Source organism: Saccharothrix sabaoui (genome assembly GCF_051756985.1).
In the GTDB taxonomy this organism is placed as follows: Bacteria; Actinomycetota; Actinomycetes; order Mycobacteriales; family Pseudonocardiaceae; genus Actinosynnema.
Genome location: NZ_JBPKJK010000059.1, coordinates 1 through 50908 on the forward strand (window position 1 = coordinate 1; position 50908 = coordinate 50908).

50 protein-coding genes and 1 pseudogene are annotated in these 50908 nt (G+C 73.7%); 27 read left to right on the top strand and 24 right to left on the bottom strand.

What is annotated here, in order from left to right; translation table 11 throughout:
* The first annotated feature begins 84 nt into the window (after nt 1–84).
* Genes pgsA through ACR807_RS19780 form a run of 4 tightly spaced genes read left to right on the top strand, consistent with a single transcriptional unit; the run spans nt 85 to nt 3746 of the window.
* Entirely contained in the window at nt 85–711 is a 627-nt protein-coding gene (pgsA, locus tag ACR807_RS19765) for a phosphatidylinositol phosphate synthase (protein WP_438922825.1), read from the top strand.
* Between the two features lie 13 nt (nt 712–724).
* Nucleotides 725–1651 (top strand): phosphatidylinositol mannoside acyltransferase, encoded by a 927-nt coding sequence (locus ACR807_RS19770; protein ID WP_438922826.1) that lies wholly within the window; start codon nt 725–727, stop codon nt 1649–1651.
* The gene (locus ACR807_RS19775; protein ID WP_438922827.1) at nt 1648–2769 is read left to right on the top strand and encodes a glycosyltransferase family 4 protein; all 1122 of its coding nucleotides are present in this window, start codon (nt 1648–1650) and stop codon (nt 2767–2769) included. The genes ACR807_RS19770 and ACR807_RS19775 overlap by 4 nt, the downstream gene beginning before the upstream one ends.
* Entirely contained in the window at nt 2766–3746 is a 981-nt protein-coding gene (locus ACR807_RS19780; protein WP_438922828.1) for an NUDIX hydrolase, read from the top strand. The genes ACR807_RS19775 and ACR807_RS19780 overlap by 4 nt, the downstream gene beginning before the upstream one ends.
* A gap of 27 nt (nt 3747–3773) precedes the next feature.
* On the opposite strand, the gene ACR807_RS19785 is transcribed toward ACR807_RS19780, so the two are convergent.
* Nucleotides 3774–4148 carry a PH domain-containing protein gene (locus ACR807_RS19785; protein WP_438922829.1) on the bottom strand — a complete coding sequence of 125 codons (375 nt, stop codon included), beginning with the start codon at nt 4146–4148 and terminating at the stop codon, nt 3774–3776.
* A gap of 17 nt (nt 4149–4165) precedes the next feature.
* On the bottom strand, nt 4166–4684 hold the full coding sequence (locus ACR807_RS19790; RefSeq protein ID WP_438922830.1) for a DUF4240 domain-containing protein: 519 nt from the start codon (nt 4682–4684) through the stop codon (nt 4166–4168).
* A 60-nt stretch (nt 4685–4744) separates the two neighbouring features.
* Here ACR807_RS19790 and ACR807_RS19795 point away from each other — a divergent pair, with 60 nt between their 5' ends.
* The 3 genes from ACR807_RS19795 to ACR807_RS19805 all read left to right on the top strand — a co-directional run bounded on the left by ACR807_RS19795 (nt 4745) and on the right by ACR807_RS19805 (nt 6362).
* Nucleotides 4745–5239, top strand: a complete 495-nt coding sequence (locus ACR807_RS19795) for a GyrI-like domain-containing protein (protein WP_438922831.1) — start codon at nt 4745–4747, stop codon at nt 5237–5239.
* Nucleotides 5240–5356: 117 nt separating this feature from the next.
* Nucleotides 5357–6208 (top strand): DUF5753 domain-containing protein, encoded by an 852-nt coding sequence (locus ACR807_RS19800; RefSeq protein WP_438922832.1) that lies wholly within the window; start codon nt 5357–5359, stop codon nt 6206–6208.
* A gap of 40 nt (nt 6209–6248) precedes the next feature.
* Nucleotides 6249–6362: a DUF397 domain-containing protein gene (locus ACR807_RS19805; protein ID WP_438922833.1), complete on the top strand. Its 114-nt coding sequence runs from the start codon at nt 6249–6251 to the stop codon at nt 6360–6362.
* Nucleotides 6363–6396: 34 nt separating this feature from the next.
* Here ACR807_RS19805 and ACR807_RS19810 read toward each other — a convergent pair whose 3' ends face one another.
* The 4 genes and pseudogenes from ACR807_RS19810 to ACR807_RS19825 all read right to left on the bottom strand — a co-directional run.
* Nucleotides 6397–7389: a TIGR03842 family LLM class F420-dependent oxidoreductase gene (locus tag ACR807_RS19810; RefSeq protein WP_438922834.1), complete on the bottom strand. Its 993-nt coding sequence runs from the start codon at nt 7387–7389 to the stop codon at nt 6397–6399.
* An 8-nt stretch (nt 7390–7397) separates the two neighbouring features.
* Nucleotides 7398–8783 carry a dihydropyrimidinase gene (gene hydA, locus ACR807_RS19815; protein WP_438922873.1) on the bottom strand — a complete coding sequence of 462 codons (1386 nt, stop codon included), beginning with the start codon at nt 8781–8783 and terminating at the stop codon, nt 7398–7400.
* On the bottom strand, nt 8780–9562 hold the full coding sequence (locus tag ACR807_RS19820; RefSeq protein WP_438922874.1) for a nitrilase-related carbon-nitrogen hydrolase: 783 nt from the start codon (nt 9560–9562) through the stop codon (nt 8780–8782). Before ACR807_RS19820 ends, hydA begins: the two co-directional genes overlap by 4 nt.
* Before the next feature lie 16 nt (nt 9563–9578).
* Nucleotides 9579–11118, bottom strand: a pseudogene (locus tag ACR807_RS19825) (NCS1 family nucleobase:cation symporter-1); the annotation flags it as partial.
* A gap of 215 nt (nt 11119–11333) precedes the next feature.
* Between ACR807_RS19825 and ACR807_RS19830 the strand changes: the two are divergent.
* Nucleotides 11334–12308 (top strand): LysR family transcriptional regulator, encoded by a 975-nt coding sequence (locus tag ACR807_RS19830; RefSeq protein WP_438922835.1) that lies wholly within the window; start codon nt 11334–11336, stop codon nt 12306–12308.
* Between the two features lie 357 nt (nt 12309–12665).
* Nucleotides 12666–15425 (top strand): AAA family ATPase, encoded by a 2760-nt coding sequence (locus ACR807_RS19835; RefSeq protein ID WP_438922836.1) that lies wholly within the window; start codon nt 12666–12668, stop codon nt 15423–15425.
* Between the two features lie 13 nt (nt 15426–15438).
* Here the strand turns inward: ACR807_RS19835 and ACR807_RS19840 are convergent, their stop codons facing one another.
* Together ACR807_RS19840 and ACR807_RS19845 are read right to left on the bottom strand one after the other, a co-directional pair.
* The gene (locus ACR807_RS19840; protein ID WP_438922837.1) at nt 15439–16185 is read right to left on the bottom strand and encodes a thioesterase II family protein; all 747 of its coding nucleotides are present in this window, start codon (nt 16183–16185) and stop codon (nt 15439–15441) included.
* Nucleotides 16186–16219: 34 nt separating this feature from the next.
* Nucleotides 16220–17644 carry an acyl-CoA carboxylase subunit beta gene (locus ACR807_RS19845; RefSeq protein WP_438922838.1) on the bottom strand — a complete coding sequence of 475 codons (1425 nt, stop codon included), beginning with the start codon at nt 17642–17644 and terminating at the stop codon, nt 16220–16222.
* 432 nt (nt 17645–18076) lie between these two features.
* Here ACR807_RS19845 and ACR807_RS19850 point away from each other — a divergent pair, with 432 nt between their 5' ends.
* Nucleotides 18077–18577, top strand: coding sequence for a hypothetical protein (locus tag ACR807_RS19850; RefSeq protein WP_438922839.1), 501 nt, complete (start codon nt 18077–18079; stop codon nt 18575–18577).
* Here the strand turns inward: ACR807_RS19850 and ACR807_RS19855 are convergent.
* Nucleotides 18574–20265, bottom strand: coding sequence for a PucR family transcriptional regulator (locus tag ACR807_RS19855; protein WP_438922840.1), 1692 nt, complete (start codon nt 20263–20265; stop codon nt 18574–18576). The genes ACR807_RS19850 and ACR807_RS19855 overlap by 4 nt on opposite strands.
* A 114-nt stretch (nt 20266–20379) precedes the next feature.
* Between ACR807_RS19855 and ACR807_RS19860 the strand changes: the two genes are divergently transcribed.
* Together ACR807_RS19860 and ACR807_RS19865 are read left to right on the top strand one after the other, a co-directional pair.
* Nucleotides 20380–21654: an aspartate aminotransferase family protein gene (locus ACR807_RS19860; RefSeq protein WP_438922841.1), complete on the top strand. Its 1275-nt coding sequence runs from the start codon at nt 20380–20382 to the stop codon at nt 21652–21654.
* Complete coding sequence (locus ACR807_RS19865) at nt 21651–23150, top strand: CoA-acylating methylmalonate-semialdehyde dehydrogenase (RefSeq protein WP_438922842.1); 1500 nt, start codon at nt 21651–21653, stop codon at nt 23148–23150. Before ACR807_RS19860 ends, ACR807_RS19865 begins: the two co-directional genes overlap by 4 nt.
* A 34-nt stretch (nt 23151–23184) precedes the next feature.
* On the opposite strand, the gene ACR807_RS19870 is transcribed toward ACR807_RS19865, so the two are convergent.
* Complete coding sequence (locus ACR807_RS19870; protein ID WP_438922843.1) at nt 23185–25245, bottom strand: elongation factor G-like protein EF-G2; 2061 nt, start codon at nt 25243–25245, stop codon at nt 23185–23187.
* Between the two features lie 284 nt (nt 25246–25529).
* On the opposite strand from ACR807_RS19870, the gene pdxS reads away from it, so the two are divergent.
* Nucleotides 25530–26438 carry a pyridoxal 5'-phosphate synthase lyase subunit PdxS gene (gene pdxS / locus ACR807_RS19875; protein WP_438922844.1) on the top strand — a complete coding sequence of 303 codons (909 nt, stop codon included), beginning with the start codon at nt 25530–25532 and terminating at the stop codon, nt 26436–26438.
* Nucleotides 26439–26495: 57 nt separating this feature from the next.
* Here pdxS and ACR807_RS19880 read toward each other — a convergent pair whose 3' ends face one another.
* The 3 genes from ACR807_RS19880 to ACR807_RS19890 all read right to left on the bottom strand — a co-directional run bounded on the left by ACR807_RS19880 (nt 26496) and on the right by ACR807_RS19890 (nt 27844).
* Nucleotides 26496–26900 carry a type II toxin-antitoxin system VapC family toxin gene (locus ACR807_RS19880; protein WP_438922845.1) on the bottom strand — a complete coding sequence of 135 codons (405 nt, stop codon included), beginning with the start codon at nt 26898–26900 and terminating at the stop codon, nt 26496–26498.
* A complete protein-coding gene (locus tag ACR807_RS19885) occupies nt 26897–27148 on the bottom strand; it encodes a hypothetical protein (protein ID WP_438922846.1) in 252 nt (83 codons plus the stop codon). The genes ACR807_RS19880 and ACR807_RS19885 overlap by 4 nt, the downstream gene beginning before the upstream one ends.
* Nucleotides 27149–27286: 138 nt before the next feature.
* Nucleotides 27287–27844 carry a helix-turn-helix domain-containing protein gene (locus ACR807_RS19890; RefSeq protein WP_438922847.1) on the bottom strand — a complete coding sequence of 186 codons (558 nt, stop codon included), beginning with the start codon at nt 27842–27844 and terminating at the stop codon, nt 27287–27289.
* A 57-nt stretch (nt 27845–27901) separates the two neighbouring features.
* Between ACR807_RS19890 and ACR807_RS19895 the strand changes: the two genes are divergently transcribed.
* Both ACR807_RS19895 and ACR807_RS19900 read left to right on the top strand, forming a co-directional pair.
* Nucleotides 27902–28579, top strand: a complete 678-nt coding sequence (locus ACR807_RS19895; RefSeq protein ID WP_438922848.1) for an AzlC family ABC transporter permease — start codon at nt 27902–27904, stop codon at nt 28577–28579.
* Nucleotides 28576–28884 (top strand): AzlD domain-containing protein, encoded by a 309-nt coding sequence (locus ACR807_RS19900; protein WP_438922849.1) that lies wholly within the window; start codon nt 28576–28578, stop codon nt 28882–28884. The genes ACR807_RS19895 and ACR807_RS19900 overlap by 4 nt, the downstream gene beginning before the upstream one ends.
* On the opposite strand, the gene ACR807_RS19905 is transcribed toward ACR807_RS19900, so the two are convergent.
* From ACR807_RS19905 to ACR807_RS19915, 3 genes are all read right to left on the bottom strand, one after another.
* Nucleotides 28881–29267: a DUF6292 family protein gene (locus tag ACR807_RS19905; protein ID WP_438922850.1), complete on the bottom strand. Its 387-nt coding sequence runs from the start codon at nt 29265–29267 to the stop codon at nt 28881–28883. The genes ACR807_RS19900 and ACR807_RS19905 overlap by 4 nt on opposite strands.
* Nucleotides 29268–29277: 10 nt before the next feature.
* Nucleotides 29278–31149, bottom strand: coding sequence for an acyl-CoA dehydrogenase family protein (locus ACR807_RS19910; RefSeq protein WP_438922851.1), 1872 nt, complete (start codon nt 31147–31149; stop codon nt 29278–29280).
* 70 nt (nt 31150–31219) lie between these two features.
* The gene (locus tag ACR807_RS19915) at nt 31220–31678 is read right to left on the bottom strand and encodes an Lrp/AsnC family transcriptional regulator (protein WP_438922852.1); all 459 of its coding nucleotides are present in this window, start codon (nt 31676–31678) and stop codon (nt 31220–31222) included.
* A 74-nt stretch (nt 31679–31752) separates the two neighbouring features.
* Between ACR807_RS19915 and ACR807_RS19920 the strand changes: the two genes are divergently transcribed.
* The 5 genes from ACR807_RS19920 (at nt 31753) to ACR807_RS19940 (ending at nt 36478) form a co-directional block, all read left to right on the top strand.
* Nucleotides 31753–32976, top strand: a complete 1224-nt coding sequence (locus ACR807_RS19920) for a trans-sulfuration enzyme family protein (RefSeq protein ID WP_438922853.1) — start codon at nt 31753–31755, stop codon at nt 32974–32976.
* A gap of 12 nt (nt 32977–32988) precedes the next feature.
* Entirely contained in the window at nt 32989–34407 is a 1419-nt protein-coding gene (locus ACR807_RS19925; protein ID WP_438922854.1) for an amino acid permease, read from the top strand.
* Nucleotides 34408–34507: 100 nt separating this feature from the next.
* Nucleotides 34508–35113 (top strand): pyridoxal 5'-phosphate synthase glutaminase subunit PdxT, encoded by a 606-nt coding sequence (gene pdxT, locus ACR807_RS19930; RefSeq protein WP_438922855.1) that lies wholly within the window; start codon nt 34508–34510, stop codon nt 35111–35113.
* Nucleotides 35114–35132: 19 nt separating this feature from the next.
* Nucleotides 35133–35882: a YebC/PmpR family DNA-binding transcriptional regulator gene (locus ACR807_RS19935; protein WP_438922856.1), complete on the top strand. Its 750-nt coding sequence runs from the start codon at nt 35133–35135 to the stop codon at nt 35880–35882.
* 89 nt (nt 35883–35971) lie between these two features.
* Entirely contained in the window at nt 35972–36478 is a 507-nt protein-coding gene (locus ACR807_RS19940; RefSeq protein ID WP_438922857.1) for a DUF4262 domain-containing protein, read from the top strand.
* A 44-nt stretch (nt 36479–36522) separates the two neighbouring features.
* Here ACR807_RS19940 and ACR807_RS19945 read toward each other — a convergent pair whose 3' ends face one another.
* A complete protein-coding gene (locus ACR807_RS19945) occupies nt 36523–37056 on the bottom strand; it encodes a TIGR03086 family metal-binding protein (protein WP_438922858.1) in 534 nt (177 codons plus the stop codon).
* A 178-nt stretch (nt 37057–37234) separates the two neighbouring features.
* Here ACR807_RS19945 and ACR807_RS19950 point away from each other — a divergent pair, with 178 nt between their 5' ends.
* Entirely contained in the window at nt 37235–38710 is a 1476-nt protein-coding gene (locus ACR807_RS19950) for a peptide MFS transporter (RefSeq protein WP_438922859.1), read from the top strand.
* Between the two features lie 39 nt (nt 38711–38749).
* Here the strand turns inward: ACR807_RS19950 and ACR807_RS19955 are convergent, their stop codons facing one another.
* The 5 genes from ACR807_RS19955 to ACR807_RS19975 form a co-directional block, all read right to left on the bottom strand.
* Complete coding sequence (locus ACR807_RS19955) at nt 38750–39385, bottom strand: RodZ family helix-turn-helix domain-containing protein (protein ID WP_438922860.1); 636 nt, start codon at nt 39383–39385, stop codon at nt 38750–38752.
* On the bottom strand, nt 39382–39945 hold the full coding sequence (locus tag ACR807_RS19960) for an RNA polymerase sigma factor (protein WP_438922861.1): 564 nt from the start codon (nt 39943–39945) through the stop codon (nt 39382–39384). Before ACR807_RS19960 ends, ACR807_RS19955 begins: the two co-directional genes overlap by 4 nt.
* Nucleotides 39935–40108: a hypothetical protein gene (locus tag ACR807_RS19965; RefSeq protein WP_438922862.1), complete on the bottom strand. Its 174-nt coding sequence runs from the start codon at nt 40106–40108 to the stop codon at nt 39935–39937. Before ACR807_RS19965 ends, ACR807_RS19960 begins: the two co-directional genes overlap by 11 nt.
* 174 nt (nt 40109–40282) lie before the next feature.
* The gene (locus tag ACR807_RS19970; protein WP_438922863.1) at nt 40283–41596 is read right to left on the bottom strand and encodes a cytochrome P450; all 1314 of its coding nucleotides are present in this window, start codon (nt 41594–41596) and stop codon (nt 40283–40285) included.
* Nucleotides 41597–41749: 153 nt separating this feature from the next.
* On the bottom strand, nt 41750–42922 hold the full coding sequence (locus ACR807_RS19975) for a cytochrome P450 family protein (protein WP_438922864.1): 1173 nt from the start codon (nt 42920–42922) through the stop codon (nt 41750–41752).
* Between the two features lie 93 nt (nt 42923–43015).
* Here ACR807_RS19975 and ACR807_RS19980 point away from each other — a divergent pair, with 93 nt between their 5' ends.
* Nucleotides 43016–44077 carry a TetR/AcrR family transcriptional regulator gene (locus ACR807_RS19980; protein ID WP_438922865.1) on the top strand — a complete coding sequence of 354 codons (1062 nt, stop codon included), beginning with the start codon at nt 43016–43018 and terminating at the stop codon, nt 44075–44077.
* On the opposite strand, the gene ACR807_RS19985 is transcribed toward ACR807_RS19980, so the two are convergent.
* Together ACR807_RS19985 and ACR807_RS19990 are read right to left on the bottom strand one after the other, a co-directional pair.
* The gene (locus ACR807_RS19985) at nt 44049–44570 is read right to left on the bottom strand and encodes an acyl-CoA thioesterase (RefSeq protein WP_438922866.1); all 522 of its coding nucleotides are present in this window, start codon (nt 44568–44570) and stop codon (nt 44049–44051) included. The two genes, ACR807_RS19980 and ACR807_RS19985, sit on opposite strands and share 29 nt — an antisense overlap.
* A 64-nt stretch (nt 44571–44634) precedes the next feature.
* Nucleotides 44635–45327: a TetR family transcriptional regulator gene (locus ACR807_RS19990; protein WP_438922867.1), complete on the bottom strand. Its 693-nt coding sequence runs from the start codon at nt 45325–45327 to the stop codon at nt 44635–44637.
* 127 nt (nt 45328–45454) lie between these two features.
* Between ACR807_RS19990 and ACR807_RS19995 the strand changes: the two genes are divergently transcribed.
* From ACR807_RS19995 to egtD, 5 genes are all read left to right on the top strand, one after another.
* The gene (locus ACR807_RS19995) at nt 45455–46021 is read left to right on the top strand and encodes a Scr1 family TA system antitoxin-like transcriptional regulator (RefSeq protein ID WP_438922868.1); all 567 of its coding nucleotides are present in this window, start codon (nt 45455–45457) and stop codon (nt 46019–46021) included.
* A gap of 551 nt (nt 46022–46572) precedes the next feature.
* Nucleotides 46573–47811, top strand: coding sequence for a glutamate-cysteine ligase family protein (locus tag ACR807_RS20000; protein ID WP_438922869.1), 1239 nt, complete (start codon nt 46573–46575; stop codon nt 47809–47811).
* Entirely contained in the window at nt 47808–49172 is a 1365-nt protein-coding gene (gene egtB, locus ACR807_RS20005; RefSeq protein WP_438922870.1) for an ergothioneine biosynthesis protein EgtB, read from the top strand. The genes ACR807_RS20000 and egtB overlap by 4 nt, the downstream gene beginning before the upstream one ends.
* 2 nt (nt 49173–49174) lie before the next feature.
* Nucleotides 49175–49924 (top strand): ergothioneine biosynthesis protein EgtC, encoded by a 750-nt coding sequence (gene egtC / locus ACR807_RS20010; protein WP_438922871.1) that lies wholly within the window; start codon nt 49175–49177, stop codon nt 49922–49924.
* On the top strand, nt 49921–50895 hold the full coding sequence (gene egtD, locus ACR807_RS20015) for an L-histidine N(alpha)-methyltransferase (protein ID WP_438922872.1): 975 nt from the start codon (nt 49921–49923) through the stop codon (nt 50893–50895). The genes egtC and egtD overlap by 4 nt, the downstream gene beginning before the upstream one ends.
* The last annotated feature ends 13 nt before the right edge of the window (nt 50896–50908 follow it).

The following is a 50908-nucleotide window of genomic DNA, read 5'->3' on the forward strand; positions in this document are numbered from 1 at the left end:
AGGGACCACCGCAAGCTCGGCTGAGCTGGGCCGTTAGGCTGCCCGGGACCACGTCGTCCCCGCCGGTAGGTGCCTCGTCGCCCCATGCTGAACATCTTCGCCCGCGCGTCGGTTTCGCGCGTCACCGATCCGATCGGGGCGTGGCTGCTGCGCCGCGGCCTCACCCCCAACGCCGTCACCGTGCTGGGCACCGTCGGCTCCGTCGCCGCGTCCCTGTGGTTCATCCCGCGCGGCCAGCTGTTCGCGGGCGCGGCGCTCGTCGCCGCGTTCGTGCTGTTCGACCTCATCGACGGGGCGATGGCGCGGGCCCGGGGCGGCGGCACGCGGTTCGGCGCCGTGCTGGACGCCAGCTGCGACCGCATCGCCGACGGCGCGCTGTTCGCGGCCGTCGCCTGGTGGGCGTTCGACGCGGGGGAGAGGGGCCTGGCCGCGGCGACCCTCGTGTCGCTGGTCGGCGCGCAGGTCACCTCCTACGTGAAGGCGCGCGCCGAGGCGTCGGGCCTGTCGGCGGACGGCGGCCTCGCCGAACGCGCCGAGCGGTTCATCGTCGCCCTCGTGGGCATCGGGCTGCACGGCCTCGGCGTGCCCTACATCCTCCCGGTCGCGCTGTACCTGCTGGCGGCGATGGTCACCATCACCGTCGTGCAGCGGGTGCTGGCCGTGAGCCGGGCCGCGAAGGAGATCCAGGACGTGGAGGAGCTCGGCACGTGAAGGACCTCGGGACGTGAAGGAACGACTGGCCGACCTCGGCTACGCGGCCGGGTGGCGGCTGGTGCGGTTGTTGCCGGAAGGCGCGGCGGTGGCGCTGTTCGACCGCATCGCCGACTGGACGGTCCGCAAGGGCGGGCCGCAGCAGCTCCGCGCCAACCTGCGACGGGTCGTGCCGCGGGCCGGCGAGGCCGAGCTGGACGAGCTGGTGCACGCCTCGATGCGCTCCTACCTGCGGTACTGGCGCGAGGCGTTCCGGCTGCCGTCGATGGACCTCGACGCCGTGTTCGCCGAGCTGGACGCGTCGATCACCGGCGTGGAGAACCTGGACGCGGCGCTCGCCGAGGGCCGGGGCGCGGTGGCCGCGCTCCCGCACAGCGGCAACTGGGACATGGCGGGGGTGTGGCTCGTCGGCCACTCCGGCACGTTCACCACGGTCGCCGAGCGCCTCAGACCCGAGTCGCTCTACCGGCGGTTCATCGAGTTCCGCGAGACGCTGGGCTTCGAGGTGGTGCCGCTGACCGGCGGCGAGCGCAACCCGGCGGTCGTGCTGGCCGAGCGGCTGCGCGACAACCGGGTGGTGTGCCTGATGGCCGACCGCGACCTGACCGCGGGCGGCGTGCCGGTGACGTTCTTCGGCGAGCGCACGATGATGCCCGCCGGCCCCGCGCACCTCGCCGCCACCACGGGCGCCGCGCTGCTGCCCGTCGGCGTCTGGTTCACCGAGAAGGGCTGGACGTTCCGCATCCACCCGTCGATCCGCGTCCCCAACACGGCCGGTGTGGCCGCCGCCACCCAGTCGCTGGCCGACGTGTTCGCCGCCGACATCGCCGCGCACCCCGCCGACTGGCACATGATGCAGCCGCTGTGGCTCGCCGACCTGCCGGAGAGCAGGCAGCGGGCGCTGGCCAGGGTGCTGGCGCGCAGGGAGGGCGCGGAGTGAGGGTCGGCATCGTCTGCCCGTACTCGTTCGAGGTCCCCGGCGGCGTGCAGGCGCACGTGGTCGACCTGGCGCGGGCCCTGCGCGGGCTCGGCCACGAGGTCGAGGTGCTCGCCCCCGCCGACGACGACACGCCGGTGCCGGAGTTCGTGACGCCCGCCGGGCGCTCCGTCGGCATCCCGTACAACGGGTCGGTGGCGCGGCTGTCGTTCGGGCCGGTGTCGTTCTCGCGGGTCCGGCGGTGGATCGCCGAGCACGAGTTCGACGTGCTGCACCTGCACGAGCCCACCGCGCCGTCGCTGTCGATGCTGGCGCTGATGGTCGCGGACGGGCCGATCGTGGCCACCTTCCACACCTCCACGCCCCGGTCGAAGATGCTGTCCGCGTTCCAGTCCGTGCTCCAGCCGTTCCTGGAGAAGATCACCGCCCGGATCGCGGTGTCCGCGCTGGCCAGGCGCGTGCAGGTGGAGCACCTGGGCGGCGACGCGGTGGAGATCCCCAACGGCGTCGACGTCGGGTTCTTCGCCGACGCGACCCCGCTGGACGGCTACCCGCGCCCCGGCGGCACGGTCGGGTTCGTCGGCCGGTTCGCCGAGCCGCGCAAGGGCATGCCGGTGCTGCTCGACGCGTTCCGCGCGCTCGACCTGCCCGACGTGCGGCTGCTGGTGGTGGGCAAGGGCGACGAGGACGAGCTGCGCAAGCTGGCCGGTCCCGAGCTGGCGTCGCGGATGGTGTTCCTGGGCATGGTCGACGACGAGACGAAGGCGCGCGCCCTGCGCAGCGTGGACGTCTACTGCGCGCCCAACACCGGGGGCGAGAGCTTCGGGATCATCCTCACCGAGGCGATGTCGGCGGGCGCGGTGGTCGCCGCGAGCGACCTCGACGCGTTCCGGCGGGTGCTGGACGACGGCAAGGCCGGGGTGCTGACCCCGGTGGGGGACCCGGCCGCGCTGGCCGCCGCGCTGCGCGACCTGCTGACCGACCCCGAGCGGCGCGCCGGCTACGCGGACGCGGCGCGGCAGCGGGTGATGGCGTTCGACTGGTCCGTGGTGGCCAACCAGGTGCTGCGCGTCTACGAGAGCGCGACGGCGGCCGACCCGCGGCGGGTGGGGGAGGCGTGACCAGTTCCGGTGTCGCGACCGCGTTCCTGGTGCTGCTGGGCGTGGCGGTGCTGGTCGGGCCGTGGGTGCTGGGCACGGCCAACCGGCTCGACCGGCTGCACGTGCGCACCGACTCCGCGTGGGCGGCCCTCGACGCGGCCCTCGCGCGCCGCGCCGTGGTGACCCGGGCGGTGGCGGCGGTGTGCGGGCAGCCCGGGATGCGGGTGGCCGCCGACGAGGCCGAGCGGTCGCCGCGCGCGGACCGCGAGGCCGCCGAGAACGCGCTGTCCGCGCTGCTGGAGGAACTCGACCGCAGCCGGTTGGAGCCCGCCCTGGCCGCCGAGCTGTCGGACGCCGAGCAGCGCGTCGTGCTGGCGCGGCGGGTGCACAACGACGCCGTGCGCGACACCCTCGCGCTGCGCCGCCGCCGGTCGGTGCGCTGGCTGCGGCTCGCGGGCACCGCGCCGACGCCGTCGTACTTCGAGATCGCCGAACCGGAGGTCGAGGACGAGTCGTCCTCGCTGACCCAGCGGGTGTCGGCGCGCGTCGTGCTGCTCGACCCGGCCGACCGGGTGCTGATGTTCGAGGGCTTCGACCCGGTGCGGCCGGACGAGCTGTTCTGGTTCACCGTCGGCGGTGGCGTCGAGCCCGGCGAGGAGCTGCGGGACGCGGCGGCGCGGGAGCTGTTCGAGGAGACCGGCCTGGAGGTCGCCCCGGGCGACCTGGTCGGCCCGGTGTGGAAGCGGCACGCCGTGTTCACGTTCGACGGCCTGGGCTACGCCGCCGTCGAGTGGTTCTTCGTGGCCCGCGTGCCCACCGGCGTCGAGGTCGACACGTCCCGCTTCAACGACGTCGAACGGCGCACCATCCGCCGCCACCGCTGGTGGTCCGTCGACGACCTGGTCGCGGCGGACGCCACCGTGTACCCGGTGCAGCTCGCCGAGTTCCTGCCCGCCGCGCTCGACCGGTGGGACGGCACGACGCGCCCGGTGCGGTGAGCCGCGCCCGTTCGGCGCGGCCGGCGCTCAGAGCACGAACGTCGCGATGATCTGCCCCAGCAGCTTCACGTCGGCGTGCCCCTTGAACTCCAGCCGCACCTTCCCCAGGCCGGAGAACCACAGGTCCAGCTCGGAGTCCATGTCGAACGTCCCGGCGGTCTCGATGGAGAACACCTGGATGCGGCTGTAGGGCAGGGTCGTGAAGTCCTTCTTGCGGCCCGTCATGCCCTGGACGTTCACCGCGATGATCCGCTTGTTCGTGAACACGACGAAGTCGCGCACCGTCTTGAAGCACGACACGATCTGCTCGCCCTGGATCAGGATGGGCGACACCTGCGACGCGATGTCCTCCGGCCGGCACGGGGCCAGCTTGAAGACGGACTGCTTCTCGAAGTCGATCACGCGTTCGACGGTACCCGCTAGTCGCGCCACCCCGCCGGGTTGGAGAACGATTCCCGGGAGATCCCCGACCCCGTCTCCGGGTAACCCCCGAACTTCTCCTCGTGCACCCGGGCGAACAGGTAGCAGAACGACTCGGCCGACGCGTCCTCCACGGCGACGGAGGGATCGCGCGACACGGCCTCGTAGAACTCCCGGCCGAGGGCGAGGACGAAGCCGCGGGCGTAGAGGAAGCCGTCGTCGGAGCCGTCGGTGGCCTCGTGCACGTCCTGGCGGTCGATGTCGTGCAGCTTGCGCTCGACCACGCGGTCCAGGGCGGTCAGCTCCTCGGAGGACAGGTCGGCGGCGGCGGCGCGCAGGGCGGCGAGGACGTGGTCGAAGCCCTCCTCCAGCGCGGCGATCTCGTCGTAGCCGTCGAAGGTCACGTCGGGGTCCGACATGGCGCGGCGCAGCTCGTTCAGCTCGGGACCGAGCCCGGACCACGCGTTCTCCAGCATCGTCCAGAAACGGGCCTCGTCGGCGGCGGTGGGGAGGATCATGGGAGGGACGGTAGCGCCGGGGTCCGACAATTCCCGTGCGCGCGGGGATCGGGAGGGATCGTGGCGGTCGTCGAGGGGCCCGTGGTCGTGGAGAGGGAGGCCGAGCACACGCTCGGCATCCGCGTCCGGACGCCGTTCCGGGGGATGCTCGCCGTGCGCGACGCGCTCCTGGCCGAGCTGCACGGGTGGCTGGCCGAACGCGGTGTCGGGCACGGCACCGCGTTCTTCCGCCTGCACGTCGTGGACATGGGGGGCGTGATGGACGTGGAGGTCGGCGTCACCACCCCCGCCGCGCTCGACGGGGACGGGCGCGTGACGCCGGGCGTGCTGCCGGCCGGGCGGTACGCGACCCTGACGTACGTGAACCACGCGCTCCGGGCCAACCGCGCCATGGTCGAGTGGATCGAGGGCACCGGCCTCGTCCCGGACCGCGCGGACACCCCGGACGGGGACGCGTTCGCCTGCCGGTGCGAGGTGTACCTGACCGACCCGCGCGCCGAGCGGATGAAGACGAAGTGGCGGGTCCGCCTGGACGTCCGCCTCCGGGACGGGTGACCTCCGCCGAGCACCCGATCGGGTCAGGGGTTGCCCGCCGGTACACCGGTGACCCCTTGGGCTGACATGACCGGCTTCCGCTTGGAACGCCCGACCGGACGGCCCTAGCGTGGCGACATGGAGTCACGCGTGTCCAACGCGCTCAGCCGTGAACTGGGGGACGCCCTCCGCCGAGCCCGTCGCCGGTCCGCCGTCAAGGTCGGGGTCCTCGTCGAGGAGCTGGGCTGGTCGGTCGCGAAGATATCGAAGCTGGAGCACGGGACGCGTGGCACGAGCCTGCCGGACATCGCCCGCTACGTCGGCCGGCTCCACGCCGACCAACCCACCTACGACCACATCATGTCCCTGGCCCAGGCGCAGAACACCGGCCACGTCGTCCGGTCGCACGAGATCGCGATGCCGGACAACCTGCGTGCACTCCTCCTGCACGAGCAGACCGCCGACGTCATCTGGTCGTACCAGATCGCCCTCGTTCCCGGGTTGCTCCAGACGGAGGGGTACGCCCGAGCGCTGATGACCGCCGACGCCGAGCACCGCGTGGCCGAGCGCATGGCCCGGCAGGGGATCTTCGACCGGCTCCGGCCGCCCGAGGGGCGTTTCTTCGTCCTCGAACCGGCGCTGCACCACGTGGTGGGCGGTCCGCAGGTGATGTACGAGCAGGTGCTGCGACTGCTGTTCCGCGGCGGGGTGCGGGTGGTGCCCTTCGCGGATCAACTGCCCGCGTCGCTGACCTCGGCCTTCACCTTCATGACCTTCGCCGAGCACGCGCCCGTCTCGTACGTCGAGGCCGGTCCGGTGTCGCTGCTCTCGGACGAGGCCGAGACCACCGAGCGGTTCCGGCAGGCGTGCGACGACCTCGACCGGGTGGCGCTCAGTGAGGGACAATCGTGGTCGGTGTTCGCCGCGTGGGCGGACCGCTACGACCGACTGCGGGAGGAACGGCATGGGGCCGGAGGGGAAGTGGCGTAAGAGCAGCCGCAGCGGTGGGAGCAACACGGAGTGCGTTGAAGTGGCGTTCGCACCGCGGGCCGTCGGCGTGCGGGACTCCAAGAACGCCGCTCCGCGCCTGGCCTTCACCCCGACCGCGTGGCACGCCTTCCTCGGCGGGCTGAAGGGGCGCTGATCCCCGGGGGTCGCCCGAGGACCAGCGCCGCGGCTCACACCGCGCCGATCACCTGCTCCCCGTACGCGGCCAGCGTCTTGTCCTTCTCGTCGTGCATCAGGTACAGCGCGAAGTTGTCCACGCCGATGTCGCGCAGCTCCTGCAACCGCTCCACGTGCGCCGACGCCGGGCCGACCAGGCAGAACCGGTCCACGATGCCGTCCGGCACGAAGTCGGTCGACCGGTTGCCCGCGCGGCCGTGGTGGGCGTAGTCGTAGCCCTCGCGGCCCTTGATGTAGTCGGTCAGCGCCGCCGGCACCGCGCCCGAGTCGCCGTAGCGCGCCACCAGGTCGGCCACGTGGTTGCCGACCATGCCGCCGAACCAGCGCAGCTGGTCGCGCTGGTGCGGCAGGTCCTCGCCGACGTACGCGGGCGCGGCCACGCACATCGTGATCGACGACGGGTCGCGCCCCGCCGCCACCGCCGCCTCGCGCACCGACCCGATGGTCCAGCGGGCGATGTCCGGGTCCGCCGTCTGGAGGATGAACCCGTCCGCCTGCTCGCCGACCATCCTCAGCGCCTTCGGCCCGTACGCGGCCATCCACACCTCCAGCCTGCCGTCGCGCACCCACGGGATGCGCACCGGCGTGCCGTGGTGCTCGACCTCGCGGCCCTCGGCCAGCTCCTTGATCACCGTCATGGCCCGCCCGAGCGTGGCCAGCGACGCCGGCGGCTGCCCGATCACCCGCCGCGCCGAGTCGCCGCGCCCGATGCCGCACACCGTGCGGTTGCCGAACATGTCGTTCAGCGTGGCGAACAGCGACGCGGTCACCGACCAGTCGCGCGTGCTCGGGTTCGTCACCATCGGCCCGACGACCAGCGAGGACGTCGCCGCCAGCACCTGCGAGTAGATGACGAACGGCTCCTGCCACAGCACGCACGAGTCGAACGTCCAGCCGTACTTGAACCCGTTGTCCTCCGCCGCCCGCAGGCCCGACACGACGTCCCGCGCGGGCGGGTCGGTCTGGAGCACCACACCGAAGTCCACAGCGCCTCCTAGACCAGGTACTGGTTCAGCTCGCGGGACAGGAACCGGCCGTGCGAGGTCGAGCCGCGGAACCCGGAGCCGTCCACGACGACCCGGCCGCGCGACAGCACGGTCTCGACCTTCCCGGTGATCTCCATGCCCTCGTACGCCGAGTAGTCCACGTTCATGTGGTGCGTCCCCGCCGAGATGACCTGCCGCGCGGTCGGGTCGTACACCACCAGGTCGGCGTCCGCGCCGGGTGCCACGACGCCCTTGCGCGGGTGCAGGCCGAACATCCTGGCGGGCGTGGTGGAGCAGATCTCCACCCACCGCTCCAGGCTGATCTCGCCGGCCACCACGCCCTGGTGCAGCAGGTCGATCCGGTGCTCCACGCCCGGTATCCCGTTGGGGATCTTGGAGAAGTCGCCGCGCCCCAGCTCCTTCTGGTCCTTGAAGCAGAACGGGCAGTGGTCGGTCGACACCACCGACAGGTCGTTGGTGCGCAGGCCGCGCCACAGCTCCGACTGGTGCTCCTTGGGCCGCAGCGGGGGAGAGGCGACGTACTTCGCGCCCTCGAAGCCCGGTTTGGCCAGGTCCTCCAGCGACAGGTACAGGTACTGCGGGCACGTCTCGGCGAACACGTTCTGCCCGGTGTCGCGCGCCTTCGTCACCGCGTCCAGCGCCTGCGCGGCGGACAGGTGCACGATGTAGAGCGGCGACCCGGTGACCTTGGCCAGGGTGATGGCGCGCGAGGTGGCCTCGCCCTCCAGCTCGGCGGGCCGGGTCAGGCCGTGCTCCACGGGGTCGCTGCGGCCCTGCGCGAGCGCTTGCGCGACGAGCTGGTCGATCGCGATGCCGTTCTCGGCGTGCATCATGATCGTGGCGCCCGTCTCGCGGGCCTTCTGCATGGCGCGCAGGATCTCGCCGTCGGTGGCGTAGAAGACGCCGGGGTAGGCCATGAACATCTTGAACGTGTTCACGCCCGCGTCGATGCAGGACTCCATCTCCTTCAACGACGTGTCGTCGACGTCGGAGACGATCATGTGGAACCCGTAGTCGACGGCGCAGTTCCCGTCCGCCTTCCGGTGCCACTTGTCCAGTGTGGACAGCAGCGAGGTGCCCTTGGCCTGCACGGCGAAGTCGATGATCGTGGTGGTGCCGCCCCACGCCGCCGCGACCGTGCCGGTCGAGAAGGTGTCGTTGGACGACGTGCCGCCGAACGGCATCTCCATGTGCGTGTGCGCGTCGATGCCGCCGGGGATGACGTACCGGCCGGTCGCGTCGATCACCTCGTCCGCGTCCACGGCGAAGGTCGGCGACAGCAGCGCCGCGATGGTCTCGCCCTGGACCAGCACGTCGGCGCGCACGGCCCCGGTCGCGTTGACGACCGTCCCGCCCTTGAGGAGGGTGCTCACGGCTGCACCAGCCCGCCGTAGGTGTCGGGGCGCCGGTCGCGGTAGAACGCCCACAGGTCGCGCACCTCGGCGAGCAGGTCCATGTCCAGGTCGCGGACGACGACCTCCTCCTCGGTGTCCGACGCCGCCTCGCCGATCAGCTGCCCGCGCGGGTCGGCGAAGTAGGACTGGCCGTAGAACTCGTTGTCGCCCAGCGGTTCCACGCCCACCCGGTTGATGGTGCCGACGAAGTACTCGTTGGCCACGGCCGCCGACGTCTGCTCCAGCCGCCACAGGTACTCGGACAGGCCCCGGCTGGTCGCGGACGGGTTGAACACGATCTGCGCGCCGTTCAGGCCGAGCATCCGCCAGCCCTCGGGGAAGTGCCGCTCGTAGCAGATGTAGACGCCGACCCTGCCCACGGCGGTGTCGAACACCGGGTAACCGAGGTTGCCGGGCTTGAAGTAGAACTTCTCCCAGAACCCCTTGACCTGCGGGATGTGGTTCTTGCGGTGCTTGCCCAGGTACGTGCCGTCGGCGTCGATCACCGCGGCGGTGTTGTAGTAGACGCCCGGCTGCTCCTCCTCGTACATCGGCACGACGAGCACCACGCCGTTCTGCTCGGCCACCTGGCACATCAGCTCGGTGGTCGGCCCGTCCGGGATGCCCTCGGTGTACGAGTAGTAGTCCGCGTCCTGCACCTGGCAGAAGTACGGGCCGTAGAACAGCTCCTGGAGGCACACGACCTGCGCCCCCCGCGACGCCGCCGACCGGACCGCCTCGACCGCGTTCGCGATCATCGAATCCTTGTCGCCGGTCCACCTCTGCTGGACCAGACCTGCTCGGACGATGCTCACGCGTTCTCCCTCCGTGGCGCCAGCGCCAGGTAGACGAGCAGACCGCCGGCCAGGCCGACGACCCAGTTGTAGTCGTAGAGCGGTTTCAGCAGCGGGATCAGCCCGTCGGCCGGGAACGGGCCGCCGTACGCGCCGCCCACCGCCAGCACCGAGCCGACCAGCGTGGCCACCACGGCGCGCCAGTTCCAGCCCGCCGTGAACCAGTAGGCGCCGCGCCCCGACAGGTACAGGTCGGGCAGCTCCAGCCGGGTCTTCGCCAGGACCCAGTAGCCGGCGACGAACACGCCCGCGACCGACGCCAGCAGGCCGCCGTAGAACCCGAGCCAGGCGAAGATGTAGATGGACGGGTCCGCGATGAGCCGCCACGGCTGGATCACGATGCCGATCACGCCGGTGATCAGGCCGCCGACCGCGAAGCTGATCCTCTTCGGGAACGCGTTGGAGAAGTCGTAGGACGGGCTCACCACGTTCGCCGCGAGGTTCGCCGAGATCGTCGCCAGCACCAGCGCCACCAGGGCGACCAGCACCACCGCCGTCGAGTCGAACCGGCTCGCCAGCTCCGCCGGGTCCCAGATCGCCTCGCCGTAGAGCGCCACCGCCCCGGACGTGGTCAGGATGGCCACGATCGCGATGAACGACATGGTCGTCGGCAGGCCGAGGACCTGGCCGACCGCCTGCTTGCGCTGGCTGCCGCCGAACCGGGTGAAGTCCGGCATGTTCAGCGACAGCGTCGACCAGAACGCGATCATGCCCATGAGCGCCGGGAAGAACACCTTCCAGAAGTCCGCGCCCCAGCCGAGCTTCGACGGCTCGGACAGGATCGGGCCGAACCCGCCCGCCTTGACCGCCACGTACCCGAGCAGCACCAGGAACCCGACGCTGACCAGCGGCGCGGTCCAGTTCTCGAACTTGCGGATCGCCTCCATGCCGCGCCAGATGATCAGCATCTGCACCACCCAGAAACCCAGGAAGCACAGCCACAGCGTCCACACCTGGCCGAGCACGACCGGCGCGTCCACCCAGCCCTCGCCCGCCAGGCGGCCGACGATCACGTGCAGCGCCTTGCCGCCGACCCACGTCTGGATGCCGAACCACGCGCACGCGATGAACGCCCGCAGCAGCGCCACCAGGTTCGCGCCGCGCACGCCGTAGAACGCGCGGGCGAACACCGGGAAGGGGATGCCGTACTTGGTGCCCGCGTGGCTGTTGAGCAGCATCGGGACCAGCACGACCAGGTTGCCGAGGGTGATGGTCAGGAACGCCTGCACCCAGTCCATCCCGAGCGCCACGAGCGACGCGGCGAGCGTGTAGCTGGGGATGTTGTGCGCCATGCCCATCCACAGCGCGAAGAAGTTGTAGGTGCTCCAGGTGCGGCGCTCCAGCGGCACCGGGGCCAGTTCCGGGTTGTAGTGGGGGCTGTCCGCGATCGCCCGGTGGTCGCGCAGCTCGACGCGGCCGTCGGCGTCGGTCGTGACCTGGGTCGCGTGGTCAAGGGCCATCGGTCACATCCCTGTTACGCTCGTGGAACACCCTCGACGCGGGCGGTTCGGCGCGGTTTCCATCCCGGAATCCTCCGGTCGGCCCACGCGCGTTGGGCAGTGTCGTTGTGTCCACGCTTGCCATGATCAGGGCACACTCTGTCCATTGCCACCGGGCTCCCCGGGCCGGACCTCCACCCTCGACTGACCGCGAACGGTCACCTACCGTCGGTCGGGTGAAGCTGGAACTGCGGCACCTGAGGGTCGTCTGCGCCATCGAGGACGCGGGCAGCCTGTCGAAGGCGTCCGCGGCGCTGGGCCTCGCCCAGCCCGCCCTGACCGCCCAGCTGCACCGGATCGAGGCGCTGCTCGGCGGCCGGCTGTTCGAGCGCGACCACCGGGGAGCCCGGCCCACCGCCCTCGGTGACCTGGTGCTGGAGCGCGCCCGCGTGCTGCTGCCCGCGTTCTCCCGGTTGCAGGAGGACGCGCTGCGCCTGGTCGACGACGACGCGCCCGGCGAGCGGCACCGCGTCGGCGCGGTGAACGGGCCGATGCTCGGCGGGCTCGTGCACCGGCTCACCGAGGGGCACCCCGGCGCGCACGTGTCCACCCAGGTGTCGTGGTCCGGTGCCGAGCTGGCCTCGATGGTCGCCGCGGGGCGGCTGGACTACGTGCTGGTCGGGGTGTGCGGTGACGCCCCGCCGCCGTCGGGGCACGGCCTGGCCTGGAGCGTGGTCGCGGTCGACCCGGTGTTCGTGCTGCTGCCCGAGGAGCACCCGTTCACCCTGCTCGACGAGGTCGAGCTGGGTGCGCTCAAGGACGTGCAGTGGGCCGTGACACCGGGGGACGGGTGCTTCGGCGACTGCTTCGTGGCGGCGTGCAGCCGGGCCGGGTTCACCCCGCGCACCGTGTACGAGGTGGACACCGGCAGCTGCATCGACCTGGCCTCCGCCGGCGACGCGGTGGCGCTGTGCCAGCCGACGTTCCGCCGCACGCCCGGCCTGGCCGCGGTGCCGCTCGCGGGCGTGCCGCTGCGGTGGCGGCACCTCATCGGCTGGGACCCGGAGGGACCGGCCGCCGGTTCCGGGCCGCGCGTGCTGGGGTACGCGGCCGAGGCGTACCGGGAGGTCGCCGAGCGCAACCCGCGCTACACCGCCTGGCTGCCCGCGCACCCCGAGTACGGCGCGGTGCCGCACCGCGTCGGAGCCTGAGGCTGCGGGGCGCCGCAGTCGTTCCCGCCCCCCGGGAACGGCGCCCGGTCCGGGCGCGCGGCGGTCGGGCCGCCCCGCGCCACCGCCCCGACACCCGCCGATGACTACGCACCGTGATATCGCTCGGTGTCCGGGGGTGTCCCCGAGCACCCGCGGACACGGGCCGGACCGCACCCGGTCCCGGATGGAGCAATTCCGGAACCGGGTGTTCAGCTTGCGGAAGTGCGCAAAGCTTCCACTCGAATGGGTTGCCGGATAGATTCGTCCCCCGCTGCACAACACGGCGAGGTGTTACGGAGCGTGCGTTCTGCGGGTGCGCACAACAGTGCCTCCCGCGTCACTGGGGTGAGGATGCGAATGACACTTGTCGAGCGGGACGAGGAGCTGGCCGCGCTGAGCCGGCTCTACGAGCGGTGCGCGCGGGGCCGGGGGCAGGCCGTGATCGTCAGCGGCGGCGTCGCGAGCGGGAAGACCGAACTGCTGCACGCCTTCGCCGAACAGGTGGTGCAGCGCGGCGCGGTGCTGCTGCCCGCCACCGGGTCGCGCGCCGAGCGCGACGTGTCCTTCGGCGTCCTCGGCCAGCTGTTCCGCAGCACCGCGCTCCCCGCGGCGGTCGGCGAACGGCTGCTCGACCTGCTGCGCGCCGCCGGCGCGGACGGCACCGCGACCGACCAGCCCGCCGGCGACGCGTCGACCATCGGCGCCGCCGACGCCCGGCTGCTCGACGAGGTGTGCACCACCCTGCTCGCGCTGGCCGCCGAGCAGGTCGTGGTGGTCGCCGTCGACGACGTCCAGTTCGTCGACGACGCCTCCCTGCGCGCGCTGCTCTACCTCCAGCGCCGGATGCGCTTCACCCGCACGCTGGTCGTGTTCACCGAGTGGGCCGTGCCCCGGCCGAGCCGGGCCGCGTTCCGCGCGGAGCTGACCCGCCAGCCCAACACCACCCGCCTCGTGCTCGACCCGCTGTCCCTCGACGGGGTCACCGAGCTGCTGGCCACCACCCTGGACCCGCGCACGGCCGCCGTGCTCGCCCCGGTCCACCACGCCATCAGCGGCGGCAACCCGCTGCTGGTCACCGCGCTCGTCGAGGACCACCGCGCGGCCGTCCGCGCGGGCGGCCCGCTCGACGCCGGCGAGATCACCGCGGGCCGCGAGTTCGGCCAGGGCGTGCTGGCGTGCCTGCACCGCTGGGGGCCGCCCGTGCTCCAGGCGGCGCGCGCGCTGGCCGTGCTGGGGGAGGGCCGGACCCCGACCCTGCTCGGCAAGCTGCTGGACACCACCTCCGACGCGGCGGCCCACGTCGTCGACGTGCTGGAGCTGGGCGGGCTGCTCGACGACGGCCGCTTCCGGCACCCCGTGGCCCGCGCCGCCGTGCTGGCGAGCCTCGCCCCCGCCGAGCGCGCCGAGCTGCACCTCAAGGCCGCCGAGCTGCTGCACCTCGACGGCGCCGCGCCCGCCGAGGTGGCCGGTCACCTGACCGGCGCCGACGCCCTGGGCGGCGGCGCGGTGGGCGCGTGGGGCGCCGACGTGCTGCGCAAGGCGGCGCAGGAGGACCTGGTCGCCAACCGGCTGGACGTGGCCGTGCGGCGGCTGGAGCTGGCGCTGCGCTGCACCGCCGACGACGCCGAGCGCGCCGACGTCACCACGCTGCTGCTGCGCGTGGAGTGGGTCCGCAACCCGTCCGCCGCCGCCGCGCACGTCCCGCCGCTGCTCGCCGCCCGCGACCGCGGCGCCCTGTCCCGCCGCAACCGCCTGCACCTGGCGGAGTTCCTGTTCTGGTACGGCCGGGTCGACGAGCTGGCCACGACGCTCGCCGACGTGGTCCCCCAGCAGGGCGGCGCGGCGGACGCCCAGCACGGCGGCGCGCGGGTGGGCTCGCTGTCGTTCCTGCACCCGGCGGTGCTCGTCGACCCGGCGGGACCGGGCCGGCCGAACCCCGACCTGCCCACCACGTCGGGCGTGCGGCCCGCGGAGCTGGCGGCCACCGCCGAGCGCATCCTCCAGAGCGGCCGGGTCGGCAGCTACACGTTCGGCACGCAGGCGTGCGCGCTGGCCGCGCTGGTCTACTTCGACCACGTCGACCTGGCCGCCCGGTGGTTCGAGGCGCTGCTGACCGACTCGGAGACCGCCGACACCCGGACCGCCGTGGTCGGCGCGCTGCGCGCGGAGGCGCTGTTCCGGCAGGGCGACCTGGCCGAGGCCACCCGCCAGGCCCGCACCTCCTTCGAGGCGCTGGCGCCGCAGAGCTGGGGCATCGCCATCGTCCTCCCGCTGGCGGTCGGCGTCGCCGCGCACACCGCCATGGGCCACCACGACGAGGCCGCCGCCCTGCTGCGCACCCCGGTGCCGGAAGCGGTGTTCCGCACCCAGCTCGGCCTGCTCTACCTGCACGCGCGGGGGCAGCACCTGCTGGCCACCGGCCGCGCGCTGGCCGCGCTCGCCGACTTCGACCGCTGCCGCGACCTGGCCGGGGCGTGGGACGTCGACCTGCCCGCCCCGGTGCCGTGGCGGGTGGGCGCGGCGCAGGCGCACCTGGCCCTGGGCGACCGGGAGGCCGCGCACGCCCTGGCCCGCCAGCAGCTGGAGCACCCGTCGCTCGGCGGCGACCGCGGCCGGGGCGTCGCGCTGCGGGTGCTCGCCGCCACCGTCCCGGCGCAGCGGCGGGTACCGGTCCTGCGCGAGTCGGTGGAGCTGCTCCAGGCGGCCGGCGACAAGTTCGAGCTGGCCCGCGCCCTGCTGGAGCTGAGCGACGCGCACAACGCCACCGGCGACTGCGAGACCGCGCGCACGATCGCCCGCCGCGCCGCGCAGATGGCCAAGGGCTGCCAGGCCGAACCGCTGACCCTGCGCCTCCAGCCCGTCCGCGACCTCGACCCGCCCGAGCAGTGGGACGAGCGGGTCGAGCACGCGGGCATGGCGTCCCTGAGCGGGGCCGAGCGGCGGGTCGCCGTGCTCGCCGCCCTCGGCCACACCAACCGGGAGATCGGGGTGAAGCTCTACATCTCGGTGAGCACCGTGGAGCAGCACCTCACCAAGGTCTACCGCAAGCTCAACGTGTCCAAGCGGACCGAGCTGCCGGTGCGGCTGCCGCGCCGGCACGCGGCCGGCCAGAAGTGAGCGCCCGGCGCCGTCATCCCCCGCAGTACCGCGCGATGCGGTCGATGACGGCGCCGGAGTGCTCGTTGAGGTAGAAGTGCCCGCCGGGGAACAGCTCCAGGTCGAAGTCGGCGGTGGTGTGGTCGGCCCACCGGCGCGCCTCGGCCTCGGTGACCTTCGGGTCGCTGTCCCCGATGAGCGCCCGGACCGGCGCGCGCACCTTCGGCCCGGACTCCCACCGGTAGGTCTCCGCGGCCTTGTAGTCGGCGCGGATCGCGGGCAGCACCATGCGCAGGATCTCCTCGTCCTGGAGCACGCCGCTGTCGGTGCCGTCGAGCTTGCGGATCTCGGCCAGCAGCGCGTCGTCGGCCAGCTCGTGCGCCCGCTCGACGCGGTGGGCGCTCGGCGCGCGGCGGCCCGAGACGAACAGCCCGTGCACCGGCGTGCCGGCCGCCTCCAGGCGCACCGCCAGCTCGAACGCCGTGCTCGCGCCGTAGCTGTGGCCGAACAGCGTCAGCGGGCGGTCCGCCAAGGGGCGCACCACGTCCACCAACCGGTCGGCCAGCTCGGTCACCGACTCCACGCACGGCTCGTGCCTGCGGTCCTGCCTGCCCGGGTACTGCACGGCCACCACGTCCACCGACCGCCGGGACAGCGCCCGGGAGACGGGGAAGTAGTAGCTGGCCGAACCGCCCGCGTGCGGCAGGCACACCAGCCGGTGCGGCGCGTCGGGCGCGGGGTGGAAGCGGCGCGTCCACAGGTCGGTGGCGGTGGTGCCCAAGACGATCCCCTCACTGGTGCCGGTCCCCCCTCCGTCAGAGGGGGATGTTGCCGTGGTGGCCCCGGCCCGCGGGGGCGGCGGCCAGCTCCTCGGCGACGCGCCGCCGAGTCTGCTCGGGCGCGATCACCTCGTCCACCACGCCCAGCTCCAGCGCGCGGTCCACGCCGCCCGACACCCGCCGCTGCTCGGCCACGAGCTCCTGGAGCAGGGCCGCGCGGTCCTCCTCGGGCACGGCGGCGAGCTTCTTGCGGTGCAGGATGCCCACGGCCGCCTCCGCGCCCATCACCGCGACCTCCGCGCCCGGCCAGGCGAACACCCGCGTCGCGCCGAGCGAACGGGAGTTCATCGCGATGTACGCGCCGCCGTACGACTTGCGGGTGATCACGGTGACCCGGGGCACGGTGGCCTCGGCGAACGCGTGCAGCAGCTTCGCGCCGCGCCGCACCACGCCGCCCCACTCCTGGCCCACGCCCGGCAGGTAGCCCGGCACGTCCACCAGCACCAGCAGCGGCACCCCGAAGCTGTCGCACAGCCGCACGAACCGCGCCGCCTTCTCCGCCGACAGCGAGTCCAGGCAGCCGCCCTTGCGCAGCGGGTTGTTCGCCACCACGCCGACCGCGCGCCCGGCCAACCGGCCGAACCCGATCACCACGTTCGGCGCCCACTTGGCCTGCAGCTCCTCGAACGCGCCGTCGTCGAGCAGGCTGCGCACCACCGGGTGCACGTCGTAGGCGCGGCGCGGCGAGTCGGGCAGCAGGTCGCCCGGCGACGGGCCGTCGACCACCTCGCGCGGCGTCGGCAGGCCCGGACCGCCCAGCAGGGCGGTGATCGCGCGGGTCCGCTCGAACGCCTCGGCCTCGGTGTCCGTGGTGACGTGCACGACGCCCGAGCGCCGGCCGTGCGCCTCCACCCCGCCCAGGTCGGCCATGTCGATCCGCTCGCCGGTCACCGAGCGCACCACCTCGGGCCCGGTGACGAACACCCGGCCCGCCTCGGACATGATCACCACGTCGGTGAGCGCCGGGCCGTAGGCGGCGGCTCCCGCGGCGGGACCGAGCACCACCGACAGCTGCGGCACCCGGCCCGAGGCGCGGGTCATCGCCGCGAACATCCGGCCCACGCCGTCCATCGACTCCACGCCGTCGGCGAGCTTCGCGCCACCGGAGTGCCACAGCCCGATCACCGGCGCGCGCAGCCGCACGGCCAGCTCGATGGCCTCCACGATCCGCGCCGCCTCGGCCGCGCCGAGCGCCCCGCCGCGGTTGGCCCCGTCGGTGCAGTAGGCCACCACCGGCACGCCCTCCACGCGACCGCGCGCCACGACGACCGCGCACGCCACCGGGTGCGGCACCACGTCCACCGAGCCGGGGTCGAGCAGCTTGGCCAGCCGCAGGTGCGGGTCACGCGGGTCGGGTTCCGGCAACGCGCCGTTCGCCGGCTGATCGGCCACAACCGTCATCGTCTCTCCCCTGGGCGATCCGTCAAAGGCGGGTCGATCATCGACGTTCCCAGCGCCGCCGGCCAGGCGACAACCCCTATGCCCTCCTAGCGGAAAAGGCTTGACCTGCGCCGATCGCCGTGGTTCCGAGCCGAGTGCCGGATGACCGGGCGCCGAACGGCGGCGACCCGGCTGCGCCGGAGGGCCCAGGGAGGGCCGAACCCCGGCCGGGGGACCGGAACACCGTGAGACCGCGCGGTTACCCGCGTCCCACGATCCGGTCGGGGGCCGCGCCGGACACGCCCTCCCCGATCGGGCAAGTGATCACCTGATCGGGCGTGGTGCGGTGTACGGACGGTCAGTCACCTGATCGAGCGGTTCAGGACGGGTTTGGCACCGGCCGATGTCTGGGTGGTCACCACCTTGCAGGTCCCCAACCAGGTTAGGAACACCGTGTCCCGACACCGCACGCGCGGACTCCTGCGTGCCGCAGCCCTGCTCGCCGCCGGCGCCTCGCCGCTGCTCGCACCCGTCGCGAACGCCGCCGAAGCCCCCCTCGACGTCGTCGACGACGCCGTCGGCCGCGCGCCCGCCGCCGGCCTCGACGTCGCGAAGCCGGCCACCGACCTGCTGGGCGGCCGGTCCGTCGCGCTGCCCGCCCCGGCCGCCGCCGCGCTGCCCGAGGTGAAGGCACCGCACGTGGCCGCGCCCGCCGGCGTCCAGCCCGCGTCCACGCCGAGCGTCCCGGCCAACGCGGACGCGCTCGTCACCGACGCCCTCACCGGCAGCGCCCTCACCGGCGGCGCCCTCGGCGTCGGCGGCCTCGCGCCCACCGGCCGCGCGCTGCCCACCGCGCCCGCCGTGCCCGGCGCGGAGCAGCTCGTGCAGTCCGGCGAGGCGCCGCACGTGCCCGCCCTCGGCGGTCTGCCGGTCCAGGCGCCGCAGCTGCCCTAGCGGGTGTCGGGAACGGGCGGCCCGTCGTCGGGCCGCCCCGGGCGGGACGGCCGGGTGTCCCGCCCGCCCGGCTCCCGGACCGCGTCCAGGTCGTGCACGAGCAGTGCCACGTACAGCGAGAGCACCGACTCCGGGTCCTCCAGCGACACGCCGAGCACCTGTTCGATGCGCGCGAGCTGCTGGTAGTACGCGGTGCGGGAGAGGTGGGCCGCCGCCGCGGCGGCGGACTTGTTGCCGCCGTTCTCGCAGAAGCACCGCAGCAGCTCCACCAAGCGGCTGCCCTGGTTGCCGTCGCGCGACAGCAGCGGCCCCAGCTCGCGGTCCGCGAACGCCCGCACCCGCTCGTCCTCGCGCAGCAGGTGCAGCAGCCCGCGCAGCCGCACGTCGTCCAACCGGTGGTAGAGCCTCGACCCCGGTGAGCGCAGCGCCGCACCCGCCACGTGCGCGGCCTCGCCCAGCGACCGCCGCACGTCCGCCAGCCCCGTCACGGTCGTCCCCACGGCGACCACGACGGGCAGGGCGTGCGGCGTGGCCGCCGCCGTCCGGTGCACCTCCCGCGCCAACCGCCGCAGCACGCCGTCCAACCCGGTCTGCGGCGGCACCGAGAGCAACGCCCGCACACTCGTGTCGTCCACCACCCCGACCAGTGCGGGCACCGTCACTCGCCGAGCCGCCAGCGCCGTCGCCTCGGCGAGGTCCCTCAGCACCTCCTGCGTGGCCAGCGCCTGCGCGGGCGCGGTCGCCGCGCCCGGCCGGATCGCCACGCCGACGAGCTGCCGCCGGTCCAGCGGCACGCCCAGCGCCGCGGCCCGCGCCGGCAGGTCGTGCGGCGGCTGCCCGAGCAGCTGGGTGAGCAGCGTCCGGTGCGTCTGCCGCTCCAGCGACTCGCGGTCGCGCGCCACGAGCCGGTGCACGGCCAGCGCCGACGCGGCCCGCTCGGCGACCACGACCTGCCGGTGCGGCGGGGCCTCGGGCGTGACCACCACCAGCCGCCCCCAGTCCGCGCCCCGCGCGCCGACCACGGTCACCAGCCAGCCCGCCTGCTCGTGGTAGGCGGTCCGCTCGGCCACGGTGACCGCACGGGACCGCCCGCCCCAGTCGGCGAGCAGCGCCGTCGGGTCCTGCCCGGCCGCGTCGTAGGCCAGCACCTCGTGCCCCAGGTTCTCCAGCACCACGGGCAGCCCGGACGTGCGCGCCACCTCCCGCAGCACCTCGGCCGGTTCGGCGCCCGCCACGGTGAGCGCGGTGAACGTCTCGTGCACCTGCTCGGCGGCCCGCAGCTCGGCGAGCTGGGCGTCCACGATCAGCGACACCACGGCCTCGGTCACGGCCACGAACCGCGTCTCGCGGGCGAGCGCCACCAGGGGTATCCCGTGCCGCTCGGCGGCGGCGACCAGCGCACCCGGCACCTCGTCGCTCCACCGCCGCACCAGCTCCACGACCAGCCCGGACACGCCCACCGCGGCCAGGTCGTCCACGTACCTGGTGAGCCCCTCGACGTCCCCGGGCAGCGCGATGCCGGTGGTCAGCACCAGCTCGCCGCCGCGCAGCAGGTGGGCGATGTCGGCGATCTCCGCGGCGTGCACCCAGCGCACCCGCCGCCCCATCCCGGCGGCGCCCGCGACCACCGCCGGGCGCCCGCGGCGGACCACCGGGAGGGCGAGCGCTTCGGCGACCGTGGGGTACATGGACACAACGTAATGGGCGTTCCGCCAAAGCGGTACAGGTTGTGCATGGCGGCCCCCGCGCGTGCCCAGCAGACTCCGGTGCAGGGAGTTCGGCGACGACGACCGGAGGACGCGATGGCACACGAGGAGTTGTTGGCCAGGCACCGCGCCGTGATGCCCGCCTGGATGGCGCTCTACTACGAGCGGCCGATCGAGCTGGCGAGCGCGTCCGGGCGGCGCGTGACCGACCGCGAGGGCCGCACGTACCTCGACTTCTTCGCCGGCATCCTGACCAACGCGGTCGGCTACGACGTCGCCGAGATCTCCGACGCGGTCCGGGCCCAGCTCGACACCGGCGTGCTGCACAGCTCGACGCTCTACCTGATCCGGTCGCAGGTGGAGCTGGCCGAGCGGGTCGCGGAGCTGTCCGGCATCCCGGACGCCAAGGTCTTCTTCACCAACTCCGGCACCGAGGCCAACGAGACGGCGCTCATGCTGGCCACCCGGTACCGGCGCAGCGACCAGGTCCTCGCGCTGCGCAACTCCTACCACGGCCGGGCGTTCGCCACCGTCGCGATCACCGGCAACCGGGCCTGGTCGGCGTCCTCGCTGAGCCCGGTGAAGGTCGGCTGGGTGCACGGCGGCTACCGGTTCCGCAGCCCGTTCAAGGACCTGTCGGACGCCGACTACGTCAAGGCGTGCGTGGCGGACCTGCGCGAGGTGCTGGAGACGGCGACCTCGGGCGACGTGGCGTGCATGGTGGTGGAGCCGATCCAGGGCGTCGGCGGGTTCTCGCTGCCCCCGGACGGGTTGTTCGCCGCGTTCAAGGAGGTGCTCGACGAGCACGGCATCCTGCTGGTCTCGGACGAGGTGCAGACCGGCTGGGGCCGCACCGGCGAGCACTTCTGGGGCATCCAGGCGCACGGCGTGGTGCCGGACGCGATGACGTTCGCCAAGGGCCTGGGCAACGGGCTGGCGATCGGCGGCGTGGTGGCGCGCGGTGACCTGATGGACTGCCTCGGGGCCAACTCGATCTCCACGTTCGGCGGCAACCCGGTGTCCACCGCGGGCGCCCTCGCCACCCTGGACTACCTGCTGGACCACGACCTCCAGGCCAACGCGGCCAAGCTCGGCGCGCGGCTGATCGACGGGCTGCGGCACGTCGCGGAGGACCGGCCCGCCGTGGGCGACGTGCGCGGCAAGGGGCTGATGGTGGGCGTGGAGCTGGTCGGCCCGGCCGGCGAGCCGGACGCGGCGAAGGCGGTGGCCGTGCTGGAGGGCGCGCGGGAACGCGGCCTGCTGGTCGGCAAGGGAGGGCTGTACGGCAACGTCATCCGGCTCGCGCCGCCGATGACGGTGACCGAGGACGAGGTCGAAGAGGCGCTGGGCATCCTGGAGGCCGTGCTGTGAGCACCGTGCGCATCACCCACTGGATCGGCGGCAAGCCGTGGCACGGCGACAGCGCGCGCTCGGGCGAGGTGTTCGACCCGGCGACCGGGCGGGTGGCGGCCCGCGTCGACCTCGCCGACGAGTCCACTGTGGATGAAGCGGTGGCGACCGCGCGCGAGGCGTTCACCCGGTGGCGCGGCGCGTCCCTCGCGCAGCGGTCCACCGTCATGTTCGCGTTCCGCGAGCTGCTCAACGCCCGCAAGGGCGACCTGGCCGCGATCGTGACCGCCGAGCACGGCAAGGTGCTGTCCGACGCGGCGGGCGAGGTGCAGCGCGCGCTGGAGGCGGTGGAGTTCGCCTGCGGCATCCCGCACCTGCTCAAGGGCGGGTTCAGCGAGAACGCCTCCGGCAAGGTCGACGTGTGGTCGCTCCAGCAGCCGCTGGGCGTGGTGGGCGTCGTCTCGCCGTTCAACTTCCCGGCCATGGTGCCGCTGTGGTTCGTGCCCAACGCCATCGCCTGCGGCAACACCGTGGTGCTCAAGCCGTCGGAGAAGGACCCGTCGGCGGCGAACTTCGTCGCGGCGCTGTTCGCCGAGGCCGGGCTGCCCGACGGCGTGCTGAACGTGGTGCACGGCGACAAGCCCGCCGTGGACCGGCTGCTGGAGCACCCGGACGTGAAGGCGATCTCGTTCGTCGGGTCCACGCCGGTCGCGAAGCACGTCTACGAGACCGGCACGCGGCACGGCAAGCGGGTGCAGGCGCTGGGCGGGGCCAAGAACCACATGGTCGTGCTGCCCGACGCCGACCTCGACCTGGCGGCGGACGCGGCGGTGTCGGCCGGGTTCGGCTCGGCGGGGGAGCGGTGCATGGCGATCTCGGTCGTCGTCGCCGTCGACCCGGTGGGCGACGAGCTGGTGTCGAAGGTGGCGGACCGCATCCGGGACCTCAAGGTCGGCGACGGCCGCCGCCCCGGCTGCGAGATGGGGCCGCTCGTCACCGGCGCGCACCGCGACCGTGTGCTGTCCTACGTGGACGGTGGGCGGGCCGCGGGCGCCTCGCTGGTGGTGGACGGCAGGGCGCACGCGGTCGACGGCGAGGCGGACGGGTTCTGGCTCGGGCCGACGCTGTTCGACCACGTGGGCGTGGACACGGCGCTGTACCGGGACGAGATCTTCGGGCCGGTGCTGTCCGTGCTGCGGGTGGCGACCTACGACGACGCGCTGGAACTGGTCAACGCCAACCCGTACGGCAACGGCGCGGCGATCTTCACCCACGACGGCGGCGCGGCGCGGCGGTTCCAGCACGAGGTCGAGGTGGGCATGGTCGGCGTGAACGTGCCCATCCCGGTGCCGGTGGCGTACTACTCGTTCGGCGGGTGGAAGGACTCCCTGTTCGGCGACTCGCACGCCTACGGCCCGGAGGGCGTCCACTTCTTCACCCGGACGAAGGTCGTCACCGGCCGCTGGCCCGACCCGGCGCACGGCGGCGTGAACCTGGGGTTCCCGCAGAACACGTGAACCGCCGACCCGCCCGTCCCGCGCGACGGGCGGGTCACCGCGCCTGCGCCCGCGCCGCCTCCGGCAGCGGGTCGTAGCGGCTGAACCGGCGGGTGTACGTGCCGGTGCCCGAGGTCAGGGAGCGCAGCTCCACGGCGTAGCGCAGCAGCTCGGTCACCGGCACCTCGGCCCGCACCACGGTGCGGCCCGGCGCCTCGGCCTCGGTGCCCAGGACCCGGCCGCGCCGGCCCGACAGGTCGCCCAGCACGGTGCCCAGGTGCTCGTCGGGCAGCCGCACGACCACCTCGTCGAGCGGTTCCAGCAGGCAGGTGCGGCCGTTCGCGGCGGCGTCCTTCAGCGCCAGCGACCCCGCCGTCTGGAAGGCCGCGTCGGAGGAGTCGACCGAGTGCGCCTTGCCGTCGACCAGGGTGACGCGGACGTCGACCACCGGGTGCTCGCCCTGCAGGCCGCGCGCCAGCTGCGCCCGCACGCCCTTCTCCACGCTCGGGATGAACTGGTGGGGCACCGCGCCGCCGACGGTCCGGTCCGCGAACTCGAAGCCCGACCCGCGCGGCAGCGGCTCCACCACGATGTCGCACACCGCGTACTGGCCGTGGCCGCCGGACTGCTTCACGTGCCGGCCGTGCCCCTTGGCCTGCGCGGAGAACGTCTCGCGCAGCGCCACCCGCACCGGTTCGGTGTCGACCTCCGCGCCGCCGGCGCGCAGCCGGGCCAGCACGACGTCCGCGTGCGCCTCGCCCATGCACCACAGCACCAGCTGGTGGGTCTCGGCGTTGCGCTCCAGCCGCAGCGTCGGGTCGCCCGCGACGAGCTTGCCGAGGTTGCGGGCCAGGTTGTCCTCGTCGCTGCGGCTGCGCGGCACGACCGCCACGGGCAGCAGCGGTTCCGGCATCTCCCACGGCGCCACGAGCAGCGGGAGCTCCGGCGCGGACACCGTGTCGCCGGTCTCCGCCGAGCCGAGCTTGGTCAGCGCGCACAGGTCGCCCGCCACGCAGTACGGCACCTCGCGCAGGGTCGCCCCCAGCGGCGAGTACACGTGCGCCACGCGCTCGTCGGCGTCGTGGTCCTCGTGCCCGCGGTCGGCCATGCCGTGCCCGGACACGTGCACCGGGCGTTCGGGGCGCAGCGTCCCGGAGAACACCCGCACCAGCGACACCCGGCCCACGTACGAGTCGACCGCGGTGCGCACGACCTCGGCGACCAGCGGCCCGTCCGGGTCGGCCTCGATGCGCGGGTGCGGGACGCCGTCCACCCCGGTCACCTCGGGCAGCGGGTGCTCCAGCGGCGAGGGGAACGCGCGGGCGATGCCGTCGAGCAGCTCGGGCAGCCCCGACCCCGTCATCGAGCACACCGGCAGCACCGGGTGGAACGACCCGCGCGCCACCGCGGTCTCCAGGTCGGCGACCAGCGTCGCCTGGTCGACGTCCTCGCCGCCCAGGTAGCGGTCCATCAGGGTCTCGTCCTCGCTCTCCGCGATGATCCCCTCGATGAGCGCGTTGCGCTGCTCCTCGTGGGCGGGGTCGTCGGTGGTGAGCAGGTTGACCAGCGCGTCGCCCTCGCCGGGCAGGTACAGCGGCACCACGCCCGCGCCGAACGCGGCCTGGCAGGAGGCGATCCCGGCGAGCACGTCGGCCCGCTGGTGGTCGCACCGCGCGATCACCACGGCGCGCGGCATGCCGACGGCCGCGCACTCCTCCCACAGGGCCGTGGTGGAGGCGTCCACGCCCTCCGACGCGCTCACCACGAACAGCGCCGCGTCGGCGGCGCGCAGCCCGGCGCGCAGCTCGCCCACGAAGTCGGCGTAGCCGGGGGTGTCGATCAGGTTGATCTTGACGTCGCCGTGCCGGACGGGCGCGACGGAGAGGCCGACCGACCGCTGCTGGCGGACCGCCGCCGGGTCGTGGTCGCACACGGTGTTGCCCTCGGTCACCGACCCCGGGCGGGTGAGGACGCCGGTGCCGGCGAGCAGGGCCTCGGTGAGCGTCGTCTTGCCGGAACCGGAGGGGCCGACCAGCACGACGTTGCGGACCTTGGCCGGGTCGTCCACAGCGACCGCGGCTGCCGAGGGGCTGTTGTCGGAGTGCTTGTTGCCCATGGGACCGACCTCCACAAGTCTTTGGTGTCCGATCTCACACCCGCGTGACTTCGGGGACAACCCCAAGCGGGCCGGTTCGACCCGGCAGGAGGAACGCGGAGGGTGGTCACCCGGTACCCGCGGCCGGCACCGCCCGGCGGAGGAGGTGCCGAAGGGTGGCGCACGCCACCACCTGCGCGGAAAGGACGAGTGGCCTGGTGAGAACGTGCCGGATTGGCCTGCTTCGGCGGTCCACGTGGGCCTTACCATGGGTGGCGCACCCCCACTACTCCGAAAGGTTGGCCGTGACCACTTCACCCGACGCCGGCACCCAGGTCACCGGTACTTCCCGCGTCAAGCGGGGCATGGCGGAGATGCTCAAGGGCGGCGTGATCATGGACGTGGTCACCGCGGAGCAGGCCAAGATCGCCGAGGACGCCGGCGCCGTCGCCGTCATGGCGCTGGAGCGCGTGCCCGCCGACATCCGCGCGCAGGGCGGCGTGTCCCGGATGAGCGACCCGGACATGATCGACGGCATCATCGAGGCCGTGTCCATCCCGGTGATGGCCAAGGCCCGCATCGGCCACTTCGTCGAGGCCCAGGTGCTCCAGGCGCTCGGCGTGGACTACGTGGACGAGTCCGAGGTGCTGACCCCGGCCGACTACGCCAACCACATCGACAAGTGGCAGTTCACCGTGCCGTTCGTGTGCGGCGCGACCAACCTGGGCGAGGCGCTGCGCCGCATCACCGAGGGCGCGGCGATGATCCGCTCCAAGGGCGAGGCCGGCACCGGTGACGTCTCCAACGCCACCACGCACATGCGCAAGATCCGCGCCGAGATCCTGCGGTTGCAGAACCTGCCCGCCGACGAGCTGTACGTCGCGGCGAAGGAGCTCCAGGCGCCCTACGAGCTGGTCCGCGAGGTCGCCGAGGCCGGCAAGCTGCCGGTCGTGCTGTTCACCGCGGGCGGCATCGCCACCCCGGCGGACGCGGCGATGATGATGCAGCTCGGCGCCGAGGGCGTGTTCGTGGGCTCCGGCATCTTCAAGTCGGGCAACCCGGCGCAGCGGGCCGAGGCCATCGTGAAGGCCACGACGTTCTACGACGACCCGGACGTGCTGGCCAAGGTGTCGCGCGGCCTGGGCGAGGCCATGGTCGGCATCAACGTCGACGAGATCCCGCAGCCGCACCGCCTGGCCGAGCGCGGCTGGTAACGCCCTTCCCGGGTGCGGCTCGCCGGTGTGCACCCCGGCGGGCCGCTCCTCGCGCCGTCAGGAGACCGGGTAGACCTCGATGTCCACCTGGTGACCGTTGGAGCCGAGCACCTTCGCGTCGCAGGTGACGAACGGGACCTTCAGGTGTTCGGCGAGCGCCAGGTAGAACGCGTCGTTCGTGAACACCGACTGGCGCAGCGCCCAGGCCCGGTCGGCGAGCGGCCGGAGGGGGACGCGCTCCACGGGCGCGGTGCGGATGTGGTGGAACGCGCGCGTCGCCTGCTCGCTCGACAGCAGTTCCCTGCGCTCCAGGCGGCGGAGGACGCTGATCGCCTCCGCGTCCAGCAGGGCCGGCGCCAACTGGACCGAGTTCACCAGCCTGTGCAGCAGTGCCCGGTCCGGGGCCTTGGCGGCGACGACCTCCAGCAACGCCGAGCTGTCCACCACGATGGTGTCGGTCACAGGTCGTCCCCCTCTTCGCGCACCTCGCGGACCACCTGCTGGAGCACCGCGCTGTCGACGCCCCAATCCCGGTCGACGGCGGACGACACCCACTCCTCCGCGGTCGGCCTGTCCGCCAGTTCGACGAGGTGGTTGCGGATGTAGGAGGTGAGCGACATGCCGCGCTTGTTGGCCCGCGCCTGGAGCGTGTCCACCACTTCGGCGGGGACGGCGCGGATGTGGACGGGCCTCGTGTCACGCTCGCTCATGTCGTCGACGATAGGCGGTGCGGTTGCTGTTTGCATGCAAGATCCATCGGCGGGGTGTCCGACCCGCTTGATCGCTCGAACGCGTGTGCTACGCACCACTCTTGACCAGCGGTATCAATTCCACGTTCGGGTGAACACTCAGATGTGCTCCATCACCAGCACCACCACCGTGCCCGGTTCCAGCGCCCGCGCCGTGTGCGGCACGTCGCCGGGGTAGAGCAGGTAGTCGCCCGGCCCCAGCTCGACCGGGTCCGACTGCGGCCCGGCGAGCACGCGGCCGGTGGACACGACCATGTGCTCGACCGTGCCCGGCATGTGGGGCTCGGACTCGCGCGCCGCGCCCGGTTCGAGGCACAGGGTGTAGATGTCGCGCCGCGCGCCCGGCGGGCACGAGGCCAGCAGGGTCGCCGTGTAGTGCGCCCGCTCCGAGTAGATCGCCGGCCCCTCGCCCGCGCGGATCACCTTGACCCGCGGCGTCGGCGGGTCGACCAGGCGGGAGAACGGCACGCCCAGCGCCACGCCGAGCGCCCACAGCGTCTCCACGCTCGGGTTGCCGCTCGCCGACTCCAGCTGCGACAGCGTCGACTTGGCGATGCCCGCCTGCTTGGCCAGCTCGCTCAGCGAGAGCCCGACGCGCTCGCGCTCGCGGCGCAGGGACGTGGCGATGACCTCCAGCGGCGCACCTGTGTTCGACATGACAGTCCTATCGTTCGGCTTGACGAACACCCCCACCGCTGTTCATCGTAGAAGACGATGCGTTCGACATGGCGAACCCTTGACCCGAAGCTGCTGCGCGACGTCTCCGCGGTGGCGGCCGGCGCCGCGGTCAGCGGCGCGAGCTTCGGCGCGATCTCCACGGCCGCCGGCCTGCCGTGGTGGCTGCCGGTGGTGATGTCCGTCCTCGTGTTCGCGGGCGGCTCGCAGTTCATGGCGGTGGGCGTGGTGGCGGCGGGCGGCAGCCCGGCGGCCGCGGTGCTGGCCGGCCTCGTGCTCAACGCCCGCCACCTGCCGTTCGGCCTCGCGGTCGGCGACGTGTTCGGCCCTGGCCGCTTCCGGCGGCTGGTCGGCGCGCACCTGCTGATCGACGAGACCACCGCGTTCGCCCTCGCCCAGCGCGACCCCGAGCGGGCGAAGGCCGCGTTCTGGACGTGCGGCGTCGCGCTGTTCGGCGCGTGGAACGTCTCCGTGCTCGCCGGCGCGCTGGTCGGGCAGAACATCGGCGACCCCGGCGCGTTCGGGCTCGACGCCGCGTTCCCGGCCGCCCTGCTCGCGCTGCTGCTGCCCGCCCTCAAGGACCGGGTCACGCTGAACGCCGCCCTGCTCGGCGCGGCCATCGCCCTGGCCACCACCCCGTTCCTGCCCGCGGGCGTGCCGGTGCTGCTCGCGCTCGGCGGGCTGGTGGCCACCGCCCGCCGGGAGGTCGCGCCGTGACGCTCACCGCCGTCCTGGTGCTCGCCGCCGGCACCTACGCGTTCCGCCTCGCCGGACCGCTGCTGCGCGACCGGCTGACGCTGTCCGCCCGCGTCAAGGCGCTCATGTCGACCTCGGCCACGGTCCTGCTGCTCGCCCTGGTCGCGACCTCGACGCTGACCAAGGGGGACGGTTTCGCCGGGCTCGCGCTGCCCCTCGGCGTGCTCGTCGGCGGCGTCGCCGCGTGGCGGAAGGCGCCGTTCGTGGTGGTCGTGGTGCTCGCCGCCGCCACCACGGCGCTGCTGCGGCTGGCCGGGGTGGGTTAGTCCGCGTACTCGGCCAGCTCGCGGGCCAGCGCGTGCCGGTCGTCGGCCACGGTCAGCTCCGGCCGCCCCGGGTCGCCCGCCAGCACGTCGGACACGAACCGGGCCACCACCCCGGGCGGCGGCACGAGCGGCGCGCCCAGGTGCGCCACCGTCACCGGCGGCTCCGACGGCCGCGTCTCGACCGCCACCGACCAGCCGTGCTCACCGCTCCACAGCAGCATCAGGTCCGGCCCCGCCCGCTCAGCGAGCGCCAGGTAGGCGGTGGTGGTGTCGGCCACCTCGAACTCGGTGCCCTCCGGGGGCACCCCGACCTCGTCGGCGACCGCCCGCACGTAACCGGCGAGCCCGAGCGACAGCAGCGCGGCATCGTCCACGTCCCCCATCTTCGCCCCCTCAGGCGGTGATCGGCGCGGCGAGCCAGTTCTCGGGGATGCCGAAGGCGTCCACCAGCTCCCGCGCCCGGGGCCGCAGCGCGCCGCACAGCTCGTTGACCGCCTGCGACACCGCCTTGGAGCGCTGCGGGGTGAGCCGCCCGTGCTCCAGGAACCACGCCCGGTCCGCCTCGATCGTGCTCAGCGCGTACAGGTCGCACACCCGGTCGAGCAGCTCCCGGGCCGCCGGGTCGCCGCACCGGTCGACCGCCGCCACGAACGCCTCCAGCACCACCCGGTCGACGTGCGCGCGGGCCGCGTGCAGCACGTGGTCCTGCGCGGCGTTGAACACCTCGAACGCGTCGCCCTCCGACGCGCGCCGCAGCCGCCGCGCCAGCCCCTCCAGCACGTGCCGCTCGCGGTCCTCGAACTGGCGCAGCTGCCAGCCCCGGTCCAGCAGCGCGTCGGAGCTGCCGGACACCAGCCGGCCGATGATGGCCCGCGCCGCCGTCCGCTCGATCACCACGTTCACCGCCTGGTCGGCCACGAACCGCGCCATGCCCCACGGGTCCAGGTCGCCCACGTGGTCCCGGTAGCTGGTCAGCAGCCCTTTCGCGACCAGTTGCAGCAGGACGGTGTTGTCGCCCTCGAACGTGGTGAACACGTCGGTGTCGGCCTTCAGCCCGGCGATCAGGTTCTCGGCCAGGTACCCGGCGCCGCCGCACGCCTCGCGGCACGTCTGGATGGTGTGCGTGGCGTGCCACGTGGCGACCGCCTTCAGGCCCGCCGCCCGCGACTCCAGCTCCCGCTGCCGCCGGTCGTCGCGCTCGCCGCCGTGCGCGTCGTGCAGCGCGTGCACCAGCTCCTCCTGCGCGAAGTGCAGCGCGTAGGACCGCGCCAGCGCGGGCAGCAGCCGCCGCTGGTGCGCCAGGTAGTCCAGCAGGACGACCTCCTCGCCGGTGCCGGGCCGGGTGAACTGCCGCCGCTTCTCCGCGTACCGGACCGCGAGGGCCAGCGCCTTCTTCGTGGCGCTGCCCGCCGCGCCCGCGACGCTGATCCGGCCGCGCACCAGCGTGCCGAGCATGGTGAAGAACCGGCGGTTCGCGCCCTCGACCGGGCTGGAGTACGTGCCGTCCGGCGCGACGTCGCCGTACCGGTTGAGCAGGTTCTCCCGCGGCACGCGCACGTGGTCGAACGACAGCCGCCCGTTGTCCACGCCGTTGAGCCCGGCCTTGGGCCCGCAGTCCTCGATGGTCACACCGGGCAGGGGGTTGCCGTCGTCGTCCCTGAGGGGCACCAGCACCGCGTGCACGCCGTGCTCCTCGCCGCCGGTGACGAGCTGCGCGAACACCGCGGCGAGCCGGCCGTCGCGGGCGGCGTTGCCGATGTAGTCCTTGCGCGCGTCCCGGTCCGGCGTGTGCACGACGAACTCCCGCGTCGCCGGGTCGTAGGTCGCGGTGGTGCGCAGGTGCTGCACGTCCGACCCGTGCCCGGTCTCGGTCATCGCGAAGCAGCCCGGCAGCTCCGCCGACATGATCGGCGGCAGGTAGCGGGCGTGGTGCTCCCTGGTCCCCAGCGCCTGCACCGCGCCGCCGAACAGGCCCCACTGCACGCCCGCCTTGACCATGAGGGACAGGTCGCCGAAGCCCAGCACCTCGAACGACACCACCGAGCCGCCCACGTCGCCGTGCCCGCCCTGCTCGACGGGGAAGCCGGTCAGCGGGTGGCCGCCCGCCGCGAGCACCCGCAGCTGCTCCAGCACCCACGCCCGGTGCTCCTCGCGCGGCAGGTCGTGCACGGGGTCCAGCTTGCCCAGCAGGTCGAGCGAGGAGCGCCGCAGCTCGGCCCAGTGCCCGTCGAGCAGCTCCCGCAGCGCCTCGGTCCGGTTCACCACGTCGTGACCCCCGTTCTGCCTCAGGACACCGGGGATACCCGCCGGTAACCCCGTTGACGAGTGGTGTCCGTCACCCGACCGGCGGAACGGTGTGCTTCCGGACGTGCTCGAACAGCAGGTTCGTCTGCACCTCGCTGACCTCGCGCCGGGTGGTGAACCGGTCCAGCACGAGCCGCTGGAGGTGCGCCGTGTCGGCGACCGCCACGTGCACCAGGAAGTCCTCCGGGCCCGCCACGTGCGACAGCGCCAGCACCTCGGGCAGCGACAGCACGTACTCCATGAAGGGCTCCACGATCGCCCGCGTGTGCGGTCGCACGCGCACCGCGATCATCGCCTGCACCGGCCGCCCGACGGCCGCCATGTCCACCTCGGCGTGGTAGCCGGTGATCACCCCCCGGTCGCGCAGCGCCCGGTGCCGCACCACGCACGTCGACGCCGCCACGTTCACCCGGTCGGCCAGGTCCTTGTTGGGCAGCCGAGCGTCCTTCTGGAGCTCCTGGACGATCGCCGCGTCCACCGAATCGAGCAAGCCGAACTCCCTCGTCCACCGAACAGCCTGCGGAAGTTTCCCCCGAACGGTGGCGAGAAGTCCACGATCGGGCCATGACGCGGTTGCGAACGACAGCGGTGCACGGTGGGCGCGACGACCTCGCGGCCCTCGGCGTGCACGCCCTTCCGATCGACCTCTCCACCACCTACCCGGTACCCGACCAGGTGGAGGGCGGCGAGGCGCTGCACGCCCTCGCCGACGGCGCCGCCCACGCCGGCTCCCCGGTCTACGCGCGGCTGCACAACCCCACCGTCGCCCGGTTCGAGCGGGCCCTGGCCGCGCTGGAGGGCACCGACGCCGCCGTCGCGTTCGGCAGCGGCATGGCCGCCGTCACCGCCGTGGTGCAGGCCGCGTGCGCGCTGACCGGCAAACCGCACGTGGTGGCGGTGCGCCCGCTCTACGGCGGCACCGACCACCTGCTGTCCTCCGGCCTGCTGGGCGTGCGCACCACCTACGCCGCCGCCGACCGGGTCGCCGACGCGATCACCCCCGACACCGGGCTCGTCGTGGTCGAGACGCCCGCCAACCCCACCCTCGACCTGCTCGACGTCGCCGCCGTCGTGGCCGCGGCGGGCGGCGTGCCGGTCGTCGTGGACAACACCTTCGCCACCCCCGTGCTCCAGAACCCGGCCGCGCTCGGCGCCACCTACGTGCTGCACTCGGGCACCAAGTACCTCGGCGGGCACGGCGACGTGCTCGGCGGCGTCGTGGCCTGCGCCGAGGAGCACGCCGGGCCGCTGCGGCAGGTCCGCATCGCCACCGGAGCCGTCCTGCACCCGCTGGGCGGCTACCTCATGCACCGCGGCCTGGCCACCCTGCCGCTGCGCGTCGAGGCCGCCCAGCGCGGCGCCGTCGAACTCGCCCGCCGGCTCGCCGCGCACCCCGCCGTCGAGTCCGCCCGGCACCCGAGCCTGCCCGGCGCCGACCCCGCCGGCCTCGTCGGCACCCAGATGCGCGGCCCCGGCGCGGTGCTCGCCCTCGCCACCCGCGAGGACCCCGCCGCCGTCGTGCGCCGGCTCCGCCTCGTCACCCCCGCGGTGAGCCTCGGGTCGGTCGACACGCTGATCGAGCACCCCGCCGCGCTCACCCACCGGCTCGTGCCCCGCGCGGCCCGCGAGGCGTCCGGCGTCCCCGCGAACCTGCTGCGCCTGAGCGTGGGCCTGGAGGACGTCGAAGACCTCTGGGACGATCTCGACCAGGCCCTTTCCGGGCCTTGTGAGAGGCATTACATCAAATCTTCCCCAAGCGATTTTCGCGCGTTGGCGGAGACGCACTAACGTTCGGCCGCCATGAACGAACAGAAGGCTGTGGAGCCGGACGCCGACGGCTACACCAAAGCGCTGACGAAGCGCCAGGTGCAGATGATCGCCATCGGCGGCGCGATCGGTGTCGGGCTGTTCCTCGGCGCGGGCGGCAAGCTCGCCCAGGCCGGTCCCTCGCTGGTCTTCTCCTACGCGCTGTGCGGCCTGGCCGCGTTCTTCGTGATGCGCGCGCTCGGCGAACTGGTGCTGCACCGACCCACGGCCGGCAGTTTCGTGGAATACGCCCGCGAGTTCATCGGGCCGTGGGCCGGTTTCACCTCCGGGTGGATGTACTGGGTGAACTGGGCGATGACCGGCATCGCCGAGATCACCGCCGTCGCCATCTACGTGCACCGCTGGCTGCCCGACCTGCCGCAGTGGGTGACCGCGCTCGTCGCCCTCGGCTTCCTGGTCCTCGTCAACCTGCTCTCGGTGAAGCTGTTCGGCGAACTGGAGTTCTGGTTCTCGGTCATCAAGGTGACCGCGATCGTGGTGTTCCTGTTCACCGGCATCGCGCTCGTCATCGGCGGCGCGGACGTCGGCGGGTCGCCGGCCGGCGTGCACAACCTGGTCGACCACGACGGGATGTTCCCGGCGGGCGTCGGCATCGCGCTGATGACCCTCCAGGCCGTCATCTTCGCCTACTCCGCCATCGAGCTCGTCGGCATCGCGGCGGGGGAGACCGCCAACCCCCGCGAGGTGCTGCCCAAGGCCATCAACGGCGTCATCTACCGGATCGGCGTCTTCTACGTCGGCTCCGTGCTGCTGCTCGCGATGCTGCTGCCCTGGAACCTCTACAGCGGCGCCGAGAGCCCGTTCGTCACCGTGTTCTCCGCGCTCGGCATCGCGGGCGTCGGCGACGTGATGAACGCCGTCGTGCTCACCGCCGCCCTCTCGTCGTGCAACTCGGGCCTGTACTCCACCGGCCGCATCCTGCGCTCGCTCGCGCAGAAGGGCGAGGCGCCCGCGTTCACCGGCCGGATGAACAGCAGGCACGTCCCGTTCGGCGGCATCCTGTTCACCTCGGTCGCCTACCTGTTCGGCGTGGTGCTGAACTACCTGGTGCCCAAGGAGGCGTTCGACATCGCCATCGCGGTCGCCTCCCTCGGCGTGGTGGCGACCTGGGCCACGCTCATCGTCGCCCAGCTGCGGATGCGGCGGGCCGCGCTGCGCGGCGAGCTGGAGCGCCCCGCCTACCGGATGCCCGGCGCCCCCTACACCGGCTACGCGACCCTCGTCTTCCTCGCCCTGGTCATCGTGCTGATGGCCTTCGCCGGACCGGCCGAGCGCATCGCGTTCTGGTCCATCCCCGTGCTCGCCGTCGTGCTGTTCGTCGGCTGGCGAGCCGTCCAGTCCCGTCGTTCGGCGGCCCACCAGGCCGCCGAGCGGGTCGTGGGGCGCGACTAGCGCCCCGCGGGAAGGCCGACCGGGCCGGGCGGGTGCCACGAGCAGCCGCCCGGCCCGGTCACCTAGGCTGGTGGGGATCTGCACGAGGAGGAAGCAAGCCGTGTCCGTCGTCGGTGTCCTCGCCCTCCAGGGCGACGTCCGTGAGCACCTGGTCGCGTTGGCCGAGGCCGACGTGCTGGCCCGCCCGATCCGCCGGCCGGAGGAGCTGGCCGAGGTGGACGGCGTGGTGCTGCCCGGCGGCGAGTCGACGACCATCAGCCGGCTGCTCGCCACGTTCGACCTGCTCGAACCCCTGCGGGCCCGGATCGGGGAGGGCATGCCCGCCTACGGGTCGTGCGCCGGGATGATCCTGCTCGCCGACACCGTGCTCGACGGCCGGCCCGACCAGCACCAGCTCGGCGGGCTCGACATCGTCGTCCGGCGCAACGCGTTCGGCCGCCAGGTGGACTCCTTCGAGGCCGAGCTGGACTTCACCGACGTGGGCGACGTGCACGCCGTGTTCATCCGCGCGCCGTGGGTCGAGTCCGCGGGCGACGACGTGGAGGTACTCGCCCGGGTCCCCGAATCCGAGGACGCGGGCGAGGCCGCCGGTAGGATCGTCGCGGTTCGGCAGGGGCACGTGCTCGCCACCTCGTTCCACCCGGAACTGACCGGTGACGGGCGGGTGCACCGCCTTTTCGTGGACATGGTCCGTGCCGCGGGCTGAGTGATTCGACGGAGGAGAAATGAGCGGCCACTCAAAGTGGGCGACCACCAAGCACAAGAAGGCCGCAATCGACGCCAAGCGCGGCAAGCTCTTCGCACGGCTGATCAAGAACATCGAGGTGGCGGCCCGCACCGGCGGCGGTGACCCGGACGGCAACCCGACGCTCTACGACGCCATCCAGAAGGCGCGGAAGAACTCCGTGCCGCTGGACAACATCGAGCGCGCCCGCAAGCGCGGCGGCGGCGAGGAGGCCGGCGGTGCCGACTGGCAGACCATCATGTACGAGGGCTACGGCCCCAACGGCGTGGCGGTCCTGGTCGAGTGCCTCACCGACAACCGCAACCGCGCGGCCACCGAGGTGCGCGTCGCGATGACCCGCAACGGCGGCTCGATGGCCGACCCGGGCTCGGTGTCGTACATGTTCAGCCGCAAGGGCGTCGTGATCGTGCCGAAGGGCGAGCTGAGCGAGGACGACGTCCTCATGGCCGTCCTCGACGCGGGCGCCGAGGAGGTCAACGACCTCGGCGAGTCCTACGAGGTCGTGTCCGAGGCCGGTGACCTGGTGGCGGTGCGCAAGGCGCTCCAGGACGCGGGCTACGACTACGAGTCGGCCGAGGCCAACTTCCTGCCGTCGGTGACGGTGCAGCTGGAGGCCGAGGGCGCGCGGAAGATCTTCAAGCTGATCGACGCGCTGGAGGACTGCGACGACGTGCAGAACGTCTTCGCCAACTTCGACGTGTCGGACGAGGTCATGGCCGAGGTCGGCTGACCGGCGCCCGTCCCGCGACCCCCGTGCCGGCCCCGGTGCGGGGGTCGCGGCACATCCGGGGTTGACGCGGCGGCGGGCACAATGGGGTGGTGACCGCTCCCACCCCCCAAGAACTGAACCTGCGCAACTGGCTGCTGGAGCAGGCCGAGCTGCACGGCCACGCCGTGGTCACGGTGCCGGAGGACGCCGAGGGCGCGGGCTACGCGTTCTCGGTCGGCGCGTGGCGGCGGTTCGGCGTCGCCGAGGCCGTCGTCCTCGGGTTGCCGCCGGAGCACGCCCAGGTGCTCATCCGCGCCTACGTCGACCGCGCCCGGCAGGGGGAGCGGTTCGTGCCCGGCAAGCTGTACTGGGACTTCTTCGAGGGCGTGCCGGTCACCTTCGAGCGCGTCTTCAAGGGCTTCTACCCGGAGTTCTTCGGCAGCGCGTTCCTGCTCTACGGCAAGGGCGACTTCGCCGCGCTCCAGATCGTCCTGCCCACCGCGGACGGCAAGTTCCCGTGGCACCACGACGCGCCGATGGGGTTCGGCGACTGGCAGCTGCTGCTGACCGAGTCGGGCCGCCCGGAGAGCTGGGAACCGGGCGTCACCGGCCCGTGACGTGACCCGGCCGGGTCAGGGCCGGTCGGTCCAGGGGCGGCCGTTCAGGGCCGGCGGCCGAGCAGCGCGAGCAGGCGGGTCTGCGCGTCCGCGTCGTCGGCCACCGGCACGGGGTCCTCGAACAGCCCGGCCGCCGACCACTCCGCCGCGTGCGGCTCGACGTACTCCAGCACCGCCTCGGCCAGGTCCGGGTCGAGCCGCTCGGGCGCCCCGACGGCGCGGGCCAGGTCCCACGCGTGCACGGCGAGGTCCGACGTCATCTGCCAGCCGTACTCCTCGGCGGTCGACTCGCCCTGGCTCAGCCGCACCGGTTTCGCCAGCGCCCCCGGTTCGATCCACGCCTCGCGCGCCGCGCCGGCCGCCAGCACCCACGAGTGCAGCGGGTCGACGCCGAGCCGGTCGCCCTCGAACCGGTCGCCCACCTGCTCCACCGTGCAGCCGACGAGCAGCTCGGGTGCCCACAGCTGCTCCTGCACGAGGTGGTTGACCAGGTCGCGGACCGACCACCCCGCGCACGGCGTGCCCCGGTCCCACTGCCCGGGGCGCACCTGCCGCACCCGTGAGTCGAACTCCGTCATCGCGCGTCCGTGAGCCTCGATCAGATCCACCCCCCGAGTGCACCAAAGGTCGACCGGCCCCGCACCCCGAGCGCGTGCGCTGGGCCACTCGGCGGCACGCCGATTTTCCGCAGTACACCCGTACGGCGTAACGTGGCCCGGAACGCGCGGGTGACATCGTTGACACCAGGAGGACCCAGTGAGCGCCACGAGCGCCGCATCCACCCCGCAGCGGGGCTTCTTCGGCCACCCCCGGGGGTTGTCCACGCTGTTCTTCACCGAGCTGTGGGAGCGCTTCTCCTACTACGGGATGAAGGCGATCCTCGCCTACTACCTGTACCGGTCCACGGCCGAGGGCGCGCTGGGGCTCGACAAGAGCTTCGCGCTGTCGCTCGTCGCGATCTACGGCGCCGCCGTCTACATGTCCGGCGTGGCGGGCGGCTGGCTGGCCGACCGCGTGCTGGGCGGCCAGCGCGCCGTCTTCTACGGCGGAGTGCTCATCATGCTCGGGCACGTCGCGCTGGCGATCCCGATCGGCGTGGCGGGCGTCTACGCGGGCCTGGTCCTGATCGTGCTCGGCACCGGCCTGCTCAAGCCGAACATCTCCACGGTCGTCGGCGGCCTCTACGCCAAGGACGACCCGCGCCGCGACGCCGGTTTCACGATCTTCTACATGGGCATCAACCTCGGCGGTTTCCTCGCGCCGCTGGTGTGCGGGTTCCTGGGCGAGACCTACGACTGGCACCTGGGCTTCGGCGCCGCCGCCGTCGGCATGGCGCTCGGCCTGGTCGTCTACCGGCTGGGCCGGGGCGGCCTGGGCGACTCGGCCGCCGAGCCGCCGAACCCGCTGCCCGCCGAGGACCGCGCCCGCGTCATCGGCCGCATCACCGCGATCGGCCTCGGCGCGGTGGCGGTGGTGGCGCTGCTGGTGGTGCTCGGCGTGCTGGGCGCGGAGGGCGTGATCAACCTGATCAGCCTGTTCTCCGTGCTGCTGCCGATCGGCTACTTCACGGTGATGATCCGCAGCCCGCGCACCACGCCGGTCGAGCGCTCGCGCGTCATCGCCTACATCCCGCTGTTCGTCGCGGCGGCCATGTTCTGGCTGCTGTTCGAGCAGAGCGCCACGGTGATCGCCGCGTTCGCCGACACGCGCGTGGACAACGCGTTCCTGGGCCTGACGTTCCCGCCGTCGTTCATCCAGTCGATCAACCCGGTGATGATCATCGCGATCGCGCCGCTGTTCGCGCTGCTGTGGGTGAAGCTGGGCAACCGCCAGCCGGCGACGCCGCGCAAGTTCGGCTACGCGCTGCTGCTGGTCGGCCTGTCGTTCCTGCTGATGATGGTCGCCAGCCAGGGCGACCCGGCGGTGCGCGTGAGCTTCCTGTGGCTGGTGCTCATGTACCTGGTGATGACGTGCGGCGAGCTGCTGCTGTCCCCGGTGGGCCTGTCGGTGACCACCAAGCTCGCGCCGCGCGCGTTCGCGTCGCAGACCATGGGCCTGTGGTTCCTGGCCACGGCCGCCGGCCAGGGCGTGGGTGCGATCGTGGTCCGCTTCTACCGCGACGAGACGGCCGTGACCTACTTCGGCGTGCTCGGCGGCGTGGCGATCCTGCTGGGCGTGGCGCTCGTCGCGTCCGCCAAGTCGATCCACGGCCTGATGAGGGGCGTGGACTAGGAGCGGGCGGGCGGTCCCGCCGGACCGCCCGCCACGGCCTCACCCCGGCCGGCACGCGGGCGGGTGCTCGTCGTCGGCCCCGCGCAGCGAGCCCACCTCGACCCACCCGGTCCCGCCGTCCGTCCACACCCGCGCCCAGGGGACGCCGGACACGGTGGCCGCGCACACCAGGGTCACCACCTCCCCGGCGTGGACGTCGGCGAGCACGAGGTGCGGGACGACCGCCGGGTCGGTGACCACCTGGGCGAGCCGGGTCGCCACCGCGGTGCGGTCCCGCGCCGCTCCGCCCGGGAGCGCGGTCGTCGCCCCGGTGGTGACCGGGTCGCCCGCCGACCCGCCCGTCGGGACCGGGTGCTCGGGCTCGGGCGGCGTCACCGCGGTGGCCGGGGACGGTGTCGCCGGGGCCACGTCCGTGCTCGTCGGGGGCGGCGGTGCGGCGACCTGCGTCCCCGGCACCCAGGCGGGGACGATCGCGACCGCCGCCGCTGCCGCCGCGGTCGCCAGCTTGACCAGGAAGGCCCTGCCGCGTTCCCGGGGCGCGGGGTGGCGGTGGACCGCCCCGGCGGTGGTCAGCACCTCCCGCAACCGGGCCTCCACGTCCACCTCCCGCGCGACCCGCGTGGTGAAGGCCGCGTCCCGCCCGCGCAGCCACTCGTCCAGCTCGGTGTCGTTCACCGGTCCACCTCCTCGCTCCGCGCCGCTTCCACGAGCCTGCGCAACCTGTCCTTCGCGTGGCGCAGGTGCGACCGCACGGTGCCCGCGCTCCACCCGGTCGCGGTGGCGACCTCCTCGCTCGTGAAGCCGTCCAGGTGCCAGGCCACGACCAGCCGCTGCCTCGTGGGCAGCGCGCCGAGCAGGTGCGCCAACAGGTCCTGACCCGCGTCGTCCCCGGCCGCCGCCCCGTCGCGCGCCACGAGCCCGCGCCCCTCCTCGACCAGTCGCCGCGCCTCGTCGCGCGCGGCCGTCTTCAGCCTGACCGCGGCCCGGCGCGCCGCCGTGCGCACCCAGGCCCGCCGGTTCGAGGTGATGGCGTCCCACGAGCGGTACGCGGCCACCATCGACTCGGCCGTCGCCTCGTCCGCGACGTCGTGCGCGAACCCCGCTTTGCGCAGGAACGCCACCACCGAGGCGTACTCGTCCCTGAAGAAAGCGGTGAAGTCCTGCGGCGGGTCCACGGGAGTGCTGCTCCGGGCGGCGAGGAGGGAGGACGTCCCGTTCATCGCGTCAGCGGTCACGTCCGCTACCCCGTGACAGCACCACCGCGAGGAGCACGGCCAGCGCGGTGACGACCGTCGTGGTGACGCCGGAGCCGGTCACCAGGTAGAGCGATCCCGCGCCGCCGAGCAGGCCGTTGACCGCCAGTGCGGTGTGCCCACCGCGGTGTGTTCTGTCCGTCATGCCCGTCAGGGGGCGCGGCGCGGTGCGAACGTGCAACGCGGGGCGGAGGTGTGCCCGATCGGGCGAAGGGTTCTCCGCACCGCTGCGGAGAGTCGGGGGAAAGCGAGGACCCGCCGCGGCGGCGGTGCGGCGGGTCTGCTCGCTGGTGCACAGTCTGCACCACGAACCCGGCGTTCAGCGGGTGTTTCGACCTATCGGGTGTCGATTCGTTGCGCCCGAACGGCCACCGCCGGTCGTCACGGGCATCCGGCTCGCGCCGCGGATGAGCCGGGACGGCCGCCGCCGCACGGGGCCGGCCGCGCGCAGGTCCGGGAACCGGGTGAACAGGCCGCGCAGCGCCGCCGCCGCCTCCATCCGCGCCAGGCCCGCGCCGAGGCAGTAGTGGATGCCCGAGGAGAACGCGAGGTGCTCGCGCACGTCCTCGCGGTCGGGGTCGAAGCGGTGCGGGTCGGCGAACACGGCCGGGTCGCGGTTCGCGGCGGCCAGCAGCAGCACGACGGGCGTGCCCGCCGGGAGCGGGGTGCCCGCCACCCGCGTCGCCGTGAACGGCACGCGCACCGTGTACTGCACCGGCGGGTCCAGGCGCAGCGTCTCCTCGACGACGGCCTCCGCGCACGACGGGTCGGCGACCAGGCGCTCGCGCAGGGCGGGGTCGGCCAGCACGGCCAGCACGGTGTTGCCGATCAGGTTGGAGGTCGTCTCGAACCCGGCCAGCAGCAGCAGTTCCGTGGTGGCGATCAGGTCCTCGCGGCTCAGGTCCTCGTGCGACACGAGCGCCGTGACGACGTCGTCGTCGCCGGGCTCGCGGCGGCGGAGCGCGACCAGGTCGTCCACGAACGCCTCGAACTCGCGCAGCGCCACGTGCAGCTCGCGCAGTTCGCGCACGTCCCGCACGCCGTCCAGCACGGCCACCAGGGCGTTGGCCCACCGGGCGAACGACGCGTGGTCCGCGCCCGGCACGCCGAGCAGGTCCGCGATGACCCGGATCGGGACGCGCGTCGCGAAGTCGGCCACCAGGTCGAACGTCCCGCGCCCCGCCACCTCGTCCAGGTACCGGTCGACGACCCGCTCGACGGTCGCGGCCCGCGCCCGCAGCCCGCGCGGCGTGAACCAGGGCGCCACCAGCCGCCGCAGCCGGGTGTGGTCGGGCGGGTTGCGCACCAGGAACGACTGCTCGACCGGGTTGACCAGGACGCGCCCGTCGACGCGCGCCGAGGTGTCGATGATCGCCAGCTCGTTCGGCGCGACCACGCCGAAGCCGGGGTCGCGCAGCAGCGACGACGACAGCTCGTGCGACGCGGTGAGGTACAGGCCCATCCGGCTGCGCACCAGCGTGCCCGCGTCGCGCAACCGCTCGTAGTCGGCGTACGGGTCGCGCCGGGACGTCGGCCCGAACAGCCTGGCGGCCGGGTCGCCGAGCAGGGCCTGGCCCCGCACGACGGTCCGGCCGAGGAGGAGCAGCAACGCGTTCTTCACGGCGGGGGACATGTCGTCCACGGTGGCGTGAACGCGGGTGCGGTTCAAGGGCTGTGGCCCACGGGCTGCGGTTCACGGGCTGTGGGCTGTGGGCCGCGGGTTCGGGGAGGGGCGGGGGTCGGGAACGGGCCGCCGCGACCGCGTTCCCGACCCCGGCCGGCCGGGTCAGCGGGTGACCACCAGCGACGCGAGCCGCCACGTGCCGCCGTCCGGGATCGGCCGGGGCTCCTCGGCCAGGGCCAGGTCCGGGAACCGCCGCAGCAGGACGTCCAGCGCCACCTCGGTCTGGACCCGCGCGAACGCCGCGCCCAGGCAGAAGTGCGGGCCGTGCGAGTAGGCGAGGTGCCCGGTGCCGGGCGTGCGCGTGACGTCCAGCTCGGTGGGCGAGTCGAACGCGCGCGGGTCGCGGTTGGCGGCCACGATCGCCGCCGTCACCGCCTCGCCCTCGCCGATCACGACGTCCCCGATCGTCACCTCCTCGGTCGTGTAGCGGGGGGTGGTGAGCAGCTGCGGCCCCACCAACCGGGTCAGCTCCTCCACCGCGCCGGGCAGCAGGCCGGGGTCGGCGCGCAGCGCGGCGAGCTGGTCGGGGTGGGTGAGCAGCGCGGCCAGCGAGTTGGTGATGAGGTTCGCCGGCGTCTGCCCGGCCAGCACCAGGTGCCACACGAGGGTGACCAGCTCGGTGTCGGTGAACCGGTCGCCGTCCTCGGCCCCGGAGCGCAGCAGCTCGGAGATCAGGTCGTCGCCGGGCTCGGCCCGCCGCCGCGCCACGGCTTCCTTCGCGCCCTCGACGATCTCCGGGACGGCGGCGACGAACGCCGCCCCGTGGCCCGCCGCGATCGCCGCGCCGTGCTCCCGCCACCGGGGGCGGTCGGCCTCGGGGATGCCGACCAGCTCGCAGATCACCTCCACGGGCAGGGGGCGGGCGACGTGGTCGTGCAGGTCGACGGTGTCGCCCTCGGGCAGCGCGTCGACCAGGTCCTCCACGATCCGCTCGACGCGGGGCCGGAACGCGTTCGCCCGCCGCGCGGTGAACGCGGGCGAGGCGAGGCGGCGCAGCCGGACGTGCTCGGGACCGTCCAGCTCGGACATCGTGCGCAGGTACCGCAGGCAGTGCTCGGGGATGCCGGGCGGGCGCAGGTAGCTCTTGGAGCTCATCGCGAAGCGCGGGTCGGTCAGCATCGCGCGGGCGTCCTCGTGCCGGGTGACGATCCACAGCGAGCCCATCCCGGGCACGGGCATCCGCGCCACGGGGGAGTCCTCCCGCGCCCCGTCGTAGGCGGTGAAGGGGTCGAGCAGCACGGCGTGGTCGGTCGGGTCGATCTCGGGAACGGTCACCGCATCCTCCGGATGTTCAGATCAGATGTTCTTATCATCTGAACGCTGACGTTATCGTGTCGCAGCGGGACGTCTCGGGCGAGGGGTGGGCAAGTGCGGCTGAGCAGGGCGGAGACGCAGGAGCGCAACCGGGCTCGGGTGCTCGTGGCGGCGTGCGAGGAGTTCGCCGAGCGCGGCTTCCGCGAGGCCAAGGTCGACGCCATCGCCCAGCGGGCCGAGCTGACCCGGGGCGCGGTGTACTCGAACTTCCCGGGCAAGCGCGCCCTCTACTTCGCGGTCCTCGCCGACCTCGCCGAGCGCGTGCCCGCCCCGCCCGACGCCAGGCCCGGCCACGACCTGCGCGGCTCACTCGGCGGGCTGGCCCGCGCGTGGGTCACCTCGCTCGCCCACGACCCGCTGCACCGCGACCTCCTGCCCGAGGTGATCGCCGAGGAGGCGACGCGGCGACCGTTCAGCCGGCTCCTCTGGCTCGACTCGCTGCTGCTCTCCCTGGCCATGGAGGCCCTCGACCCCGTCACCCGCGCGCCGGGCGCGGCGCACCCCCGCCTCCTCCGCCAGTCCGGGGTGGTCCTCACGACCCTGCACGGCGCGGCCCAGCTCGCCGGCGCCGCACCCGGCTTCGGCGAACCGTTCGACGTGGTCAGCGCGTGCGAGCAGCTCGCGGGGCTGGAGCTCGACGACTGGTGGGTGCCGCCGGCCGCGCCCCCGGTGACCGCGTGCGACGAGCCGTGGGACCCGCCCGCGCAGGTGGACCTGGTGCGCGGCGGACCCCTCGTGCCCGGCCCCGACGGCGTGGTCGTCGTGGTCGGGCTCAACCGCCTCGCCTCGGTCGAGGACGCGGCGCGCGGCGGTGCCCCGGTCACGGCGGCGGTCGTCACCAGCGCGCCCGACGAGCTGGCGCCGCTGACCCGCTTCGCCGTCACGCAGCTGACCTCGTGCCTGCGCCAGGCGTTCCCGGTCGCGGCCTGGCCCCGCGTCGCGGTGGTGTGCGACGAGACCGGGGCGCTCGCGCGCGCGGCCGGCGTGCCCGCGGTGAGCGACGAGACCGAGGTCGCGGTGCGCGTCGAGGCCGGACGGGTGGTCGCCCGCGCCGAAGGGCCGGGCGCGGGGCACGCCGTGCGGCCGGTCAGCCCCGGGGTGCGGGCACGGACCTAGCGGTCCCCTCCGCCGTGGTCCGCTCCGCCGTGGTCCGCTGCGTCGTGGACCGTTCCGCGGCCCGCTGGGGGCGGCTCGGCGCCGGGCGGCGTTCGAGGACCTTGCGGAAGTCGTCCGGGATCGGCGTGCTGCGCAGCTCCGGCGTGCCGAACGAGACGTACCGGTTCCAGCCCGTGGCGACCGGCGTGCCGTCCACGTCCGCGTCGAAGCCCATGGTCAGCGTCGTGGTGCCCAGCGTGCGGACGCGGACGCCGATGCGCAGCAGGTCGTCGAACCGCGCCGGGCTCAGGTAGCGGATCGACGTCTCGGCCATCACGAAGTCCACGCCGTGCCTCTCCAGCTCCCGGTAGGAGCCGAGCAGGGACCTCAGCGTCTCCACCATCGCCGCCTCGAAGAACACCGCGTAGCGCGAGGCGTGGACGATCCCCTGGCGGTCGCAGTCGACCGGGCGCACCCGCACCCGGTGCACGTGGGCAGGTCGCGGGTCAGCCATGCGCGCGATACTAGGGCGTCACACGCTCGTGCGGCGTCGGCCTAGCGGTGACTGCTCCGAGTGGTCACCCGGTGCGGCGGTGCCGCCGGACGCTCTCCTCGACCAGGTCCAGCACCGGCTCCAGGTCGTCCGCCGGCAGGCCCATCGCCAGGTGCGACACCAGCCCCTCCAGGACCAGTTCGAGGAACGAGGTCAGCACGTCCACGTCCACGTCGTCGCGCAGGTTGCCCGCCTCGCGCTGGCGCAGCAACCGCTGCCGGGTCGCGTCGGTCAACTGCCGCGACCGCTCCGCCCAGCGGGCCCGGAACTCCGGGTCCGTGCGCAGCCGGCGTGACACCTCCAGGCGCGTGCCCAGCCAGTCGGCCGGGTGCTCGGCCTCGCTCGACCCCGAGGCGTTGGGCCCCGGGGTGGTGGACGCCGGGGTGGTGGGCCCCGAGGTGGTGGACGCCGCGGCGTTGGCGGCGTTGGTGCCGTGGGCGTTGGGACCGGGCGCGGACAGGAGGTCGCGCATCACCTGCACCAGGCCCTGTTCGGCCACGACCTCCGCCATCCGCAGGGCGTCGTCCTCGGCGAGCGCGAGGAACAGCGACTCCTTGTCCCGGAAGTGGTGGAAGATCGCGCCCCTGGACAGGCCGGTAGCCTCTTCCAGGCGGCGGACGGTCGCGCCTTCGTAACCGAAGCGCGCGAAACACGCACGCGCGCCGTCGAGGATCTGGCGGCGACGGGCATCGAGGTGGTCCTGGCTGACCCTGGGCACCGGTCGATGTTGCCAGTAGCGGAGTGTGAAATCCAATCAGTACGTACGGCTTGGGCATGTCCCCTTTGGTGTGGATTTGCGGAACTCGGGTCGAATCCCCTGGTCACCCCCACTACGGTGACCCACCGTGACCGCTGGTGAGGACGCCCGACCGTCGTTGCGCCTGGTGGCGGGCCTCGGCTGGGCGCGGGGCGGACCGTCCACGGTGGACCGCGCCCGGTGCGGCCCGGACCTGATCGACCTGGTCGGCCTGGTGGGTGCCCGCCCGGCCCCGGTGCCCGAGAGCGCCCCGTGGGTGACGGGCGTCGAGCACGTGGTCTTCGAGACCCTGTGCGTACCGGCCGCGCTGCGCACCCCGGCGTACGCGACGGCGTTGGGCGAGGACCGCACCGATCCCGTTCCGTCCGGCCCGGTCAGGTACTTCCTGCACGAGGCCGCGCTGCACGCCGAGGTCGGTGGCGCGGAGGTGATGGCCGACCAGTGCGACGCCCTGGCCGACGCGGAGGGCGTGCTGGTGCGCCTGGTCCCCTTCGCGGCAGGTCATGGCGCGCTGCTGCGCTCGTCGTTCACCCAGCCCCGAGGCGGCCCGCAGGGCGCGTTGGTGAACCGGATCGCCCTGGACGCGGCGGCGTCGAAGCGAGCCTTCCGGACGCGGGCCTCCTTCTACCGGGATCGTTCAACAATCCCCATGTAGAACCACGAAAAGCGGGGAGCACCGACGGCGGGGGCGCGGAAGGCGGGGGCGGGGACGGCGGGGGCGCGGACGGCGGGGGGCGCGGACAGCGGGGGCGCGGACAGCGGAGGCGCGGACAGCGGAGGCGCGGACAGCGGAGACGCGGACGGCGGGGGGCACGGACGGCGGGGGAGCGGACGCCAGCAGGTCTCGTTCGGTCCCGCGAAGTGCGCGAGCGTGCGAGGTACCGACCGGTAACCCGGCCCGTCGCGCCGCCCCGGCCCCGATCACCCCGCCCTGACTACCCCCGACCCGGATCATCGCTGGCCCCGATCGCCGCCGGCCTGATCACCGCTGGTGAACGGCACGCTCGACCGAGCGTCCCCCACCGGGGAACCCCCGATGTCCATCCTCCCACCCGCGCCCGACAATTCCGTTTCGCCCGACCGCCCCGCCCCCGGCCGGCCGCGCCCACCGGCATGTCGTTGATCCGCAAGGGTTTCGACCCCTGCGAGTGTCAGTCCCCCCGTGTAGCGTCGGACGCACGAGGATGATCACGGGGAGTGCCACCATTGACTGCTGTCCGTAACACACCGGCCCCCGGTCCGACACCGGCGGTGTTCCGGGACCGCGCCGAAGCCGAGGCTTACGTCGCCTCGGTCTGCTTCAAGCACGGACCTCCGCGGCTGCTCGGAGTGGAGATCGAGTTCACCGTCCACCACGCCGAAGACCCGGCCAGACCGCTCGACGCCAAGACCCTCGCGGCGGCGCTCGGCAAGCACGCACCACCGACGCTCGTCCCCGACAGCCCCCAGCGGCCGCTGCCCTCCGGCACCCCGTTGACCGTGGAGCCCGGCGGACAGGTCGAGATCTCCACCCCGCCCCGCGAGTCGTTGACCGACCTCCTCGCCATCGTCGCCGCGGACGTCACCCACCTCCGGGAACTGCTGGAACCCTCCGGCCTGCGCCTCGGCCACCGGGGCGCCGACCCGTTCCGCCCGCCGCGCCGCGTGCTCCAGGTACCCCGCTACGCCGCGATGGAACGCGCTTTCGCCCCGCTCGGCCCCGAGGGCATCACGATGATGTGCAGCACGGCCGGCCTCCAGGTCTGCCTGGACTTCGGCCACGCCGAGGACCTGCCGAAGCGCTGGGCCGCCGTGCACGCCCTCGGCCCCGTCCTCAACGCCCTGTTCGCCAACTCGCCCGGCGTCAACGGCCGCCGCACGGACTGGGCCAGCGCCCGGATGCGCACGCTCTACGCCACCGACCCCGTCCGCACCCGCCCCGCCGCGGTGTGCGCGGACCCGGCCGGGGCGTGGGCGCGGCGCGTCCTCGACACACCGGTCATCGCGATCCGCAGACCCGGGCCGGACTGGACACCACCGCACCCGCTGACCTTCGCCGACTGGGTCGCGGGCGCGCTGGACCGGCCGGCCACCCGCGACGACCTGGACTACCACCTGACGCTCCAGTTCCCGCCGGTCCGGCCGCGCGGCTACCTGGAGGTCCGCTACCTCGACACGCCGCCGGACGGCCAGTGGCTGCCGCCGGTGGTGCTGATGGCCGCGCTGTTCAGCACGTCCGACACCGTGGACGCCGTGCTGGCGGCCACCGAGACCGCCGCGGGCCGCTGGCTCGCCGCCGCGCGCTACGGCCTGGACGACCCGGTGCTCGCGCGCGCCGCGCGGGACGTCGTCGACCTGGGCTGCGCCGCGCTGCACCACACCGACCTGACCGACGAGCAGGCCGCGGCCATCACCGCCGAACTGCACCGCACGCTCGACGAGAAGACCGGAGGGGGCCGTTCATGACCACGCAGGAGACGACCGAACCGGGCAATAGAGGCAATGCGGGCGGCGACACGGGCACCGAGGCCCTGCGCGACCTCGTCGCCGCCCAGCTCACCAGGGCGCGCGAGCGCAGCAGGCTCCTCACCGACGCCGTCGACGACCACGACCTCGTGCGCCAGCACTCCAAGCTGATGTCCCCGCTGGTGTGGGACCTCGCGCACATCGGCAACCAGGAAGAGCTGTGGCTGGTCCGCGACGTGGGCGGTCGCGAACCGGTCCGCCAGGACATCGACGAGCTGTACGACGCGTTCAAGCACGCCCGTTCGGCCCGGCCCGAACTGCCGCTGCTCGGCCCCGCCGAGGCCAGGCGGTACGTGGGCGAGGTCCGCGACAAGGTGTTCGACGTGCTGGAGCGCACCCCCCTGGAGGGCGGCAGGCTGCTGGACGGCGGCTTCGCGTTCGGCATGATCGTGCAGCACGAGCAGCAGCACGACGAGACGATGCTGGCCACGCACCAGCTGCGCGTCGGTGACCCGGTGCTGGACGCCCCGCCACCGCCGCGCGGCGGGCCGGTCGGACCGGCCGAGGTGCTGGTGCCGGGCGGCCCGTTCACCATGGGCACGTCGACCGAGGCGTGGGCGCTGGACAACGAGCGGCCCGCGCACCAGGTCGTCACCGACCCGTTCTTCATCGACACCACTCCGGTCACCAACGGCGCGTACGCCGCGTTCATCGCCGACGGCGGCTACCGCGACCCGCGCTGGTGGAGCGAGGCCGGGTGGGCGCACGTCCGCAAGGCGTCCCTGGAGGCGCCGCGCTTCTGGCGGCGCGACGGCGACGGCTGGCTGCGCACCGCGTTCGGCGTCACCGCGCCGGTCGACCCCGACCAGCCCGTGGTGCACGTCTGCTTCCACGAGGCCGAGGCGTACGCGCGGTGGGCGGGCAAGCGGCTGCCCACCGAGGTCGAGTGGGAGAAGGCCGCCCGCTTCGACCCGGTCACCGGCCGGTCGCGCCGCTACCCGTGGGGTGACGAGGAGCCGACCGAGGAGCACGCCAACCTCGGTCAGCGGCACCTGTCGCCCGCGCCGGTCGGCGCGTACCCGGCGGGCGCGTCGGCGCTGGGCGTGCACCAGCTCATCGGCGACGTGTGGGAGTGGACCAGCTCGGACTTCCGCGGCTACGCGGGCTTCGAGGTGTTCCCGTACGCCGAGTACTCGCAGGTCTTCTTCGGACCCGACTACAAAGTGCTGCGCGGCGGCTCGTTCGGCAGCGACCCGTCCGCGGTGCGCTCGACGTTCCGCAACTGGGACTACCCGATCCGCCGGCAGGTCTTCGCGGGGTTCCGCTGCGCGCGGGACGCGGAGCGGGACGAGCTGACCTGACGGTGTGCCGCCACCTGGGTTACCTGGGCCCCGCCGTGCCCGTCGCCGCCCTGGTGCACGACCCGCCGCACTCGCTGGTGCGGCAGTCGTACGCGCCGGGGGACATGCGCGGGGGCGGCACGGTCAACGTGGACGGCTACGGCGTGGGCTGGTACCCCGCGCCGGGCGGTCCGGCGGTGCGCTACCGCCGGGCGGGCACGATCTGGTCGGACGAGAACCTGGCGCAGCTGTGCCGGGTCTCGGTGTCGGGCGCGGTGCTGGCCGCGGTCCGGTCGGCGACGGTGGGGATGCCGGTGGTCGACACGGCGTGCGCGCCGTTCACCGACGGCCGGTGGCTGTTCAGCCACAACGGCCGGGTCGCCGACTGGCCGGGGTCCGTCGCGGGCGTCGCGGGGACCCTGCCCACGACCGACCTGCTGACGCTGGACGCGCCGACCGACTCGGCGCTGCTGTGGGCGCTGGTGCGGTCCCGGCTGGCGGCGGGCGCGGAGCCCGCCGCCGCGCTGGCCGGCGTGGTGTCCGAGGTGGCCGCCGCCGCGCCCGGCTCGCGGCTCAACCTGCTGCTCACCGACGGCACCGCGCTCGTCGGCACCACGTGGACCCACTCGCTGTGGGTGCGCGCGGGTGACGGCGCGGTGACCGTCGCCTCCGAGCCGCTCGACGACGACCCGCGCTGGCGCGAGGTCCCCGACGGGTGCGTCGTCGCGGCTGATGTGTCTACAGTGGACGTTCAACCGATTGGACGAGGATGACCGAGCCTGTGCTGGACGTGCACCTGACGCCCGAGGACGCGGCGCTCGCGCTGCGCGCGGAGGCGAGGGCCGGGCTGACCGCGGACCCCAAGTGGGTGTCACCCAAGTGGTTCTACGACGCGGTCGGCAGCCGGCTGTTCGAGGAGATCACCCGCCTGCCCGAGTACTACCCGACCCGCGCGGAGCGGGAGATCCTGGTCGAGCGGGCGGCGGAGGTCGCGGCGACGACCGGCGCGCACGCCCTCGTCGAGCTGGGGTCGGGGTCGTCGGAGAAGACGCGGCTGCTGCTGAGCGCGCTGCGCGACCAGGGCTCGCTGCGCGAGTTCGTGCCCCTCGACGTGTCGCCGTCGGCGCTGGTCGAGGCGGCGCGGGCGATCCTGGCCGACTACCCGGGCCTGCACGTGCACGGCGTGGTCGGCGACTTCACCGAGCACCTCGACCTGCTGCCGGGCACCTCGCCGCGGCTGGTGGCGTTCCTCGGCGGCACGATCGGCAACCTGATCCCGGAGGAGCGCGCGAAGTTCCTCGCCTCGGTGCGCGACGTGCTCGACGAGGGGGAGTGGCTGCTGCTGGGCACCGACCTGGTCAAGGACCCGGACGTGCTGGTCCGCGCCTACGACGACGCGCAGGGGGTGACGGCGGAGTTCAACCGGAACGTGCTGCGCGTCCTCGACCGGGAGCTGGGCGCCGACTTCGACCCGGCCGACTTCGAGCACGTCGCGCTGTGGAACGCGCGGGAGGAGTGGGTCGAGATGCGGTTGCGGGCGGTGCGCCCGGTCAAGGCGCACGTGGCCGCGCTCGACCTCGACGTGGCGTTCGCCGAGGGTGAGGAGCTGCGCACCGAGGTGTCGGCGAAGTTCCGGCGCGAGGGGGTGGAGCGCGAACTGGCCTCCGCCGGCTTCGAGCTGCACCGCTGGTGGACCGACGCCCCGGGCCGGTTCGCGCTGTCCCTGGCCCGCGCCGCCCGGTGACCCGCCCGGTGGC

Excerpts from the sequence above, each read along its gene's own strand:
- ACR807_RS19790 (WP_438922830.1), bottom strand. The coding sequence starts at position 4,684 with ATGATCCTCCCCACCGCCGCCGACGAGGCCCGTTTCTGGACGATGCTG.
- ACR807_RS19985 (WP_438922866.1), bottom strand. The coding sequence starts at position 44,570 with ATGGCTGACCCGCGACCTGCCCACGTGCACCGGGTGCGGGTGCGCCCG.
- ACR807_RS19945 (WP_438922858.1), bottom strand. The coding sequence starts at position 37,056 with ATGACGGAGTTCGACTCACGGGTGCGGCAGGTGCGCCCCGGGCAGTGG.
- ACR807_RS19890 (WP_438922847.1), bottom strand. The coding sequence starts at position 27,844 with ATGTCGAACACAGGTGCGCCGCTGGAGGTCATCGCCACGTCCCTGCGC.
- pgsA (WP_438922825.1), top strand. The coding sequence starts at position 85 with ATGCTGAACATCTTCGCCCGCGCGTCGGTTTCGCGCGTCACCGATCCG.
- ACR807_RS19905 (WP_438922850.1), bottom strand. The coding sequence starts at position 29,267 with ATGGGGGACGTGGACGATGCCGCGCTGCTGTCGCTCGGGCTCGCCGGT.
- egtB (WP_438922870.1), top strand. The coding sequence starts at position 47,808 with ATGACCACGCAGGAGACGACCGAACCGGGCAATAGAGGCAATGCGGGC.
- ACR807_RS19935 (WP_438922856.1), top strand. The coding sequence starts at position 35,133 with ATGAGCGGCCACTCAAAGTGGGCGACCACCAAGCACAAGAAGGCCGCA.
- egtD (WP_438922872.1), top strand. The coding sequence starts at position 49,921 with ATGACCGAGCCTGTGCTGGACGTGCACCTGACGCCCGAGGACGCGGCG.
- ACR807_RS19870 (WP_438922843.1), bottom strand. The coding sequence starts at position 25,245 with ATGGGCAACAAGCACTCCGACAACAGCCCCTCGGCAGCCGCGGTCGCT.
- ACR807_RS19885 (WP_438922846.1), bottom strand. The coding sequence starts at position 27,148 with ATGAGCGAGCGTGACACGAGGCCCGTCCACATCCGCGCCGTCCCCGCC.
- ACR807_RS19920 (WP_438922853.1), top strand. The coding sequence starts at position 31,753 with ATGACGCGGTTGCGAACGACAGCGGTGCACGGTGGGCGCGACGACCTC.
- ACR807_RS19965 (WP_438922862.1), bottom strand. The coding sequence starts at position 40,108 with ATGACGGACAGAACACACCGCGGTGGGCACACCGCACTGGCGGTCAAC.
- ACR807_RS19895 (WP_438922848.1), top strand. The coding sequence starts at position 27,902 with ATGCGTTCGACATGGCGAACCCTTGACCCGAAGCTGCTGCGCGACGTC.
- ACR807_RS19970 (WP_438922863.1), bottom strand. The coding sequence starts at position 41,596 with ATGTCCCCCGCCGTGAAGAACGCGTTGCTGCTCCTCCTCGGCCGGACC.
- ACR807_RS19800 (WP_438922832.1), top strand. The coding sequence starts at position 5,357 with ATGGAGTCACGCGTGTCCAACGCGCTCAGCCGTGAACTGGGGGACGCC.
- ACR807_RS19925 (WP_438922854.1), top strand. The coding sequence starts at position 32,989 with ATGAACGAACAGAAGGCTGTGGAGCCGGACGCCGACGGCTACACCAAA.
- ACR807_RS19835 (WP_438922836.1), top strand. The coding sequence starts at position 12,666 with ATGACACTTGTCGAGCGGGACGAGGAGCTGGCCGCGCTGAGCCGGCTC.
- ACR807_RS19860 (WP_438922841.1), top strand. The coding sequence starts at position 20,380 with ATGGCACACGAGGAGTTGTTGGCCAGGCACCGCGCCGTGATGCCCGCC.
- ACR807_RS19855 (WP_438922840.1), bottom strand. The coding sequence starts at position 20,265 with ATGTACCCCACGGTCGCCGAAGCGCTCGCCCTCCCGGTGGTCCGCCGC.
- ACR807_RS19820 (WP_438922874.1), bottom strand. The coding sequence starts at position 9,562 with ATGATCGCGAACGCGGTCGAGGCGGTCCGGTCGGCGGCGTCGCGGGGG.
- ACR807_RS19845 (WP_438922838.1), bottom strand. The coding sequence starts at position 17,644 with ATGACGGTTGTGGCCGATCAGCCGGCGAACGGCGCGTTGCCGGAACCC.